The organism is Streptomyces sp. NPDC085944 (assembly GCF_040686295.1).
Taxonomy (GTDB): domain Bacteria; phylum Actinomycetota; class Actinomycetes; order Streptomycetales; family Streptomycetaceae; genus Streptomyces; species Streptomyces salinarius.
This window is the reverse complement of sequence record NZ_JBFBJX010000021.1, coordinates 1-54,758: the sequence shown is the minus strand read 5'-3', so window position 1 is coordinate 54,758 and position 54,758 is coordinate 1. Positions and strand designations below refer to the sequence as shown.

Below are 54,758 nucleotides of genomic sequence, written 5' to 3'. Positions count from 1 at the left end.
GCCAGCTCCCAGCCCGCCGCTTGGCCCAGGGGGCGGCCCGCGTAGAGCCGTACGAGGGTGGCGCCGTCGCCGATGTAGCGGCCCGGCGGCCGCTCGCCGCTCGCCTCGCCCAGCTTGAGGGGCTCGTCGAGGTCGTCCAGGTCGGCGTGGAGCGGTACGTGGCCGCGCGCCCGGGTGACGGCGCCCAGCAGTGCCAGCGCCTCCGGCAGCCCCCGACCGGCGTACGCCCCCGGCTCGCCGAAGGCCACCCGTACGTCACCGGCGTGCACCCACTCGCCGAGTGCGACGGTGTCCAGCACACCGCCCGCCCGGGCGATCACCGGGCCGGCCTCGGTCATGCCGCGCTCCAGTTCGTCGACGACGCGGGCGTTGCTCCAGTCGGCGCGTTCGGCGATGTCGCGGTCGTTGGACTCGGGAGAGAAGACGCCCCTCTCGAAGCGTTGTTCCACCACCCGGATCAGGGCGCTGGAGCAGTGCGCCAGCACGTCGCGCACGGTCCAGCCGGGGCACGCGACCACGGGCAGGGCGAAGTCGGCGTCGGTCCGGGACCGCAACAGCGGCACCAGTTCGTCGCGTTCGAGGGTCAGCAGCCGGCCGGGCAGTTCTGGGTCGCGTACGTCGTGCAGGTCTGCGGGAGTCGTCATGGACTCCACGTTAGGGGCCGAGCAGGTCCTTCAGTTCGGCCTCGAAGAGAAGCGCGGGGTCGAAGCCCATGCCGGTGAACTGACCGGCCAGTTCCAGCGACAGCACGCCGTGCAGCCGGGACCAGAAGGACAGGGCGCGGTGGAGCACCAAAGAGGGCGCCGGGTGGTCGCCCGCCCACTGCCGGTGGTCCTCGAGATGCGCGTCGAACGCCCCGGCGGTGCCGCCCGGCGACGGCAGTGCGGCACACGCGTCCACGATGACCGCCATCGTCTCGGCGGCGATCTCGGTGATGTCGCCCGGTGCGTGGTAGCCGGGGACGGGGGTGCCGTGGATGAGGAAGTAGCGCTGCGGGTCGTCCAGGGCCCAGGCGCGCAGGGCGTGCGCGAGGCGGGCCAGGTCGGCGCCCGACTCGGCGGCGGCCCGGAAGGTGTCGGCCTGGCTGCGGTAGGCGTCCCGGATGAGTTCCGTGATCAGCTCGTCGCGGCCGTCGAAGTACCGGTAGAGCGCGGGTCCGCTCATGCCCATCCGCTTGGCGATCGCGTTGAGGGAGAGCGCGGAGGCGCCCGCCGTGGCGATCTGCTCCCACGCGTGTTCCTTGATCTCCGCTCGCACCTGGGTGCGGTACCGCTCGCGCGGGGTGCTCGTGTGCGCCTCCGGCATGGTCCGTCCGCCACCTCTCGGCCCTCGGCCCGGCTCGTCCGGCCGGTGATCCGGCCATCAGTTCAACAGCCGGCTCAACAAATCGGTTAGAAGCTATCACGAACATTATCTGGGAGAATGGCCGCATGGCCGACCTCGACGCCCTGCGCTCCCGCTTCGCCCGCGCCCTGGCGGGAGCCACCGCTCCCGGAGCCGCCCCCGACCCCGCGCCGTACGCCGACAACCTGCTCGCCCGCTGGCAGGAGCCGCAGCGGCGCTACCACACCCTCGCGCACCTCACGGCGGTCCTCGACCACGTCGACGTCCTGGCCGAGCACGCCGACGACGCGGACGCCGTACGGCTCGCCGCCTGGTTCCACGACGCCGTCTACCTGCCCGAGCGGTCGGAGAACGAGGAGCGCTCGGCCCGGCTCGCCGAGCGCGCGCTGCCCGAGGCCGGGGTTCCGGCGGAGAGGACGGCCGAGGTGGCCCGGCTGGTGCGGCTCACCGTCACCCACGCCCCGGCCGCCGACGACCGTGACGGGCAGGTGCTGTGCGACGCCGACCTGGCGATCCTCGCCTCGCCGCCGTCGGCGTACGCGGCGTACACGGCGGCCGTCCGGGAGGAGTACCACTTCGTCCCGAACGAGGCGTTCCGCACGGGCCGGGCGGCGATCCTGCGCCAACTCCTCGACCTGCCCGCCCTGTTCCACACCCCGCACGGGCAGCGGGAATGGGAGGCGACCGCCCGCCACAACCTCACCGGGGAGCTGGAAATGCTGTCGCTGCCGGACACCCCCGAGGTCTAGCGTGCCCGGCATGCGAAGCATGGGTGGGGAACAGGTGGAGGAGGCCGTCGCGGGCGCCGTGGCCGTGCTGCGGACGGCGACGGACCGGGACTGGCCGGGCACGCGGGCCGGACGACTGGACTGGGACTGCCGGCACACGGCGGAGCACATCGCGAGCGACCTCATCGCCTACGCCGGTCAGCTGGCCGGACGCGCCACCGAGGCGTACGTCCCGTTCGAGATCGCCCTGGACGAGGGCACCGGCAACGAGGACGTGCTCCAGGTGATCGAGACGACCGGCGCGCTGCTCGCCGCCACCGTCCGCACCACCCCGCGCGAGGTGCGGGCCTTCCATCCGTACCCCTTCCGCAGCGCGAACCGCGAGGGCTTCGCCGCGATGGGGACCACCGAGGTGCTGCTGCACACCCACGACATCGCCGAGGGCCTCGGGCTGGCCTACGAACCGCCCGCCGGGCTGTGCGAGGACCTCCTCGCCCGGATCTTCCCGCACGTCCAGCCCGGCACCGACCCCTGGCGCACCCTGCTGTGGGCCACCGGCCGCGGCGACCTGCCCGGACGCGCCCCGGTCACCGAGTGGCGCTGGCGCAACAACCTGGTGGTCCCGGCCGAACGGCTCACCCTCCAGGGCGTCTCCCCCGCCGCCGCCGGCGACCTCGCCGCGGGCGGCGACGGCGGCTTCGCGTGGGTCGGGGGCGGGCCCTTCCAGGGCACCCGGGACGCCGCCGGAATGCTGCTGAAGGCGTACGAGACGGGGACGCACCGCCCGGAGTGGGGCGTCTTCGCGCTCGTCCGGCGCGAGGACGGGCGGGCGGTCGGCGGCATGGGATTCCACGGGGCGCCGGACGAGGACGGCCGGGTGGAGGTCGGCTACGACCTCGCCGAGTCGGCCCGCGGCAACGGCTACGCCACGGAGGCGTTGCGCGCGCTGTCCGCGTGGGCGCTGGCGCGGGAGGAGGTGACGTCCGTGTTCGCGACGACGGAGCCGGAGAACGGCGCGTCGCAGGCCGTCCTCGCCCGGGCCGGGTTCGGCCGGGTCGCCGTGGAGGCCGACGGGGGCGGCGACGGTGCTGGGCGGTTCGCCTACGAGCTGCGCGGCTGAGCACCGGGCAGGTGGCGGACGGCCTTCTTGCGTCGGCGCAGTCCCGCCCCGTGCAGCAGCCGCACCACCTCGCGGCTGCTGACCTCCAGCGCGCCGGCGGACACGGCGTCGGCGTACCGCTGGGCGGGCAGGTCGTAGTGGTCGCGTTCGAAGGCGCGCCGGGGGACGCCCAGGGCCGCGGCGAAGGCGTGCAGTTCGGCGTAGGAGACGTCGCTGACCAGGTGCGACCACAGGCGGCCGTGGCCCGGCCAGGTCGGCGGGTCGATGTAGACGGTCACTGCGGGAACCTCACGAGGACGTGCCGCCGGAAGTCGCGCCCAGCGAGCCGACCGCGGCGACCTTCACTCCGGCCCTGCCGCACACCCAGTGCGGGTCGGGACCCAACTCGGGCTCGACGTCCAGCGCGTGCGGGTCGCCGGAGCCGCACACCGGGCACAGCGGCCAGCGGCCGTACCGCTCCAGCAGGGCGTCCTGCACGTCCTGCGCGACCAGCCCCGCCACGAACTCCGCACCCTGAGGCCACTGCTCGACCCACCAGCGCCGCTGTACGACGGACTCCTCGACCAGCGACACGACGTCCGGCTCGGCGACCTCGCCCGCCACCAGATCGGCGAGGACGAGGGCGCGTGCGGCGTGCAGCGCCTGCTCCAGGGGGCTGATGGGGTTCATGCACCCATTGTGCGCACTCTTGACCCGCGGACCGAAACGAAAATATCTTTCATGAGTGACCGATGAAGTGAAGGAAACTTTCGCCAACGTCTCCGGGGGCCGCCGTGCCACCGGCGGCGGGAGCGCACCGCCCGCGCCCGCCGCCCTCGCCGCCAAGGTCCGCACCCTGGCGCCGTCGATGACGCGGTCCATGCAGCGGGTCGCCGAGGCCGTCGCGGGCGACCCGGCCGGCTGCGCCGCCCTCACGGTCACCGGCCTGGCCGAGCTGACCGGCACCAGCGAGGCCACCGTCGTACGCACCGCCCGGCTGCTCGGCTACCCCGGTTACCGCGATCTGCGCCTCGCGCTCGCGGGACTCGCCGCCCAGCAGCAGTCCGGCCGCGCGCCCGCCATCACCACCGACATCGCGGTCGACGACCCGATCGCCGACGTGGTCGCCAAGCTGGCCTACGACGAGCAGCAGACCCTCGCGGACACGGCTGCCGGTCTCGACACCGTCCAGCTCGGCGCGGCCGTCGCCGCACTGGCCGCCGCCCGCCGCACCGACGTGTACGGCATCGGCGCCTCCGGCCTGGTCGCCCAGGACCTCACCCAGAAGATGCTGCGCATAGGGCTCATAGCCCACGCCCCGGGCGACACGCACCTCGCCGTCACCAACGCGGTGCAGCTGCGCGCCGGGGACGTGGCCCTGGCGATCACCCACTCCGGCTCGACGGGGGACGTGATCGAACCGCTGCGGGTCGCCTTCGAGCGCGGCGCGACGACCATCGCCGTCACCGGCCGCCCCGACGGCCCCGTCACCCAGTACGCCGACCACGTGCTGACCACGTCCACCGCCCGCGAGAGCGAGCTGCGGCCGGCGGCGATGTCGTCGCGGACCAGTCAGCTGCTGGTGGTGGACTGCCTGTTCGTGGGCGTGGCGCAGCGGACGTACGAGTCGGCTGCGCCGGCGTTGGCGGCGTCCTACGAGGCGTTGGCGCATCGGCACGGGGCGCACCGCGCGGGGGCGGGGGACCGTAGGTCTTGATCATTGTGGGCGGCTGCGGGCCGAGTGCGGCTGGTCGCGCCCACGCGGCGGAGCCGCACATCGAAACGGACCCGCGCCCCTGGGTCAGTACAGGCATCGCAAGTTGAAAAGGGCCGCATTCCTATGACCTCCACCCCCCATCACCCCGATCTGCGTTCCCAGTTGGAGACGTTGGCCACTGAGGCGTTTCGGCCGGAGCTGGCCGAGATCGACCAGTTGCCGACGCTCGACATCACCCGCCTGATGAATGGCGAGGACGCCGCCGTGGCCGCCGCCGTGGCCGAGCGGCTGCCCAAGATCGCCGCCGCCATCGACGCCGTGGCCGCCCGGATGGCGCGCGGTGGGCGGCTGGTCTACGCGGGCGCCGGTACGGCCGGCCGGCTCGGCGTGCTGGACGCCTCGGAGTGCCCGCCGACCTTCAACACCGCCCCCGGGCAGGTCGTCGGCCTGATCGCGGGGGGCCCGGACGCCATGGTCACCTCGGTCGAGGGCGCCGAGGACTCCCCGGAGCTGGCCCGCGCCGACCTGGACGCCCTGGCGCTGGCCGCCGACGACACGGTGGTCGGCGTCTCCGCCTCCGGCCGCACCCCGTACGCCGTCGGCGCCGTCGAGTACGCCCGCTCGCTCGGGGCGCTGACCGTCGGCCTCGCCTGCAACCGGGACAGCGCCCTGGCCGCCGCCGCCGAGCACGGCATCGAGGTGGTGACCGGGCCCGAGCTGCTCACCGGCTCGACCCGGCTGAAGGCGGGCACGGCGCAGAAGCTGGTCCTGAACATGCTGTCGACGATCACCATGATCCGGCTCGGCAAGACGTACGGGAACCTGATGGTCGACGTCCGGGCCTCCAACGAGAAGCTGCGGGCCCGCTCGCGCCGCATCGTCGCGCTCGCCACCGGTGCCGCCGACGACGAGATCGAGCGCGCCCTGACGGCGACCGACGGCGAGGTCAAGCACGCGATCCTGGTCCTGCTGGCGGACGTGGACGGCCCGACGGCCGCCCGCCTGCTGACCGAGTCCGGCGGCCATCTGCGGGCGGCGCTGGCGTCAGCGCACGGCTGACCGCCCGGGGCCGTCGGCGCCGTGTGCGATTCTGAAGTACATGAACCACGCCCAGCTGACCGCCCTGGGCCGCGCCCTGCGTCTGATCGGTGAGCACGGCGAGGCCCTGACCGCCGACACGCCGGAGGCCAAGCTGCACGAGGTCCGCGCGGACCTGAAGCGCGCGCTGGACCAGCTGGAGGAGAGCGTCACGACGACGGCCCCCAGCACCCGCTGCCCCGAGCATCCGAACGGGCCGGTCGACCAGGGCGCCCCCGACCTGTGCCTGCTGTGCGAGACCCGCCGTCGCACGGCCCGCCGCGCCGAGTACGGCGGCGGCCCGGTGCGGCACCGGGCCGCCGAACCGGTCCAGTCCCGCTACGGCGTCCGGGGCGACCGCCCGCAGCCCCAGCAGCGCTGGCTGCCCGAGCTGTGGAACGGCCAGGCGTGGCAGCTGTGCGGCACCCCGCGCCGCGACCGCCGCGAGGCCGAGCTGTACATCGCCGCCCAGCTGCGCGGCCCGCGCGCCGCGATGGCGTACCGGATCGTCCACGAGTTCACCGACTACGAGGTGCTGCGGGTGTGGGGGACGCCGGTGCGGGTGGACATCGAGCCGATGGGCGGGCTCTGAGTCCCGCCCCCTCACCGGCGGGTGAAGCGGGTGAGCGTGACGCCGTTGGTGAAGGCGGTGCGCTCGGCGGCGTCGAACACCGTGGGGTCGAAGACGCCGTCGACCAGGGGGACGCCGGCACCGGCGACCACCGGATAGCTCTTGATCAGCAGTTCGTCGATCTCGGGCAGCAGGGCGCCCGCGAGCCTTCCGCCGCCGCACATGCCAGATGTCCAGGCCGGTGTCCTCCGCCTTGAGCTCACGGACGAGACCGAGCGGGTCGCTCGGCACGACGGTGACGGCGGGGTCCGCCTCGTCGGGCTGCAGGGTGCTCGACACCACGTACTGGCGCAGGTGCGCGTACGGGCTGGTCAACCCCTCGTCGAGGCCGGGACGGTAGCTGCCGAGTCCCATCAGGACGGCGTCGAAGTTCCGGTTGGGCACGTCCGTGAGACCGACGGCGGCGCGGGAGGCGGTCGGCACGGTCTCGGGGTAGAGCGGGTTCGTCCAGGCCGAGTAGGCGGCGGCCTGCCGTTCGTCGCCGAGCGGGAAGAAGTCGAACTCGCCGCCGGGTCCGGCGATACGGCCGTCGAGGGTGACGGCGACGTAGTACACGAGCTTGCGCAAGAAGAGCCCCTCACGCAGTACTCTGCCTGAAGTGGTCTGAACGTAGTACTACAGATGGAGTGGTGTCAATGGAGTTCTCCTCATGGTGAGGCGCAACGACGAGCGGCGCGCCGCCCTGGTGGACGCCGCGATCGAGGTACTGGCCGCACAGGGCGCCCGGGGGCTGACCTTCCGGGCGGTGGACACGGAGGCCGGCGTACCGGCCGGTACCGCGTCCAACTACTTCGCCAACCGCGACGACCTGCTCACGCAGGCCGGCGCCCGGGTCTACGAGCGGCTGCACCCCGGCGAGGCCGCCCTCGCGCGCCAGCACACGGTCCCCCGCGACCGCGACACCTACGTACGGCTGATGCGCGAACTGGTCGACCGCGTCGCCGCGTTCCGCACCGGCTACCTGGCCCTGCTGGAACTGCGCCTGGAGGCCACCCGGCGTCCCGAACTGCGCGCGGTGCTGACCGAACGCGTGCGTGAGGACGTCGCCGCCAACGTCGCCCACCACGAGGCGTCCGGCCTCCCCGGCGATGCCACGGCCGTCAAGCTGCTCATGCTCACCCTGAACTGGCTGATCGTCGAACAGCTCACCCTGCCGGACGTGTTCACCCCGGCCGAGCGCGACGAACTGGTGGCGGCGGCGGTCGACCGCATCGTGGCGCCGGAGATCGCGGCACCGGACGGGGGCCGGTAGCCCCCGTCCACCGACTCGGACCTGTTCAGATCTGGTTCTCGCCGCCGTCGACGTACCAGTTGGCGCCGAGGACGAAGCTGCTCTGGTCCGAGGCGAGGAAGGCGACCACCGCGGCGACCTCCTCGGGGCGCCCCATCCGGCCGATCGCGGTGTCCCCGGCGAGCTTCGTGTGGACGGTGGGCGCGTTCGACTCGCCGAAGAGGTTGGTGATGCCGGGGGTGTCGACCGGGCCGGGCGAGATCGCGTTGACCCGGACACCGCGGCCCTTGAGTTCGTTGGCCCAGCCCCGCGCGAAGGTGCGGACGGCGGCCTTGGAGGCGGCGTACAGACTGAACGCCTCCGCTCCGTTGTCCGCGGCGGTGGAGGCGTTCAGGATCACCGAGGCGCCGTCGTTGAGCAGCGGCAGCGCCTTCTGCACGGTGAAGAGCGTGCCCCGCACGTTGACGCCGAAGATCTCCTCGTACCGCTCCTCGGTGATCTCCTCCAGCGGCACGAGCGAGGCGGTCGCCGCGTTGGCGAAGACCACGTCGAGCCCCCGGCCGCGGGCGCGCACCGCGTCGTAGAGCCGGTCCAGGTCGGCCGGGTCCGAGACGTCACCGGCCACCGCCGTGACCCGCTCCGCGCCGATGGTCTCCACGGCCGCGTCCAGGGTGGCCTTGCGCCGCCCGGTGATGAACACGTGCGCGCCCTCGTCCGCCAGCCGCACCGCACTCGCCAGACCGATCCCCGTGCCGCCGCCGGTGACGACGGCCGTCCTGCCTTCGAGCTGTCCCATGGTGAACACCCTTCCCACTATTCGGTACCGATCGGTACGGAAAACGAACGTAGCACATCCGTACCGATCGATACGGAAGACGTAGACTGGGGTCATGGAGACGCGACGGAAGGGGCCGATCGGCCGGCCGAGGGGCTTCGACGCCGACGAGGCCCTGGAGAAGGCCATGCGGGTCTTCTGGGAGCAGGGCTACGAGGGCGCCAGCCTCACCGACCTGACCGGCGCCATGGGCATCACCCGCACCAGCATGTACGCGGCCTTCGGCAACAAGGAGGACCTGTTCCGCAAGGCGCTCGAACGCTACGAGGAGGGCCCCGCCTCCTACGTCGCCCGCGCCCTGCGGGAACCGACCGCCCGCGAGGTGGCGACCGCGTTCCTGAGGGGTGCCGTCCAGGTCAGCACCCGGCCCGACTGCCCGTCCGGCTGCCTGGGCGTCCAGGGTTCACTCGCCGCCGGGGAGACCGGACGCTGCGCCCGCGACCTGCTCGCCGACTGGCGCGAAGGGGGCGTCGAGCGGCTGCGCGACCGGTTCCGGCAGGCCGTCGACGACGGAGACCTGCCGCCCGGCACGGACCCCCTGCTCATCGCCCGGTACCTCATGACGTTCGCCAACGGCATCTCCGTGCAGGCCACCGGGGGCGCCACCCGGGAGGAGCTCCAGCGGGTCGCCGACACGGCCCTGCGCGCCTGGCCGCCCGCGTGATCCGTCAGGGGGTGCCGGGTCCGGCCGCCGCCAGGGCCGCCGCCGTCGCCTGCCGCAGGGAACGGCCGGTGATCCGGCGGTTCTCCCCGTCGGCCAGGCACGTCACGGCCCGACCCACCCATTCCGGATCGCCGAGGAGCTCAAGCCTTCCCTCATCGGTGAGCTGCCGCAGCAGGGCCTCGAGGCGGAGCGCGTCAACCGCCCGGTAGGGGCGCGTGTGCTGGTCGAAGCGCAGTTGATGGTCCTCATAGGGATCACGCAGCGTCATGTGCAGCCAGCCGCCGTCACGCGTGGCGACCATGCCCCTCAGCGTGTACAGACCCCTGTTGTTCGTGTTCCGGGGGTGCTTGCCCCAGGTGAGCCTGATGCCGTTCATGATTCTGGCCCAGGAGATCAACTGCCCCTCGGAGTCCGGCTCGTGCTGGTGGAGCCCGTCCGGGCGGAACTCCACCCAGTGGCCGTCGCTCCGCGCGGCGTCCCCGACGCGCCAACGGCCGTCGGTCAGTTCCAGCGGCCCCAGAGACATGCCGTCCTCCCCCATGCGGTCATTGAACCACGCGCGTGCGGACGCCGGTCAGGGCGTGGACCGCAGCGGCGGGGCCTGCCACGTCGTCCCGGGCGGCTGGAGCAGGGGTGACGGCTCCGGTCCGGGGTCTTCGGTGTCCACGACGCCGGCGGCCGTGCGGTCGAAACCGGCGGGCCAGCGGGTGTGCTCGCTGGCCAGGGCACCGGTCAGCCGCGCTTCGGCGAGGTCGGCGGTGCTCAGGTCGGTGCCGCGCAGGTCGGCCGGAGGTCGGCGCGGTGGAAGACCGCCTTCAGCCGGTCCGGTGCGGCGACGCTCGCCCCGGCGAGATCGTGGTCGACCACCACGCCCGGCAGGACGACGAACACCGTGCCCAGAACGGCCGGCCCCGCCGCGGCCGGCAGACCCGCCGCCACCCGGCGCCGGACCCGCCCGTCGTGCCCCGCGCGACGCCCGCCGGATGCATCCCCGTCCCCATGGGCACGGGAGCCTGGGCGCCGCCCGGAAGCCGATCAAGGGCGGCGGCGCCTCCGGCCGGGACGGGAGACGGCGAACAGGTCCGCCAGGTGTCCCCGGCCGCTCACCCCTTGGTCTTCAGCAGCGGCAGAGGTAGGAACTCGTAGCCCTCCCACAGGCGTCGGGAGGTCTCCTCCGGGTAGGGCGCGACCCTCGGTTCGGTGTCCAGGACCTGGACCAGGCGCCGCTGCGTGTCGTACGCGGGCCAGCCCGGGTCGCCGGTGCGGGCGAAGGCGGTCCAGGAGGCGCGGAAGCGGGACGACAGGGCCAGCGCCTCCTCGGACGGCTCCGCGCCGCCGAACTGGAGCCGTGCCAGGTCGGCCCGGAAGGTGCCGAAGAGCAGGGGGACGTCCAGGGCGTGACACGCGCCCAGGGCGCCGTCGAAGGCGGGTGCGGGCCAGGTCAGTTCGTAGACGTGGGCCCGGCCGCCGCCCGCGAGGTGGGCCTCGGCCAGGTGCAGGGACGGCATCGCGAACAGCCAGTCGGTCTGGACGTGTTCGTAGAGGTCGTTGGCCGACGCCTCCGGGAACGCCGCGCGGTAGGCCGCTTCGCCGCCCGGGGCGTACAGGCGCAGGGCCGCGCTCGCCCGGTCCTCGCCGATCTCGCCGAGCTTGCCCGCCAGCGCGGTGAACAGCCGGTTCTCGTCTCGGTTGTGACCGACCAGCACCTCGACGTCCCGGGCCGCGCCGGACGCCAGCGCCTGCCACGGCGCGACCGGCAGGAACTCGCCGTCCACGACCGGGGCGTACGGGGTGATCGTGGGTGCCGCCCGGCCCCAGCGGGCGACGTTGCCGGGCATCTTCGGGGCGAGGGCCTGACCGGCCTTGACGAGCCGGTCCGGGGCGATGTCCGAGAGGTCGGTGACGGTCGGACGCAGGCCCAGCTCGGCGGCCAGGTCGGTGCCGATGTCCCGGGCGAGTTCGCAGGAGAAGAACGGGCCCGGCACGCTCTGCGCGACGGCCCGGCGGAAGAGCCCGGCCGCGCGGGGCATCGCCAGCAGGGAGGCCACGGAACCGGCGCCGGCCGACTCGCCGAAGATCGTGACCTGGTCGGGGTCGCCGCCGAACGCGGCGATGTTCTCCTGCACCCAGGCGAGCGCCGCTATCTGGTCGAGCAGGCCCCGGTTGGCGGGGGCGCCCTCGATGTGGGCGAAGCCCTCCATGCCGACGCGGTAGTTGAGGGTGACGACGACGAGGTCGCCGTCGGCGGCGATACGGCGGGCGTCGTAGGCGGGGTTGCCGGAGTGGCCGAGCTTGAAGGCGCCGCCGTAGATCCAGACCATGACCGGGCGGCGGGCGGCCGGGTCGGGGGCGGGGGTCCAGACGTTGACCGTCAGCCAGTCGTCGCCCCCGGGGACGTCCGGTGGGCCGACGGTGCCCGCGGCGCCGAGGTCCTGCGGGGGCGGCGGGCCGAAGGCGTACGCGTCGCGCACGCCGTCCCAGGGGCGGGGGCGGCGCGGGGCGGCGAACCGGGCCTCGCCCACCGGGGGCTGGGCGAAGGGGATGCCGCGGAAGACGGCCAGGCCGTCCTCGGTCCGGCCGCGCACCGCGCCGGCGGAGGTGCGCACCACGGGTTCCACCGACTCGTCGGGTCCAGGGATCGTCATCCTCCGGACCCTACGCCGTGGTGCGCACCGCGCTCAGCCGAGGGTCTTCAGCGATGCCGCGTCGTAGGGGGCGAGTTCGTCGAAGCGGCCGCCGAGCACCTTCTCGGCCCACCGCGGGTCCTGGAGCAGGGCGCGGCCCACGGCGACGAGGTCGAACTCGTCGCGCTCCAGGCGGTCGAGGAGGTTGTCGAGGCCGCGCACGGGGGCACCCTCGCCCTGGAAGGCCTTGGTGAAGTCGCCGTCGAGGCCGACCGAGCCGACGGTGATGGCGGTCTTGCCGGTGAGCTTCTTGGTCCAGCCGGCGAGGTTGAGGTCGGAGTCCTCGAACTCGGGGAGCCAGTAGCGGCGGGTGGAGGCGTGGAAGGCGTCGACGCCGGCCGAGGCGAGCGGGGCGAGGACGGCCTCCAGCTCCTCGGGGGTCTCGGCGAGGCGGGCGTCGTAGGCCTCCTGCTTCCACTGGGAGTAGCGGAAGATCACCGGGAAGTCGGCGGAGACCGTCTCCCGTACGGCGGCCACGATCTCGGCGGCGAACTTCGTCCGGGCCACGGGGTCGCCGCCGTAGGCGTCGGTGCGGCGGTTGGTGCCGGACCACAGGAACTGGTCGACGAGGTAGCCGTGGGCGCCGTGGATCTCCACGCCGTCGAAGCCGATGCGCTCGGCGGCCGCGGCGGCCTCGGCGAAGGCGCCGACGACGTCGTCCAGGTCGCGCTGGGTCATCGCGGTGCCGGTGGGCTCGTCCTCGCCGATGCGCAGGCCGGACGGGCCGACGGCGGGGGCGTCCGGGAAGGGCTGGTCCCCGGCCTTGCGGACCATGCCGATGTGCCACAGCTGCGGCACGATGGTGCCGCCCGCCGCGTGCACCGCCTCGGCGACCTTCGCCCACCCGGCGAGCTGCTCCTCGCCGTGGAAACGCGGCACGCGGTCGCTCTGCCCGGCGGACTCGTGCCCGACGTAGGTGCCCTCGGTGACGATCAGGCCGACCCCGGCGGCGGCGCGGCGCGCGTAGTACGAGACCACGTCCTCGCCGGGGATGCCGCCCGGGGAGAACATGCGGGTCATCGGCGCCATCGCGATGCGGTTCGGCACGGTCAGGCCGTTGATCGTGGCGGGGCGGGCGAGGAGCTGGGCGGCGCGGGAGGCTGCCTCGGTGGGGGTGGCGGTCACTTACGGACTCCCTGGAGTAGGTACCGGGTGGTATGTGCGCACGCATTCATCGCACTCCTCGGTGAACGGCCCGGTCCGGCCCGTGCATTCCGTCCGCGGCCGCCGATCCGCCGTGACCCGGGACACATACGGCGGCCGGCCCAGAACGCGGAAAAGCCCGAGGGCGGCACCCCCCTCTCGGGGAGTGCCGCCCTCGGTCCGTGCAGGACGGTCGATCAACCGGAACCGGTCGATCAGAAGTCCATGTCACCGCCCGGCATGCCGCCCGGGGCGCCCGCCGGAGCGGCCTTCTCCGGCTTGTCGGCGATGACGGCCTCGGTGGTGAGGAACAGCGCGGCGATGGAGGCGGCGTTCTGCAGGGCAGAGCGGGTCACCTTCGCCGGGTCGATGATGCCCTCGGCGATCATGTCGACGTACTCGCCGGAAGCGGCGTTCAGGCCGTGGCCGACGGTCAGGTTGCGGACCTTCTCCACGACGACGCCACCCTCGAGACCGCCGTTGACGGCGATCTGCTTCAGCGGGGCCTCCAGGGCGAGCTTCACGGCGTTGGCGCCGGTCGCCTCGTCACCCGTCAGCTCCAGCTTCTCGAAGACCTGGGAGGCCTGGAGCAGGGCCACGCCACCACCGGCGACGATGCCCTCCTCGACGGCCGCCTTCGCGTTGCGGACGGCGTCCTCGATGCGGTGCTTGCGCTCCTTGAGCTCGACCTCGGTGGCGGCACCGGCCTTGATGACGGCCACGCCGCCGGCCAGCTTCGCCAGGCGCTCCTGGAGCTTCTCGCGGTCGTAGTCCGAGTCGCTGTTCTCGATCTCGGCGCGGATCTGGTTGACGCGGCCCTGGACCTGGTCGGCCGAGCCGGCGCCGTCCACGATCGTGGTCTCGTCCTTGGTGATGACGACCTTGCGCGCGCTGCCCAGCAGGTCCAGCGTGGCGTTCTCCAGCTTGAGGCCGACCTCCTCGGAGATGACCTCGCCGCCGGTGAGGATGGCGATGTCGCCGAGCATGGCCTTGCGGCGGTCGCCGAAGCCCGGGGCCTTGACGGCGACGGACTTGAAGGTGCCGCGGATCTTGTTGACGACCAGGGTCGACAGGGCCTCGCCCTCGACGTCCTCGGCGATGATCAGCAGCGGCTTGCCCGACTGCATGACCTTCTCCAGGAGCGGCAGCAGGTCCTTGACGTTGCCGATCTTGGAGTTGGCGATCAGGATGTACGGGTCGTCGAGCGACGCCTCCATACGCTCCATGTCGGTGGCGAAGTACGCCGAGATGTAGCCCTTGTCGAAGCGCATACCCTCGGTGAGCTCCAGCTCCAGACCGAAGGTCTGGGACTCCTCGACGGTGATGACGCCTTCCTTGCCGACCTTGTCCATGGCCTCGGCGATGAGCTCGCCGATCTGGGTGTCGGCGGCGGAGATGGAGGCCGTGGAGGCGATCTGCTCCTTGGTCTCGACATCCTTGGCCTGCTCGAGCAGGGCGGCGGAGACGGCCTCGACGGCCTTCTCGATGCCGCGCTTGAGGGCCATCGGGTTGGCGCCGGCCGCGACGTTGCGCAGGCCTTCCTTGACCAGGGCCTGGGCGAGGACGGTCGCGGTGGTCGTACCGTCACCGGCGACGTCGTCCGTCTTCTTGGCGACTTCCTTGACCAGCTCGGCGCCGATCTTCTCGTACGGGTCCTCGAGCTCGATCTCCTTGGCGATGGAGACACCATCGTTGGTGATCGTGGGGGCGCCCCACTTCTTCTCGAGGACGACGTTGCGGCCCTTGGGGCCGAGCGTCACCTTGACGGCGTCCGCGAGCTGGTTCATGCCGCGCTCGAGGCCGCGCCGCGCCTCCTCGTCGAACGCGATGATCTTGGCCATGTGAAGTGGTCCCTCCAGGACTGGGGGTGATTCCTTCGGACCGCGCCCGCGCCCGCGACGGACGGCTCGCCGGCCTTGTGGTTCCTTCCCCACCCGGCCCGCGGGCCTCACCGACCCGGTCCTTCGTTGTCACTCTCACCTTCAGAGTGCTAACGCAATGATTAGCACTCGGCATGGTCGAGTGCAAGCGCCTCTCGGGGATCGGGCCACGCGGTCAGCCACCCGCGAACAAGGGGACGGCCCGCGTCCGGGCAGGCCGAAGGGCCCGTACCCCTCGAGGTACGGGCCCTTCGGACGAAGACCGGGTGCTGCGCCGGCCGCGCGTCTCAGGCGCTGAGGCGAACCATGTCGGCCTGCGGGCCCTTCTGACCCTGCGAGATCTCGAACTCGACCCGCTGGCCTTCTTCGAGGGTGCGGTAGCCGTCCATCTGAATCGCGCTGTAGTGGACGAAAACATCCGCACCACCGTCGACCGCGATGAAGCCGTACCCCTTCTCCGCGTTGAACCACTTGACGGTGCCCTGAGCCATGCCTAACTCCCCTATTACTGGCCCTTGCACAGATCCGCACTTCGCGGACCCGGGTCAGACCTCGCCCCCCACGACTGGGGGCGTGCGCCGGAACGCGTCGACCGCGGCTGAATGTATCTGTCCAACTGCCGTCTGCAACAGGTCAATCGGACGAGAAATCTGGACGCGCCCGGTCCGGAATGTAGCGAGAATTCGCCTGAATACGGGTCAAGTCGGGGCACGCAAAGGGAACAAAAGCCGCAGAAAGGGCCCGTACTTTGGCTGCTTCTTGTCGGGCGGGCGGCAGGAATTAACGGTTCCCGTTGTGCCGATCGGGAGCGCGTTCCCCAACTCTACCGCGCTCAATCACATGGAATTGCCCCCTCCGTTTCTCTCACGGAGAGGGCAATGCGCGCTACGACCCGTATCAGCCGCCGGCGACCGCCGGGATGATCGAGACGCCCGCGCCGTCCGGCGTCGAGGTCTCAAGACCCTGCTCGAAGCGGACGTCGTCGTCGTTGACGTAGACGTTGACGAAGCGGCGCAGCTTGCCCTGGTCGTCCAGGACGCGGGCGGCGATGCCGGTGTGGTTCTTCTCCAGGTCGGAGATGACCTCACCGAGGTTGGCCCCCTCGGCGCTGACCTCGGCCTTGCCGCCGGTGTAGGTGCGCAGGATGGTCGGGATACGAACGGTCACGCTCATGCGAGGCCAGCCTCTCGGAAGGAGTCCAGGTTGGGACGGATCGTGGCGGTGAGGCCGGTGCCGGCCACCGCGTCGAGGGTCTTGAGGCCGTCGCCGGTGTTCAGGACGACGGTGGTGAGCGACGGGTCGAGCACGCCGTCCTCGATCAGCTTCTTCGTGACGCCGACCGTCACGCCGCCCGCCGTCTCGGCGAAGATGCCCTCCGTGCGGGCGAGCAGCTTGATCGCGTCCACGACCTGCTCGTCGGTCACGTCCTCCACGGCACCGCCGGTGCGACGGGCGATGTCGAGGACGTAGGGGCCGTCGGCCGGGTTGCCGATGGCCAGCGACTTGGCGATGGTGTTCGGCTTCTGCGGGCGCACCACGTCGTGACCGGCCTTGAACGCCGTGGAGACCGGCGAGCAGCCCTCGGCCTGCGCACCGAAGATCTTGTACGGCTTGTCCTCGACCAGACCGAGTTGGACCAGCTCCTTGAGCCCCTTGTCGATCTTCGTCAGCTGGGAGCCGGACGCGATCGGCACGACGAGCTGGTCGGGCAGCTCCCAGCCGAGCTGCTCGCAGATCTCGTACGCGAGGGTCTTGGAGCCCTCGGCGTAGTAGGGGCGCAGGTTGACGTTGACGAAGCCCCAGCCCTCGCCGGCCGGGTCGCCGATCAGCTCGGAGCAGAAGCGGTTCACGTCGTCGTAGTTGCCCTCGATGCCGACGAGCTCACCGCCGTAGACGGCGGCCATGACGACCTTGCCCTGCTCCAGGTCGTGCGGGATGAACACGCAGGAGCGGAAACCGGCCCGGGCGGCGGCGGCGCCGACGGCACCGGCGAGGTTGCCGGTGGAGGAGCAGGACAGGGTGGTGAAGCCGAAGGCGCGGGCGGCCTCCAGGGCCTGGGCGACGACGCGGTCCTTGAAGGAGTGCGTGGGGTTGCCGGAGTCGTCCTTGACGTACAGGCCGCCGGTGACGCCCAGCTCGCGGGCGAGGTTGTCGGCCTTGACGAGCTTGGTCCAGCCGGGGTTGATGTTCGGCTTGGTCGCGACGTCGGCCGGGACGGGCAGCAGGGGGGCGTAGCGCCAGATGTTCGCGGGGCCCGCTTCGATGCGCCCCCGCAGTTCCTCGGTGTCGTAGTCCGAGAAGTCGTAGGCGATCTCGAGGGGGCCGAAACACTCCTCGCAGGCGAACACCGGTCCGAGCGGGACCCTGTGGCCGCACTCCCGGCAGCTCAGGGCGGCGGCGGGGCCGAGGTCGACCGCGGAGGTCGTGGTGTTCGTGGCGGTTTCGGCAGTCTGCACAGCCATGGAGGCGAGGCCCTTTCTCCTCATCTTCCTCACGACGCATCTCGCCGTGAGACGGATTTGGCACCTTCCCTAGCCGGGAGCCTCGCCACGTCCGTGTGACAAGAGCCGGCTGGAGGGTTGCCGGGGCTTCATCGGGCCGTATCCCTCTGCCCCTCTGGATGAGCGGTATGAAGTTGTTCTTCGCTGGTGCGCGGCGACCCCGGCATGCGGTGGTCCCACGCGTTGTTCAAGACTGTAACCGAAGGCCACCACCGTTGAGACAGTCGTCCGTACCGCGAGATGGATCACAACGGATCACCACGGACCACGAAGGAGACCACCGGACGTGCTGGAAGAAGTCGAGCGCTGGCTGAGCGCACGCTCCTGGTCCGCCGGGGACCGGACCGTCCGGCAGCTCCTGTCCGCCAAGCACGCCACCGGGCAGTCGGTCAGCGTGGTGCTCCCCGCGCTGGACGAGGAGGCGACGGTCGGCGACATCGTCACGGTGATCCGGCGGGAGCTGGTGCTGCGGGTGCCGCTGGTCGACGAGGTCGTGGTCGTGGACTCCGGGTCGAGCGACCGTACGGCCGAGGTGGCCGCGGCGGCCGGCGCGCGCGTCGTGCACCGGGACGCGATCCTCCCCCGCATCCCCGCCGTGCCCGGCAAGGGCGAGGTGCTGTGGCGGTCGCTGCTGGTCACCGGCGGGGACATCGTCTGCTTCGTCGACGCCGACCTGCGCGAGTTCTCCGCCGACTTCGTCTCCGGGATCGTGGGCCCGCTGCTGACCGATCCGGACGTGCACCTGGTCAAGGCCATGTACGACCGTCCGCTCGGCGCAGCCCCGGGGCAGGGCGGCCGGGTCACCGAGCTGATGGCCCGCCCGCTGCTCAACATGCACTGGCCGCAGCTGGCCGGGTTCGTCCAGCCGCTGGGCGGCGAGTACGCGGCCCGCCGCTCCCTGCTGGAACGGCTCCCCTTCCCGGTCGGCTACGGCGTCGAGCTCGGCATGCTGGTCGACGCCCTGCACCTGGTGGGCCTGGACGCGCTCGCGCAGGTCGACGTCGGGGTCCGCGTCCACCGCCACCAGGACGGGCGGGCGCTGGGCCGGATGGCCGCCGCGATCTACCGCACCGCCCAGCTCCGGCTGGCCCGCGGCCACCTGGTCCGGCCGACGCTCACCCAGTTCGAGCGGGGCGTCGACGGCTTCGAGCCGCGCACCTACGCCGTGGACACCGAGGAACGGCCCCCGATGGCGGAGATCGCGGAGTACGCGGCCCGGAAGGTGGCCTGAACCCCGCCTCAGCCGGGGACGCCGTCCGACCAGCGCCACCTGCCGCCGGAGTCCTGCTCACAGGTCAGGTACTCGCCGCCGCGGCCGTGGGTGCTCAGGCCCCGGTGCTTCGTCGCGCAGAACTGGCCGTCGGCGTAGCAGTTGCCGGCCGGGCTCGTCAGCTCGCAGACACCGGTGCCGCCCCCGGTTCCACCGCCCCCGCTCGTGCCGCCGGTGCCGTCGGCCCGGGTCTTCGACGGCTTCGGGGTCGGCTTCGGCGTGTGCAGCAGGCGCCCGGCGCAGTCGCGGCCGTCGCGGGGGACGGTGAAGGTCACGGTGCCGGAGCCGCCGCTCTGCGCGCAGACCTTCTCGTCGAGACCCCAGGAGGAGGCCGGCTGCCCGGTGCCCTGGAGGAGCACGGTGTAGTCGACGTGCGCTCCCTTGGCGGCGAGGACGGCCGCCCTCATGGTGCGGCCGGTGAAGTCCGACAGCGTGGCGGCGGTCGGGGTGAAAGCCGGTGTCGGCGGCTGAGGGCTGGGAGACGCCTCGGGGGGCGGGCTGCTGCTCGGCGTAGCGGTGGCGGTCGCGGTGGCCGCCGTGGCTGTCCCCGCCGCCTTCGTACTCGCGCCGTCGCCGCCGTCGCCGCCGCAGCCCGCCAGGGCCAGCGCGCAGGCCGCGATCAGCGCCGCCGTGCCGGCGAGTCCGCCCCTGCGCGGGTGTCGCGTACGTATGCGTATGGGCATGGTTCGCCCGCCCCCCCAAGAAGTTGAAATGTTCACCGCACATCCTCAACCTGTTCACAGTTTCCACACAAGACGCGTGACCGAATCGCCGCCGACGTGACACCGGGGAACGTTTGAGGTTCGGGGGGCCGGGCTAGGTTGAGGCGTATGGCTTCAAGCTTCGGTGCTGCTCAGGTGCTGGTCGCCTCCAACCGGGGGCCGGTCTCGTACGAGGTGCGGGAGGACGGGTCGCTGCACGCCAAACGGGGCGGTGGCGGGCTCGTGTCGGGGTTGTCGGCCATCGGACCCGACGCCGGCGCGCTGTGGGTGTGCTCGGCGCTCGGCGACGGCGACCGCGAGGCGGTGCGGCGCGGGGTCGGTGAGGACGGCGTACGGATGCTGGACGTACCGGCCGACGTGCACGCGGACGCGTACAACGGGATCGCCAACAGCGTGCTGTGGTTCGTGCACCACATGCTGTACCAGACGCCCCTGGAGCCGGTCTTCGACGCGGAGTTCCGGCGGCAGTGGGCCTCCTACGAGGCGTACAACCGGGCCTTCGCCGAGGCGCTGGCCGAGGAGGCGGCCGAGGGCGCGGTCGCGATCGTGCAGGACTACCACCTGACGCTGGTGCCGGGGATGCTGCGCGAGCTGCGTCCGGACCTCAGGATCGGCCACTTCTCGCACACGCCGTGGGCCCCGGTCGACTACTTCCGGCTGCTGCCGGACGACATCGCCGAGCAGGTGCTGCGCGGGATGCTGGGCGCCGACCGGCTCGGGTTCCTCACCCGGCGCTGGGCGGACGCGTTCACCGCGTGCTGCGACGCGGTGGTGGGCGGTCTCGGCGGCACGGAGATCGGCGTGCACGGGCTGGGCGCCGACGGCGACTTCCTGCGGAAGCGGTCGCACGAGGCCGACGTCGAGGAGCGGATGGCGGAGCTGCGGGAGCAGATCGGGGAGGGCCGCCGCACGATCGTGCGGGTGGACCGCACCGAGCTGTCCAAGAACATCGTGCGGGGCCTGCTGGCCTACCGGGAGCTGCTGGCCGGGCGGCCGGAGTGGCGCGAGCGGGTCGTGCACGTCGCCTTCGCCTACCCCTCGCGGCAGGACCTCGCCGTGTACCGGGACTACACGGCCGAGGTGGAGCGGGTCGCGAACGCGGTCAACGAGGAGTTCGGCACTCCGGGGTGGACGCCGGTCGTGCTGAATCTCAAGGACGACTTCGCGCGGTCGCTGGCGGCGTACCGGCTGGCGGACGTGGCGCTGGTCAACCCCGTCCGGGACGGGATGAACCTGGTCGCCAAGGAGGTGCCGGTCGTCTCCGACGCGGGGTGCGCGCTGGTGCTGTCCCGGGAGGCGGGGGCGTACGAGGAGCTGGGCGAGGACGCCGTGGTGGTGAACCCGTACGACGTGGTGGGCACGGCGGACGCGCTGCACACGGCGCTCGGCCTGCCGGCGGGGGAACGGGCCGAACGCTCGAAGCGGCTGGCGGCCGCCGGCACCGCGCTGCCCCCGGCGCGCTGGTTCCTGGAGCAGCTGGAGGCGCTGCGGGGCTGACGGGCGGGGCTACTGGTCCTGGACCGGCGGGCAGGTGCCGGTGTCCGCGCCGATGGAGTTGATCTCGGCGTTCGACCGCGGGTCACCGGCGTAGTTCACCTGGTCCGTGCACGTGACCCCGTCCTGCTTGGGGGTGCCGGAGGGCGCGTCGCCCGACTGCGGCTCGGGGCAGGTGCCGGTGTCCGCGCCGATGGAGTTGATCTCGGCGTTCGACCGCGGATCACCGGCGTAGTCCCGCTGGTCCGTGCACGTGACCCCCGCCCCCTGGTCCGGCTTCGACGCCGTCGGGGTCTGCGCGGAGGCGCCGCCGGTGGCGGGCCCGTCGTCCGCGGTGGGGGACTGCGCGGTGCGCGTCGCGGTCACGGTGGGGGCGGCGTCGACGTCGCCGTTGCCGCCGTCGCCGCTGTTGCCGCAGGCGGTCAGCGCCAGGCCGAGGGCCACGGCGGCGAGGGCGAGCATCGGGGTCTTCCGAGCGGACATGGCGGGTTCCTCCACGGTCGTGTGCCGCACTGAGCAGGCATTACGGCGTGCAAGACAGCGGGGGCGGCGGGCCGGGTTGCCCCGCCGGCGCTGTCCGGACACGCCTGTGACGGTCCGGGGAAGGGGCCGTGACGTCGTCTCAGGCCAGCCGGTGCGCGAGGGCCGCCAGGAGGGCCACGACCCCGGCGGGGCCGGGGACCTCGACGTCCGCGCGCCTGCGCAGTTCCGTCACCTCGTCGCTGGCGCTGCACACCAGCAGGCCGGGGGTGCCCTCGGTGCGGAGGACGTCGACGGCCGCGTAGGCCGGGAGGTCGCCGAGGTCGTCGCCCGCGAAGAGGACCGAGCCGGCGTCGAGGGAGTGGACGTACGACCGCAGGGCCGCGCCCTTGTCCATGCCGGGTGGGCGCAGCTCCAGGACCATGCGGCCGGGTTCGACGATCAGGCCGTGGCGGGCGGCCAGGCCGGCGAGGGGGGCGCGCAGTGCCTCGAAGGCGGCCTGCGGGTCGGGGGCGCGGCGGGTGTGGACGGCGACCGCGTGCCCCTTGTCCTCCGTCCAGGTGCCCTGCGCCGCGGCCCCGGAGCGCTCCAGCAGCCCCGGCAGCTCGGCGCGGACGGCGGCGACGCCGGGGTGCGGTGCGGGCGTGGCGAGGGTGCCGGTGGCGGCGTCCCAGCGCTCGGCGCCGTAGTGGCCGAGGACGACGAGGCGGTCGAGGCCTGGGACGCCCGCGAAGCCGCCGTGGTGGACGGCGACCTCGGCGGGGCGGCCGGTGATCACGGCGATCGAGGCGACCTTCGGGGCGAGCGCGGCGAGGGCCGGTACGGCCTCCGGGTGGGCGCGGGCCCGGTCGGGGTCGGGCACGATCGGGGCGAGCGTGCCGTCGAAGTCGAGCGCGACCACCGCGCGGCCGGGGTCGGCGAGGAGGGCGTCGAGCCCTTCGCGTCCGGCGGCCGTCGTGGGCGTCGGCAGGGGGTGCGGGGAGTCGTCTCGGGTGGAGTCCTGGTGGCTGCCCATACGGCGAACCTATCCCGCGGGCGCCGAGGGCAATCTCAGCGCTCCGCGCGGCGCGACTCCCGCACCCGGCGCAGGCGGTTGACCGTCACCGGGTCGGCGGCCAGGGCGCGGGGGTCGTCCAGCAGGGCGTTGAGGAGCTGGTAGTAGCGGACGGGAGCCAGGCCCAGCTCCTCGCGGACGGCACGCTCCTTGGCGCCGGGGCCGCTGAAGCCCCGGCGTTCCAGTGCGAGGACGCTCCGCTCCCGCTCGGCCAGCTCTCCCGGGTCCATGTACGCAACCGTAACGCCCGCCGCCGACAACGCGGCCGCCGCTTGGGCCGTCACTCCGCGCTGCTCGCCCGCATCGCCGTCGCCTGGATCTCGCCGAGGACCTCCTCTGGGCTGCCGCCGGGGGCGACCGCCTCGCCGATGTGCTTCTTGACGTCCGCGCTGACCGAGGCCCAGGAGGCCTTGCCGACCGGGTACAGCTGGGAGAGCAGCAGCTCGTCCAGGAACGGCTTGAGGTTCTTGTCCTCCGGGGCGGTGCTCATGGTCTGGGAGGCGGAGGTGGTCACGGGCAGCAGGCCGTACTCGCGGGAGAAGTCGAGGACGTTCTCCTCGCTGTAGACGAAGTCGAGGAAGTCGCCGATCTCCTCCTGGTGGCCGTTCTTCCTGAAGGCCGTCATCCAGTCCGAGACCCCGAGGGTGTTCCTGCTCTCGCCGTCCACGCCCGGGGTGGTCACCATCCCGTACTTCACACCCTTGTCGGCGGCCGTCTTCATCAGCGAGGGGTGCCCGTTGAGCATGCCCACGTCGCCGCCCGCGAAGGCTTCGAAGGCGGCGGCGCGGTTGAGCTTGCCGGGGGCGACCGGTCCGGTGAGGCCCTTGCCGACCAGTTCGTCGCGCAGCCAGGTGAAGGTGGTGGCGTTCTGCGGCGAATCGATCGCGTAGGTGCCGACGTCGTCGGTGTAGCCGCCTCCGCCGCTGAGCATCCACTGCATCGTCTCGGCCGGTGCCTCCTCGGGGCCCAGCGGCAGGGCGTACGGGTACTTCACGCCCTTCTCGTCGAGCGCCTCGGCTGCCTCGGCGAGGTCGTCCCACGTCTTGGGCGGCTGGAGGCCGGCCTCGCCGAACAGGGTCTTGTTGTAGAAGAGCACGCGGGTGGAGGCCGCGAAGGGCAGGCCGTACTGCACGCCGTTGACCTGGCCGGCGGCGGCCAGCTGGGAGACGAAGTCGGCCTGGACCGGGATGGAGAGCACGTCGTCGGCCCGGTAGAGCAGGTCCTTGTCCGCGTAGTCCGAGTAGGCGCCGATCTGCGCCATGTCGGGTGCCTTGCCCGCCTCGACCATCTCGCGGACCTTGCGGTCGACGTCGTTCCACGAGTAGACGGTGACGTCCACGTGCACGTCGGGGTTCTTGGCCTCGTAGGACTTGGCCAGCTCGTCCCAGTACTTCTGGGAGCTGTTCTCCTTGCCGTCGCCGTAGTCGGCGGCGACGAGCTTCAGGGTCACCCCGTCGGAGTCGCCGGCCAGCCCGCAGCCGCCGAGGACCACCGTCATGCCCAGTGCGGACACCACCGCGATCGTTCCTGTCCTACGCCGCTGCACCCTGTTCCCCAACCCTGCCGACGACTCGTCGTTCACTGCTCGTTGTTCACTGCTCGTTCGCGTGTTCGCTTAACGGATTAAGGTCTACACCACGCGAGTGGACTAGACCTCTCCCGGGTAGACGGGCCACACTGTCCCCGTGAGACATGTCATCGCCCTCGATGTGGGCGGCACCGGGATGAAGGCCGCCCTGGCGGGACCTGGGGGCGAACTGCTGCACCAGGCACGCCGTGCCACCGGCCGTGAGCGGGGGCCCGAGGCGGTCGTCGCGGACATCCTCGACTTCGCCGCCGAGCTGCGGGCCTACGGCGCGGACCGCTTCGGCGAGCCGGCCGGTGCCGCCGGCGTCGCCGTCCCCGGCATCGTCGACGCCGAGCGGGGCGTCGCCGTGTACGCGGCCAACCTGGGCTGGCGCGACGTACCGCTGCGCAGGCTGCTCGGCGAGCGGCTCGGCTCCGTCCCGGTCGCCCTCGGCCACGACGTGCGCACCGGCGGCCTCGCCGAGGGCCGGATCGGCGCCGGGCAGGGGGCCGACCGGTTCCTGTTCGTGCCGCTGGGCACCGGGATCGCGGGCGCCATCGGCATCGACGGCCGGGTCGAGGCGGGCGCGCACGGCTTCGCGGGCGAGATCGGCCACGTCGTCGTGCGCCCCGGCGGCGTCGCCTGCCCGTGCGGGCAGCGCGGCTGTCTGGAGCGGTTCGCGTCCGCGTCGGCGGTCAGCCAGGCGTGGGCCGAGGCCTCGGGCGACCCGGAGGCGGACGCCGCCGACTGCGCCAAGGCCGTCGAGTCGGGCGACGCCCGCGCGCTCGCCGTGTGGCGGGACGCCGTGGACGCACTCGCCGACGGACTGGTCACCGCGCTCACCCTGCTGGACCCGCGCGTCCTGATCATCGGTGGCGGCCTCGCCGAGGCGGGGGAAACCTTGTTCACACCGCTGCGGGACGCCGTCCGGCGGCGCGTGACCTTCCAGAAGCTGCCGGAGATCGTCCCCGCCGCACTCGGGGACACCGCCGGTTGCCTGGGTGCCGGGCTGATGGCCTGGGACCTGCTCGACGGCGCTGCCCCGGCTGCCCGGACCGCTCCGACATCCGCTGCTTCCACGGCCGCCGCGGCCGCGACTCCCCCGGAGGTAACCACCTGATGGCCCCAAGCAAGGTTCTCGCCGGCGCCCGGGTGGTACTGCCCACCGGGACCGTGGACGACGGCCGCGTGATCGTCGACGGCACGCGGATCGCGGCCACGGCTCCCCCGAACGCCGAGGTCGTCGACGTGTCGGGCCACTGGGTGGTCCCCGGCTTCGTCGACATCCACAACCACGGCGGCGGCGGCGCCTCCTTCGCCGGCGGCACCGCCGAGGACGTCCTCAAGGGCGTCGAGACCCATCGCCGGCACGGCACGACCACGGTCGTCGCCTCCGCCGTCACCGGCGACCTGGACTTCCTCGCCCGGCACGCCGGGATGCTCGCCGAGCTGGCGCAGCAGGGCGACATCGTTGGCATCCACTTCGAGGGGCCGTTCATCTCCCCGTGCCGCAAGGGCGCCCACGACGAGCAGCTGCTGCGCGACCCGGACCCGGCCGAGGTGCGCAAGCTGGTCGACGCGGCGCACGGCCACGCCAGGATGATGACGCTGGCGACGGAGCTGCCGGGCGGCCTGGACTCCGTACGGCTGCTCGTCGAGCACGGCGTGATCGCGGCCGTCGGGCACACCGACGCGACGTACGAGCAGACGGTCCGGGCCATCGACGCGGGCGCCACCGTCGCCACGCACCTCTTCAACGCGATGCCCCCGGTCGGCCACCGCGCCCCGGGCCCCATCACCGCGCTCCTCGAGGACGAGCGGATCACCGTCGAGCTGATCAACGACGGCACGCACCTGCACCCGGCCGCGCTGCAGCTGGCCTTCCACCACGCGGGTGCCGCCCGGGTCGCCTTCATCACCGACGCGATGGACGCGGCCGGTTTCGGCGACGGCCGCTATCTGCTCGGCCCGCTCGAGGTCGAGGTCGCGGACGGGGTGGCCCGGCTGGTGGAGGGCGGCTCGATCGCGGGCTCCACGCTCACCCTGGACCGCGCCTTCAAGCGGGCGGTGACGGTGGACGGGCTGCCGGTCGGGGACGTCGTCGCCGCGATCTCGGCCAACCCGGCGCGGCTGCTGGGCCTGGACGACCGCATCGGCTCCCTGGAACCCGGCAAGGACGCCGACCTGGTGGTCCTGGACGACGCCTTCGACCTGGTGGGCGTGATGCGCCGGGGCGCCTGGGTGGTCGATCCCCAACTGGGCTGATCCGTCCCCGTGTCCGCTCCGGGACCCTCCAGGGATGGCCGACCGGGGGGCTGGGGGGCGCCGTTTGGATCTTGCCGGGGTCGCGAGGCCCGGCACGCACATCCGCGGAGTTGTCGTCGGTCGTCAACTCCCCCACGCTCGGCTGCGCTCGCGCGGGGGCCCCATCGCGTTGCCGCCCTCCTCCGCCTTGCAGCTGCACGCACCAGAGCTCGCTCGGGTCGGCCACACTGCACCCTTGCCTGGAGCCGGCCCGATCCCAACGACACCCCCTAGGCCGACCGCCCGCCGTTTGGCATGATCGTGTCGTGGAGCGCAGCTCCGCGGGCACGCCCAGCCGCACACGATCGGGGGAGGTCGGCACGGTGATCCTCACCGTCACTCTCAACACCGCGCTCGACATCACCTACCGCGTCCGGGGCCTCAGGCCCCACGCCTCCCACCGGGTGACCGAGGTGACCGAGCGTCCCGGCGGCAAGGGGCTGAACGTGGCCCGCGTCCTGGCGGCCCTCGGGCACCAGGTGACGGTCACCGGCTTCGCGGGCGGCACCACGGGGGGCATCGTGCGCGAGCAGCTGACCGGCGTGCCCGGGGTGACCGACGCGCTCGTGCCGGTCGCCGGGGCGACGCGGCGCACCGTCGCCGTCGTCGACGAACGCACCGGCGACACCACCCAGCTCAACGAGCCGGGCCCGGCCGTGGCGCCCGCCGAGTGGAACGCCTTCCAGGTGGCCTACGAGGACCTGCTGACCGGCGCCGCCGCGGTGGCCCTGTGCGGCAGCCTGCCGCCGGGCGTCCCGGTGGGCGCGTACGCCGGGCTGGTGCGGTCCGCGCGCGCCGCGGGCGTGCCGGTGCTGCTCGACACCAGCGGGGAGCCGCTGCGGCGGGGGCTGGCCGCCCGCCCGGACCTGATCAAGCCGAACGCCGACGAGCTGGCCGAGCTGACCGGCTCGCACGAACCGCAGCGGGCCGCGCAGGCCGCCCGGCGCCGCGGTGCCCGCTCGGTGGTCGCCTCGCTGGGCGCCGAGGGCCTGCTCGCGGTGACCCCGGAGGGCCGCTGGCGCGCCGCACCGCCGGCCCATGTCCACGGCAACCCGACCGGCGCGGGCGACTCCGCGGTGGCGGGCCTGCTCTCCGGACTGGTGGAGCACCTGCCCTGGCCGGACCGGCTGACCCGCGCGGTCGCCCTGTCGGCGGCCACCGTGCTGTCGCCGGTGGCGGGCGAGTTCGACCGGGCGGCGTACGAGGAGCTGCTCGGGCGCGGGGTCGCGGTGACGGCGGAGTCGGGGGCGGCCTGACCCCGCCGGGGCCGCCGCGTCCCGCTGCGGGCCGGTCCTAGTCCTTGACCTGGCCCTTCTTCAGGGAGAACTGGTCCAGCAGGACGTTGCACTTGTCGCCGTCGGCGCAGGACAGGGTGATGGTGTTGGTGCCCTTGTTGAGGGTGGGCCAGGCGAAGGTCTTGGTCCAGCCCTTGGCGAAGTCGCCGTCCTCGGCGTGGGCGAAGTTGCCCAGGTTCAGCTTGCTGCCGAACTCCTTGCCGTTGACCGTGAGGGTCATCGACTGGTCCTCGCCGGCCGCGCTGTAGGTGGTGAAGAGGGTGTAGAGGCCGTCCTCGGGGATGCCGTCCACGGTCCAGGTGACCGAGGCCCCCGGCTGGTTGAGGTTGGCCACGTAGACGCCGCCGTCCGACTGGGCGCCCTCCACCTCGGAGGCGAGGGAGGCCGAGCCGCCCAGCCGCATCGCCTTCGCCTCGGTGGAGGGCAGCTCCACCTCTTCCTCGGCGCTCTCGCTCGCCGACGGGCTCGGCCCGCTGCTCTGGGACTGGGTGGGGGTGGTGTCACCGCCCGCCTCGTCGCCGCCCTTGTCGTCGTCGGAGCCACTGCTCGTCATGGCCACGGCGATGCCGATGACCACCGCGGCGACCACCGCCACCGCGCCGATGAGCAGGCCCTTGGTGTTCGGGCCGCGGCGCCCGCCGCCCCCGCCGTGCCCCGACGGCTGCTGCGGGGCCCCGGGGCCGCCGCCGCCGGGGAAGGTCTCCGGCGCGGCGTAGTGCGCGTTCGGCTGCCCGTACGCCCCCTGCGGCTGCCCGTAGGCGCCCTGCTGGGGCGGAGCGGCCTGGCCCTGCGGTGCGCCGTACTGCCGTGTCCCGACGGGACGCACCCGGTTGACGGAGTTCGGGTAGCCGTAGCCCCCGGACGGCGGCTGGGCCCCGTTGGCCTGCCCGTCGGCGTAGAGGTAGCCGAAGGGGTCGTCGTCCTCGGGCGTGCTCGCGCCGTTGTTGCCGGGCGTCATCCCTTGGTCTCCTAACCAGATGCGGTGCGTGGTGCGGTACGGGTGTGTGAGAGAGCGAGCCTACCCTCCCGCACTGACCCGAACGGGTGACTCAGACCGCATCAACGCGCTGACCTTGTGATCATCCGGCCCGGCGATGCTGTTTGGGACGAGATCGTTTCTCGATGTACATCCGTTCGTCGGCGGACTTCAGGACTTCGTCCGCCGTCATGCCGCAGTGGGCCCAGCCGATGCCGAAGCTGGCGCCCACGCGGACGGCCCGGCCCTCGGCCCGGATCGGCTGGATGATCTCGCCCCGCAGCCGTACGGCGAGGTCCTGGGCGTCGGCCCGGCCGAGCCCGTTGGCGAGGATCACGAACTCGTCGCCGCCGAGCCGGGCCACGGTGTCGCCGTCGCGGACCCCGCCGCTGAGCCGGCGGGCGACCTCGATGAGCACGGCGTCGCCCGCGTTGTGCCCGAACCGGTCGTTGATCGACTTGAAGCCGTCCAGGTCGCAGAAGAGGACCGCGAGCCCCTTGGTGCCGTCGTCGCGGCCGTCCTGGGGGGCCACGGCGTGCACGTGGTGGTCGAAGGCGCCGTACGGCTCGGCGACGGCGGAGAAGTCGAAGGTGTGGCCGCCGGAGTCGAACACGGCCGGATGCCCGTAGGCGGCGTCCATGGCGTCGGCCACGGCCGCGTGCGCGGACTGCGGGCGCTGGCACAGCCGGGCGGCGAGCCGGGAACGCAGCTCGGCGCTGTTCGGCAGGCCGGTGAGGGAGTCGTGGGAGGCGCGGTGGGCGAGCTGGAGCTCGCGGCGCTTGCGCTCCTCTATGTCCTCGACGTGTGTGAGCAGGAAGCGCGGCCCGTCGGCGGCGTCGGCGACGACGCTGTTGCGCAGCGAGACCCAGACGTAGGTGCCGTCGCGGCGGCCCAGGCGCAGCTCGGCCCGGCCGCCCTCGGCGGAGGTGCGCAGCAGGGTGCCGATGTCCTCGGGGTGCACCAGGTCGGAGAAGGCGTAGCGGCGCATCGAGGAGGCGCGGCGGCCCAGCAGGCGGCAGAGCGCGTCGTTGGTGCGCAGGATGCGGCCGTGCTGGTCGCCGCCCATCTCGGCGATGGCCATGCCGGAGGGGGCGTACTCGAAGGCCTGCCGGAAGCTCTCCTCGCTCGCCCTGAGCGCCTGCTGGTCGCGCTCGAGGCGGACCAGCGCGCGCTGCATGTTGGAGCGGAGCCGGGCGTTGCTGATCGCGATGGCGGCCTGGAACGCGTACATCTGCAAAGCCTCGCGGCCCCAGGCGCCGGGACGACGGCCGTTGCGCGGCCGGTCCACGGACAGGACGCCGATCAGCTCGCCCCTGCTGCCGCCGCCCTGCGGGCCGGGGGCGTACATGGGGGCGAAGAGCCGGTCCGAGGGGTGCCACTCGTCCTCGAAGCGGGGCGCGGGCCCGTCGGTGTACCACTGCGGGACGTCGTCGTCGTCGAGGACCCAGCCCTCGGTGTGGGGTATGAAGATCAGGTCGCCCCACTGCTCGCCCATGTTCAGGCGCCGGTCCCAGGACTCGCGGGAGCCCGAGCGGCCGGTGATGAGCGCCTCGGCGGCCTGGTTGCCGGCGAAGGCGGCGACGACGAGGTCGCCGTCGGGGCCGACCAGGTTGACGCACGCCAGTTCGTAGCCGAGGGCCTGGACGACGCCGTCGGCGACGGCCTGCAGGGTGTCCGCCAGGCTGCGGGCCTTGTTCATGTCGGCCATGGCCTGGTGCAGCTGCCGCAGGGACGCAAGGCGGACATAGGGCTCCGAGTCGGTCTCCACGCTCGCCCTCCCCCCGAGACCTCGCAGTGAATCAAGGGTTCTCTTCGGCGCCTTTACTGATGGTGCCCCGGATCGTGCTCTTGCAGGTTCCCCGCCACTGAATCACAGCGCGCTCCCCACTCGGTACACAGGGTCAACAATTACCGCCCCTTGTGACTCAAGTCACAGCGAAACCAGAACAATTGAGTGGGGATTCCACGCTTTCCCCGTGTGTTTACCGAACGCAAAGTTTGTGGGTATGCGCACGTCTCCTCACCCGGTCTCCTCCCGTGGTCCTAGGTCCCGGTTCGGACCGGGGTCCGATGCCGGACGCACGCACCGGAGACTAGCGTGACGGGGTGCCGAACACTCCCTCCCTCACGTCCCCCGCGTCCCCGTTCCCGTCGCCAGCCTCCGGGCATGCTGAGGGGGTGAGCAACGAGGAGTTCCGTGCCGCCATGTCCCGGCTGGCCTCGGGCGTGGTGCTGGTGACCGCGCAGGAGCCGCCGCTGGACCCCGACGACCCGCTGGCGCCGCGCGGCGAGGACGTCGGCATGACGGCCACCGCCTTCCTGTCGGTCTCCCTGGACCCGCCGCTGGTCCTGGTCAGCCTGCGCGAGGGCTCCCGCATGGACGACCTCCTCGACGAGCAGCCCCTGTGGGCGGTCTCCGTCCTCTCCGAGAGCCAGCGGCACATCGCGGGCCGCTTCGCGATGAAGGGCCGCGTCAGCGACCGCCTGCTGTTCGCGGACATCCCGTACGTACGGGGCGAGGCGACCGGGGCACCGCTGGCGGGCGGCGCCCTGGCGACGCTGGAGTGCCGCACCGAGCAGCGGGTGCCGGCCGGCGACCACACCCTCGTGATCGGCCGGGTCCTGACGGCCGCGCTGCCGAGCGCGGACGGGGGGCCGCTCACCTACTTCCGGGGGCGGTACCGGCAGTTGGGCTGAGCGGGCAATTCGCTCGCTCGCGCCCCCGCGCCCCGCCCAGGGTGCGCGCATGACGACCAGCACCGGGCTTCGACTGGAGCCGATCACTCCCGCGAACATCGAGGCCGCCCTCGCGATACGGGTGCGGCCCGACCAGGAGTTCGCCGTCTCACCGGTCGTGAAGTCCCTCGCCGAGGCGTACGTCCACGGCGAGAAGGCCTGGCCGCGCCTGATCCTCGACGGCGACCGTCCCGTCGGGTTCCTCATGGGCTTCTTCGGCATCGACTGGTACGACGACGGCAGCGCGCTGCGCTCGGGCCTGTGGCGCCTGAACATCGACGCGGGGGAACAGGGCCGGGGATACGGCCGCTTCGCGGTGGAGTCGGTGGCCGCCGAGATCCGGCACCGCGGCGGCAAGGAGTGCTTCGTCACCTGGCACCCCGGTGAGCACGGCCCCGAGGACTTCTACCTGAAGCTGGGCTTCCGCCCGAACGGCGAGAAGGCCGAGGAGGAGACGGTCGGCGTGCTGGAGCTGGACCGACCGGGCCACTGACCGGGCTTCAGTCCCAGTTCTTCGGGGAGCGCCCCCGCTTGGTCTCGGAGCGCTGCTTCTTCTCCCGCAGCCGGCGTTCGTTGATGCCGCGCGGGATGCGGGTCGGCCTGCGGGGCCGGGGCGGCGGCGCGGTGGCCTCGGCGAGGAGGGCGGCGAGGCGCACGGCGGCGGCCTCGCGGTTGCGCCACTGGGAGCGGTGCTCGGAGGCGCGGACCGTGACGACCCCGTCGGACAGGCGCCCGGCCAGCCGCTCCAGCGCCCGCCGCTTCCACACCTCGGGCAGGGCCTCGGTGCGCGCCAGGTCGAAGCGCAGCTCCACCGCCGTGTCCGTGGTGTTGACGTGCTGCCCGCCGGGCCCCGAGGAGCGCGAGAAACGCCACACCAGCTCGGCCTCGGGCAGGGAGACGGAGCCGCGGATGACATGGGGACCGGACATGCCCTCCATGTTCCCGCCCCCGGACGGCCCACGTCACCCCAATATCCGGGGCCCGGTCTCGGTAAAGAAAGTAAAGAGAGCCGGAACCTTGTGGACCCCTCTCGACGTTCATGGTGGTAGCTGTAGCTTTCTTGCCGTACGTAAACGAGGGAAGGGACTCCCAACAATGGCTGTAAGCCTGTCCAAGGGTGGCAACGTCTCGCTCACCAAGGAGGCTCCGGGCCTGACCGAAGTCACCGTGGGGCTCGGCTGGGACGTCCGCACCACCACCGGCACCGACTTCGACCTCGACGCCTCCGCGATCGCGGTCAACACGCAGGGCAAGGTCTACTCCGACGCCCACTTCGTCTTCTTCAACAACAAGCAGACGCCGGACAACACGATCGTCCACACCGGTGACAACCGCACGGGTGAGGGCGCCGGCGACGACGAGGCGATCAACGTCAACCTGGCGGGTCTGCCGGCCGACATCGAGAAGATCGTCTTCCCGGTCTCGATCTACGACGCCGAGAACCGTTCGCAGAACTTCGGCCAGGTGCGCAACGCCTACATCCGCATCGTCAACCAGGCCGGCGGCGCCGAGATCGCCCGCTACGACCTGTCCGAGGACGCGGCCACCGAGACCGCCATGGTCTTCGGCGAGCTGTACCGCAACGGCGCCGAGTGGAAGTTCCGCGCCGTCGGCCAGGGCTACGCCTCGGGTCTCGTGGGCATCGCCCAGGACTTCGGCGTGAACGTCTGACGTTCACCCGCCCGTTCGTTTTGCACGAAGGCCCCCCGGACGTCCGGCCGGGGGGCCTTCGGCGTTCCCGTCGGCAGAGCACCGGCCCGGCGGGCGGGCGGCTGTCCGGCCGGAGGGCCTTCGGCGTTCCCGTGGGCAGGGCACCGGTCGGGTCGGCGGGCGGCGCTTCAGGGCAGCAGGCGCTGCTCCTTGGCCACCGCGACCGCGCCCGCTCGCGTGTCGACGCCGAGCTTGTCGTAGATGCGGCGCAGATGCGTCTTCACCGTGGCCTCGCTGATGAACAGGGCACGGGCGATCTCCCGGTTGCCGAGTCCGGTGGCGAGCTGGGCCAGGATGTCGCGCTCGCGGTCGGTGAGGGCGGGTCGCGGCTTGCGCAGGTTGGCCATGACCCGGCCGGCGACGGGCCCGGACAGTGCCGTACGGCCCTGAGCGGCGGCGTGGATGGCCGCGAACAGCTCCTCGGGGCGCTCGGCCTTCAGCAGGTAGCCGGTCGCGCCCGCCTCGATCGCGCGGGTGATGTCGGCGTCCGTGTCGTACGTGGTCAGCACCAGGACGTGCGGCACGCGGCCGGTGCCCGCGGTGAGGCGGCGCGTGGTCTCCACGCCGTCGATCCCGGCGCCGAGCTGAAGGTCCATCAGGACGACGTCCGGCGCCAGTCGCGCGGCGAGCGCGAGCGCCTCCTCGCCGGTGCCCGCCTCGCCGACCACCTCGATGCCGGGGGCGCTGTCGAGCAGGGCGAGCAGTCCGGCGCGTACGACGACGTGGTCGTCGCAGACCAGGATGCGGGCGGGGTCGGGTCCGCCGGCTGCCGGGTCGGTCATCGGGGGGCCTCCTGCGGGTCGGCCGGGTCCGGCGGGGGTGGCGGGTCTGCCGGGCCCTGCGGGTCGGTTCGGGACGGGTCCAGGGGCACGGCGGCGGACAGGGCGGTGCCCTCGCCGGGCGCGGACTCGACGGTCAGGGTGCCGCCGAGCCGGTGCAACCGGGCGCGCATGGCGGGCAGTCCGTGTCCGCGCACCCCGGTGCCGGCGCCGGACGGCCGCGCCGGGTCGAAGCCGTGCCCGTCGTCCGTGACGTCCAGGACGACCTCGTCGTCGAGGAGGGTGAGGCTGAGCGCGGCATGGGCCGCCCCTGCGTGTTCCCGGACGTTGGCCAGGGCGCCCTGGGCGACCCGCAGCAGCGCCGACTCGACGCGGGCGGGCAGCGTCGGGACACGGGCCCCGGCCTCGACGTGGACGCGCACGGTGAGGTGGTCGCCGGACTCCCGCTCGGCCAGCGTCCGCAACGCGGCCTCGAGTCCGCCGCCGCGGGCGAGGTCGGCCGGGGCCAGGTCGTGGACGAAGCGGCGGGCCTCGGCCAGGTTGTGCTCGGCGACGGAGGCGGCGCCCCGGACGTGGGTGCGGGCCTTGTCCTGGTCCGACTCCCAGACCCGCTCGGCGGCCTGGAGCAGCATCCGCTGGCTGGACAGCCCCTGGGCGAGGCTGTCGTGGATCTCCATCGACAAGCGCTGACGTTCGGCGAGGGTGCCCTCCCGGCGCTCGGAGGCGGCGAGTTCGCGGCGGGTGCGGATCAGGTCGTCGATCAGGAGGCGCTGCCGGGCCGCCTGCCGTTCGGTGTGCAGGAACACGGCGGCGGCGATGGCGGCGACGGCGGGCGGGGCGAGCAGCAGGTTCGGGTCGAAGCCCCCCGCGAGCCGCAGCTGCGCGGCGACGACGAACACCGTCAGGACGGTGACCAGGACGAGCGCCGCCCGGGCCGGCAGGGTGCGCAGGCCGGTGTAGAAGAGGGGCACCGCACACCAGGCGAAGCTGGGCGCGAGCACCACCAGCACCATCCAGACCACGACCACCAGCCCCAGCCAGGCCAGGCGTCGCCGGGCGGGCACGGTGCCGTGACCGGACGGCCGGCGACCCGACGGCTGAGGTCCAAACGGCCGGGGCCCGCTCAGGACCGGCCCGAGCAGGTGCAGCACCGCGAGGGTGAGGGACAGGGCGAAGATCCACGGGGTGCGCGGCTCGCCGGGGTGGCGCAGCAGGAAGCGGGCGAGGGCACCGCCGAGCAGCAGGAAGAACGCCACGTGCATGACGGCGCCGAGCCACCGAGCGTCCGGGTGGTCGTACGGCTTCGGCATCCGGCACCCGCCTCCTTACGCCCGCATCTCCTGCCGTTGCTGTTCCACAACGTGCCGCAGCAGACCGCTGAGCTGCGTGAACACTCCCATGGTGCCCTGTCCGGACGCCCTGCGGGTCAACCGATCGGACGACCCCACCGTCACCCGTTGCGCCGCCCACGAGCAGCCGGAACGCCGACCGTGCGGCCCCGGTTCCGGCCGGAGAGTGAAGAGCCAGAACCCGACCGCCCCCACCCGGAGGAGCAGCTCACCATGAAGAAGACCCTCTCCCGTCGTGCCCGCGTCGCCACCGGCGGTGCCGTGCTCGCCGCCGTCGCCGCCGGCACCTTCGGCACGGTGACCGCGAACGCCTCCGCTCCCGAGAGCGCCCGGGACACCGCGGTGTCCGCCGCCCCCGCCGCCGCGGCCGGCAAGCGTGACACCACCACCTCCACCCACCTGACGATCGACGCCGCCACCGAGGCCGCGCAGGCCGCGCTGAAGGCGGCCAAGAAGGAGGGCCAGCGGATCACGGTCGCGGTCGTCGACCGCAACGGCAACACGATCCTCACCATGCGCGGCGACGGCGCCGGCCCGCAGTCCTACGAGTCGGCCGAGAAGAAGGCGTACACGGCCGTCTCCTGGAACGCCCCGACCAGCGAGCTGGAGGGCCGCCTGGAGAACGCCCCGAACCTGAAGGACATCCCCGGCACCCTGTTCCTGGGCGGCGGCGTGCCGGTCACCGCGGGCAAGGCGCCGATCGCGGGCATCGGCGTCGCGGGCGCCCCGTCCGGCGCCCTGGACGAGAAGTTCGCCCAGGCGGGCGCGGCGGCCCTGCACTAGACCTCCCGGCCCACGCCGGACCAGCACCTCCCCGGGGCGCCCTCGGTCCCAACAGCCGGTCCCAGCGGGCGTTTCACGTGAAACACCCCATAGGATCACGAGGTGCGCACCCCCCGTCTGCTCGTGACCGCCGCCACCGCACTCGCCCTCGCGGCCTGCAGTGGCGGCGGATCGGTCGACGGCACCCCCGGCGGCTCGGGGGTGCGCGACCCGTACTTCCCCAAGGCGGGCAACGGCGGCTACGACATCGGCCACTACGACCTGACCCTGGACTACGACCCCGACACGGACGCCGGCCCCGGGCGTCTCACCGGCACCGCCGTGATCACCGCCCGGGCCACCGAGGACCTCTCCGCCTTCAACCTGGATCTCAAGGGTCTGGAGGTCGGGGCGGTCGAGGTCGAGGGCCGCGACGCCCGCTTCAACCGGGCCGGGCAGGAGCTGACCGTGCGTCCGGCCGACGAGTTGCACGACGGGGAGACGTTCCGCGTGACCGTCCGGTACTCCGGCGAGCCGCAGACGATCACCGACCCCGACGACTCCGAGGAGGGCTGGCTGCCCACCGCCGACGGCGCGGTCGGGCTGGGTGAGCCGACGGGCTCGATGGCCTGGTTCCCCGGCAGCCACCACCCCTCCGACAAGGCGACGTACGACCTCGCGGTGACCGTGCCGGAGGGCCTCGGCGCGGTCTCCAACGGCGAACTGCGCGACGAGCGGACCCGGGACGGCCGTACGACGTTCACCTGGCACACCGCCGAGCCGATGGCGAGCCATGTCGTCACGGTCGCCGTGGGCGAGTGGGAGACCGCCCGCTCCACCACGGACGACGGCCTGTCCGTCTACACGGCGGTCGACCCGACGCAGGCCGACGCGAGCCGCAAGGTCCTGAAGCGGATCCCCGAGATCATGGAGTGGGGTCAGGAGAACTTCGGCCCCTACCCCTTCTCCGCCACCGGCGCGATCGTCGACCGGGGCGAGGACGCCGGGTACGCCCTGGAGGCCCAGAACCGCCCGTACTTCCCCGGCGCCCCCGACACCGTCCTGCTCGTCCACGAGCTGGCCCACCAGTGGTACGGGAACTCCGTCAGCCCGAAGACCTGGCGGGACATGTGGCTCAACGAGGGTTTCGCCACCTACGCCGAGTGGCTGTGGGAGGAGGACCACGGCGGCGACTCCGCCCAGGAGACCTTCGACGCGCTGTACGACGGGACGTACTACGACGACGAGGACGCGAACGACTCGATCTGGGCGTTCCCGCCCGCCGACCCGCCCGACGCGGCACACATCTCGGACAGCCCCGTCTACCAGCGCGGGGCGATGGTCCTGCACAAGATTCGCCGGACGGTCGGCGACGACGCCTTCTGGGACCTGCTGAGCGGCTGGGCCGCCGCCCACCGCCACGGCAACGCGGACACCGGGGACTTCACGGCGTACATCGAGAAGTCGGCGCCGGACGAGGACTTCACGGAGATCTGGGCGGATTGGCTGCGCGGGGACGGCAAGCCGGACAGCCCGTGAGGGTCACCCGCCGAAGCCGTCGCGGTCATCGAGACCTTCGAGGCCGTCGGAGTCCTCAGAGCCGACGCCGCCCTCGTAGCTTTCGAGCAGCAGGGCCAGGTCCGGTGGCCAGAGCGGCTCGGGCGCCTCGGCGAGTTCGGCCGGGGTCCACCAGCGCCAGGTGAGGATGCCGTCCGCGGCGTGGGCGGCGGCGAGGTCGGGGCCGGTGGGCTCGCGACGGGGACCGTGCGCGACGTAGATGTGCTCGTACTGGCGGACGGGGCCGACGCCCAGGTGGGTGAAGTCGTGTTCCCAGGTACAGAGCAGGGGGCCGGGCTCCAGGTCGGTCCAGCCGGTCTCCTCGCGCACCTCCCGCAGGGCGCCCTCGCGGGGGCTCTCGTCCGCCTCCAGACCGCCGCCGGGCATCGCCCAGTGCACGCCGACCTCGACGTTGTCGTAGCGCAGGAGGAAGACCGCGCCCTCGGGGTCGAGCACGGCGACGCGGGCGGCGCGACGCGGGGTGCGCGGCCGGTCGCTCTCCAACTCCTTGCGCAGCACCGTGCAGGGGCGGCCGGCCGCGAGGTCCTCACGATGGTCCAGGACCGTGTGCCCGAGTGCGGTCCAGAAGGCGAGTCCGGCGGTGTTGCCGTCGAGGACGGCGAGCCGTACGGCGGTGCGGCCCGCGGCGCGGAAGCGGTCCTCGACGAGGGACGCGAGCCGTCGGCCGTACCCCTGCCGTGCCAGGCCGGCGTCCACCATCAGCAGCCCGATCCACGGGTCCGGATCGGACGGGTCGGGATGCCGGGCGAGCGTCACCGCGATCCCGACGAGCCGGCTCGCCTCCCGGGCGAGCAGCACCTCGGCGCCGGGCCGCGCCAGTTCGTCGGCGAGCGCGGCGGCCACCTGCTCCGGGCGGACGTCGTCCGGGTCGGGGAAGTCGCCGCTGAGCGCGTGGAAGGCGCGCTGGGAGGCGTAGAGGGCGGTGAGCTCGGTGAGCACGGGGCCCGGGATGTCGCGGTCGGGGGTGAGGTCGAGCGGCGTGAGGATCACGTGGGCAACGTACCCGCCGCTCGGTGCGCGGTCGGCTGCCGCGCCGTGACACCATCTGCTGCGTGCTCGACATCGGCTACGCCCTCTCCACCCGCTTCCCGGACCCGCCGCAGACGGACTACCGGCGGGCGGACGTCCACGCCCTGCGGCACGACCTGTTCTGCGGGGACGTGTACCTCGCCGACACCAAGGCGGACCGGGAGTTGTCCACAGCCTGGGGATGGGTGCCGGTGCTCGACTTCGCGTGGGCGCTGTGCGACATCGTGGAGCAGGTCGACCGGGACCCGGCCGGTTCCCGGGCCGCCCGGCCGCAGCGGGCGGAGCTGGACTTCACCGAGTCCACCGACCGTCTGCTCTTCGAGCGCCGCTTCGGCTGGGTCGACATCGAGGCGGAATGGGTGCCGGAGTCCGAACCCCCGCTGTCCTTCTCCCACACCGAACTGCGCCGGGAGGCCCGGGACTTCCTCCACGACCTGCTCGCCGACCTCACCGATCTGCACGAGGACCTGGCGGACAACCCGGCGATCTGGTCCCTCCAGGCCCGCTTCCCCCGGGTGCCCTGAACCTCACGGCACGGCGCGGCCCCACGCCGCCGCGTTGGTCCCGCCGCCCGAGTGCCTCGCCGTCTGTGGAGCCGGGTGGTGGTCCCACAGCGGCGACAAGCCCGACGTCATGGAGACCCTCGACGTCGACGACACCGACCACGAGCCGCCCCGGACGGGCATCGGCGCGCGTCTGCTGCGCACCGCCCTCGCCGCGGTCTCGCCGGGCGGATCGACATGTGCGGGGACTGAACCGGTCCCTTCGGCCTAGGGTGTCGATCATGTTCAAGTCAGGGGTGGGGTTCCTCGCGTTGTTCGGGCTCGGCTGGTGGCTGCTGGCCACGAGTGCGTTCGACGGGACGGCGCGGCTGGTCGAGGTCGTGGTCGGGGGCGCCGTCGCGTTGGGGCTGATGCTCGCCGCGCGCCGTTTTCTCCCCGCGTCGGCAGGGGGACCGTTCCCCGCCGACCGGCGTCGGCGGTTCCATCAGGTCAACGGTCTCCAATGGCTGCTGATCATCGCCGTCGCGGTGGTGTGCGGTCGCGCCGGGACGCCGGTGCTCATCCCCCCGCTGGTGGCGATCGTCGTCGGGCTGCACTTCCTGCCGCTCGCGGCGGTGTTCGAGCAGCCCCGGCTGCGGGTACCGGCTGCCCTGCTCGTCGCGGCCGGGGCGGCGGGACTGGTCGTGCGGCTCACGGACGGCTCGGACGGGACCGTTCGCCTCGTGGTGGGCGCCGTCTCCGGGCTCAGCCTGTGGGGCGTGGCCGCTTGGACGGTGACGGGGGCGGCATCCGCCGCGGCACGGGACGCCCAGGTCGTGCGGGACGTACAGGAGTGACAGTGCGGGCAGTGGCCCGGCGGCGGGCCCGGACGGTTTCGGACGTCCCGCCGTTCAAGCCCTCTCTCGTCAAGACGGTGTTCGGGGAGGTGACTTCGATGCACGTCTCCCGGGCGGCCGCGCAGGCCGCCGCGTCGGTGACGCGGACCGTGCTGACGGAGATCGTCGACGGCGCCGGGCGAGCGGCGGCGGAGGAAGGCAGGAAGAAGCTGCTTCCGCGGGACCTTCTCACGGCGATCGGCCGGAACGTCGAACTCGAGGTGGGCGACAAGTGGTACGACCACAGCCCCACCTTCCGACGCCTGAACGGCGACCTGTACGACGCCCACGGGGTCCTCGTGCCCCCTGTCGGGCGCAGCCGGTCGCGCCGGCCGAGTGCCGTGGTCGGCGCCCACCGGTTCGAGGCCGGGGTCAGGAAGCTGCTGCGGAGCCGGGGGGTGACGGCCGTCCCGGTGATGGTCCGCGACCTGGACGGAATCGCGAGCGTGTTCCTGACGGGCCTCGCCCGGGACGCTGCCACGGTCGTCCGCGAGGGCGGGGTCACACGCTTCGGCGCGGTCACCCTGGTGACGCCGGGCGAACCGGACACGGGCCCGGCGCCGTTCCCCAGGGACTCCCTCGGGGCCTGGTCCACCCGCAGCGGGGACGGGCGGACCGTCGGCAGGGAGGACGTCCTGGCCGCCGCCACGATGCAGTTGTTCGGCGGCGCCCTCAGGAAGCAGGCGCTCACCGAGGCACGCGAGGCGACCCGGCACACGTCGGCCGGCTGAGCGGGCGGGGCCCGGACCGCCCCGCCACCGCACCGCCGGGGCCGGGAGGCTCCAGACCCCGTGCCCCCGGCAAGATCCAAACGACGCCCCCTACTCCTCCGCCAGCACCCGCACCCCCAGCTCCGCCGCCAGCACCGGGGCCAGGTCGAGGAGTTGGGCGGGGCTGATCACAGCGCCCGAGAGGCGGTCCACGCCGCGGGACAGCTCCAGCGGGGCGGCGCCGCGCAGGTCGACGTCGGTGAGGGTGGCCGCGCTGAGGTCCGCCTGCTTCAGGGCGCAGTCGACGAACTCGACCCGCTCCAGGCGGGCGCCCCCGAAGTCCGGCTCGACCAGCACACAGCTCTCGAAGACGACGTCCTTGAGGCGGGCCCGGCGCAGATTGAGGTAGTCGATCTTGCCGCCCCGGATCAGGACCCGTTCCAGCACGGCGCCGTGCAGCTGGGTGCCGCCGAGGCGGGCGTCGAGCAGCTCGACGTCGCGCAGGGTCGCCTCCGCGAGGTTCGTGCCCACGCCCCGGACGCCGGTGAGGCGCGTGTCGAGCAGCCGGGCGCGGGGCAGCGAGGCCTCGTCCAGCGTGCAGCCGGTCAGCGCGCAGTCCATGAAGCGGGCGCCCGCGCCGTCCTGGCCGGTGAGGTCCGTCTCCCGGAAGTCCAGCGCGTCGTAGTCCCCGTCGGGCTCCAGTCCCCCGTCGTCCTCGTACGGCGTGAGCGGCGGCGGCCGCAGCTCCGGGCGTCTCGCCGCGCGTACCGCCGTCGTGCCGCGCCCGCCCGCCGTTCGCGTCGTTCCCGCCGCTCTCCTCGCCATGGACCCATGCTGCACCCCAGCACTGACAACCGCCTCCGACCTGCACAAACACCCCTTCTCCCGGCCGTATGTCACATCCGGCGCCCCCGCGACCGTCGTACGGGCGGACAGGCGCCGCGCCAGGCGACCCGACCGCGACCCCGACCCGAGGGAGAACCCGAGCCATGCATCGCATCACCGTCATCGGCGGCGGCTTCGCCGGACGGCCGCGGCCTCCCCCACGCTCGGCTTCGCTCGCGCGGGGGACCCCCATCGCCGCCGAGGCGGGCGCCAAGGTCACCGTCCACGAGGCCCATCACACGCTCGGCGGGCAGGCCCGGACCGCCGACGGCCCCTACCGGACCAACGACGGCCCGCAGGCCCTCTACAACGGCGGCCCGCACTGGGCATGGCTGCGCCGGCGCGACCTGATCGGCCCGCTCGCGCCGATCCCGCCGCTGGAGGCGTCCCGGCTGCGGCTGCACCACAAGGGGGCACTGCGCCGCACCCCGCCGTTCGCCATGCTGAAGCTGCTGCGCCGGAGGGTCGGGCCGGCCCCGGTCGACACCGACTTCCTGACCTGGGCGACCGGGATCGCGGGCGAGGAGGGCGCGCGGGCCGCCGCCCACTGCTGCGCCGTGGCCCTCTTCCACCACGATCCGGGGTCGCTGTCGGCCGCCTTCGTGCAGGAGCGGCTGCGGCGGGCCGCCAAGCTGCCGCCCGAGGCGCACTATCCGCGCGGCGGCTGGTCCGGGGTCGTGGACCGGATGGCCGCCCTGGCCTGGAACCTCGGGGTCCGGATGGAGACGCTCTCCCGCGTCGACACGCTGCCCACCGACACCCCGGTCATCGTCGCCACCTCCCTCGACGCGGCCCGCCGTCTGCTGGACGACCCGGCGCTGACCTGGCCGAGCGGCCGCACCACGCTGGTCGACCTGGCCGTACGGACCCGGCGCGGCGACGCCTTCGCCGTCTCCGACCTGGACGCGCCGGGGTGGGTCGAGCAAGGGGGTCTGGGGGTGTCCCCCAGAAGACGCGGTACCGCGCAGGTCCGCACGCTGGCACCGGCGGGCGAGCAGCTGATCCAGGGGCAGGTGCCCATCGCCCCGCACGAGTCGAAGGCCGACGGCGCCACCCGCGCCGAGCAGCTGCTCGACCTCGGCTTCCCCGGCTGGCGCGAGCGGCTGACCTGGCGGCGCGAGGCGGTCGCGAACGGCCGCACCGGCGCCGTCGACCTGCCCGGCAGCACCTGGCGCGACCGGCCGGCCGTCGACCGCGGCGACGGCGTCTACCTCGCCGGCGACCAGGTCGCCTCCCCCCGCCTGCTCTCCGAGGTCTCCTTCAACAGCGCCCTGACGGCGGTCTCCCTCGCCCTCGGGCGGCGCGAGCTCGACAAGCGTGCTTGACCTCAAGCGTGCTCGAGGTCGTTGAGTGGGGCCCGCAACAGCTCCGCTCTCCAGCCTGGGGGTTTCGCCATGCACGCCATCCGACTGCACGCCTTCGGCCCGGCCGGGAACCTCGTCCTGGACGAGGTCGAGGACCCGGCGCCGGGCCCCGGCCAGGTCCGGGTCGCCGTCCGCGCGGCGGGCGTCCACCTCCTGGACACCTCCCTGCGCGAGGGCGTTCAGGGTCCGACGCCCGCGCTGCCCGAGCTGCCCACGATCCCGGGCCGCGAGGTCGCCGGCGTCGTCGACGCCCTCGGCGAGGGCGCACCGGCGAGCTGGCTGGGCAGGCGCGTCGTCGCCCACCTCGGCTTCGCCCCCGGCGGTTACGCCGAGCTCGCCGTCACCGATGTCGCCCGCCTGCACGAGATCCCCGCGAACCTGGACTTCGCCGAGGCCGTCGCCATGATCGGGACGGGGCGTACGACGATGGGAATCCTGCAGTTCGCCGACCTCGGCCCCGGCTCCGTGGCCGTGGTCACGGCCGCCGCGGGCGGCATCGGCACCCTGCTGGTGCAGTACGCGAAGAACGCCGGCGCCACGGTGATCGGCCTCGCCGGCGGTCCGGAGAAGACCGCGCTGGTCACCGCGAACGGCGCCGATCTCGCCGTCGACTACACCGAGCAGCGGTGGCCGGCGAAGGTCCGCGCCCACCTGGGCGGCGGGCCGGCCTCCGTCGTCTTCGACGGTGTCGGCGGCGACGTGGCGCGCCAGGCGGTCGCCCTGCTCGGGCCGGACGGCCGGCACCTGGTCTTCGGCTGGGCGGCCAAGGGCATCCGGGACGGCAGCCCCTATCTCGTCGAGGGTGTCTCCCAGCAGGTCCTCGGCCCGGTGATGATGCAGCGGGCCGGCGGCGCCAACCCCGCACGCACCCTCGAACTGCGGGCCCTCGCCGAGGCCGCCGAAGGCCGGCTCGTCCCGGCCGTGCGGCGCTTCCCGCTCGCCGACGCCGCCGCCGCGCACCGCGCCCTGGAGAGCCGGGGGACGACCGGGAAGGTGGTCCTCGAACCGTGACCGGCGGTCGGCGTGCCGATCCGTGCGACGGCTCGGGCAACGGGATGCGACACGTCCCGAATCGTGTTCTTCTGGCGAAATGAGTGGCTCCCGGACAGGTCGGACAGGGGAACCCGCCGCGCCCGCGCAGACCGATCCGCACCGCTGGTGGGGGCTGGTCGTCATCGCCCTGGCCCAGCTGATGGTCGTCCTCGACGCGACGATCGTGAACATCGCGCTGCCTTCGGCCCAGCGCGACCTGGACATGTCCGACGCCAACCGGCAGTGGGTGATCACCGCCTATACCCTCGCGTTCGGCGGCCTGCTGCTGCTCGGCGGGCGGGTCGCGGACCTGGTGGGACGCAAACGCACCTTCGTCATCGGGCTGATCGGCTTCGCCGCCGCCTCCGCGATCGGCGGCGCCGCCACCACGTCGGTGATGCTCTTCGGCGCGCGCGCCCTCCAGGGCGTCTTCGCCGCCGTCCTCGCGCCGTCCGCGCTGTCCCTGCTGACGACGACCTTCACCGACCCGAAGGAACGCGGCAAGGCGTTCGGCATCTACGGCGCGCTGGCCGGCAGCGGCTCCGCGATCGGCTTCATCGTCGGCGGCGTGCTCACCGAGTACCTGAACTGGCGCTGGTGCCTGTACGTCAACATCCCCATCGCCGTCGTCGCGGTGATCGGCGCGTTCGCCCTGCTGCACGACCGGCCCGGCCACGCCGGGGCGCGGCTCGACGTGCCCGGCGTGATCCTCGGTTGCGGCGGCCTCGTCGCGCTCGTCTACGGCTTCAGCGAGGCCCAGCCCCGGGGCTGGACCGACCCACTGGTGCTGGCGCTGTTCGCCCTGGCCGTGGTCCTGCTGGCCGCGTTCGTGTGGTGGCAGACCCGGGCGCGGACGCCGCTGCTGCCGCTGCACGTCATCCGGGAACGCAACCGCGCGGGCTGTTTCCTGACGATGATGCTGGCGGTCATCGGCATGTTCGGGCTGTTCCTGTTCATGACCTACTACCTCCAGGGCATCCTCGGCTACTCCCCCGTGAAGACCGGCCTGGCGTTCCTGCCGCTGACCGCCGCGATCGTCGTGGGCTCCACCCAGATCTCCGCCCGGCTGCTGCCGCGCGTGGGCCCGCGCATGCTGATGGTGCCCGGCATGCTCCTCGCCTCCGGCGGCATGGTGATCCTGACGCAGATGACCGTGCACTCGGAGTACGTCGCCGAGATCCTCCCCGCGCTGCTCCTGATGGGTCTCGGCATGGGCCTGACCTTCATGCCGGTGTTCTCCACGGCCACCGCCGGGGTCGCCCCCAAGGACTCCGGCGTGACCTCCGCGACGGTCAACACCTCGCAGCAGGTGGGCGGCTCGATCGGTACGGCGCTGCTCAACACGATCGCGACCAGTACGAGTGCGTCGTGGATCGCGGCGCATCTGCGGGACCCCGCGCAGCGGGAGCTGATCGTGCGGGAGGGGATCGTGCACGGGTACACCGTCGCGATCTGGGTGGCGGCCGGGGTGATGTTGCTGGCGGGGGTGGTGGCGGGGGTGATGGTGACGGCGAAGGCGCCGAAGCACGGGGTGCCGGCGGACCGGACGGTGCGGGAACCGGTGGGGTGAGGCGGGGGGGAGCGCAGCCCGGCGTCGCGGGGTGCGCTCCCCTACGCTCGGCGCCTCCCCCACGCTCGGCGCCTCCCCCACGCTCGGCGCCTCCCCCACGCTCGGCTTCGCTCGCGCGGGAGGGCAGGGCCCCCATGAGCGGGAGGTGCCCCCACCGCCCACTCGTGCCGCCTGGGGGTACCGCCCAGGCCGTTCAGGCACTGGGGGAAGGCACGACTGCCCGCGGTTGCGCGGTAGCGTCCTGCGGGTGATTGTCGTACCCGAAGGGCTTGTGGCTGCGCAGGTGAAGTACAACGGGGAGGCCGGGCGGGCCTTCGTCGACGGGCTGCCCGACTTGGCCGCCGGGTTTCTGGAGCGGTGGGGACTGCGGCTCGACGGACCGGCGATGCACGGGGTGGCGGCGCTGGTGCTGCCGGTCGTGCGCCGGGACGGTACCGAGGCCGTGCTGAAGCTCCAGGTCCTCGACGCGGAGACCGAGGGCGAGCCGCTCGCGCTGCGGGCGTGGGCCGGGGACGGAGCGGTGCGGCTGCTCGACCACGACGCGGCCACCGGCACCATGCTCCTGGAGCGGCTGGACTCCGGCCGGATGCTCAGTCACGTCGAGGACTCCCGCGAGGCCGTCCTGGTCATCGCCCGGCTGCTCGCCCACCTCACCGCGACGCCCGCTCCGCCCGGTGTGCGGCGGCTCGGGGACATGGCGCGGGGCATGCTGGAGCGGACGCCCGGAGTGCTGGCGCGCCTCCCCGACCCGGCGGAGCGACGGCTGGTCGCCGACTGTGCCGCCGCCGTGCGCGAGGTCGCCGACGAGCCGGGCGACCGGCTGCTGCACTGGGACCTGCACTACGAGAACGTGCTCGCCGCCGACCGCGCCCCCTGGCTCGCCATCGACCCCAAGCCGCTGGCCGGCGACCCCGGTTTCGAACTGCTGCCGGCCCTCCACAACCGCTACGACCCGGCCGGGACCCGGTGGCGTTTCGACGCCATGACCGACGTCCTGGGCCTCGACCGGGAGCGGGCCCGCGCCTGGTCGCTCGGCCGCGTGCTGCAGAACAGCCTGTGGAACACCGAGGACGGCAACCCGCTGGAGACCGAGCAGATGGAGATCGGGCGGCTGCTGCGCGCCCTGTGAGGAGCGTGCCGGCGACCGTCCGGCCTCAGCACCGGGTGTCCGGGTGGGACTCCCGTTCCCGGTGTCCGCCGCGCTCCAGCGCGCCCGGCAGTTCCGTCCTGCGCCGTATTCGCAGCTTGCGGTAGGTACTGGTCAGGTGGGTCTCCACGGTGCGCCGGGCGAGGTGGAGGAGTTCGGCGATCTCGGTGTTGGTGCGGCCGTCGGCGGCCAGCTCGGCGATCCTGCGCTCGCTGCCGGTCAGCGCGTCGGCGCCGGTGCGGGTCGCCGCCGAGCCCCGGGCGCCGCCCTCGCGCAGCGCCTGTCCGGCAAGGTGGAGCCAGCGCCGGGCGCCCCTGCGTTCGGCGAGGTCGGCGGCCTCCCGCAGCCGGGACCGGGCGCGCCCGCGTTCGCCCGCTTCCAGGAGCTGGCGGCCCTGGGCGAGCAGCGCGGGGATCAGCTCCATGTCGGTGTCGACGGCCGCGTCGCGCAGGGTCCGTACGGCCTCCTCGGCCAGTTCGAGACCGCGCCGCCCGCCGGTCGCGGTGCCCAGCACCCGCAGGGCGCGGCCCACGGTGCGCGGGGTGTTCCACACCCGGGCCAGCCGCAGCTCCTCCGTCGCCAGGGCCAGCGCCTCGGGGCCGCCGCCGAACGCCAGCCGTATCTCGGCGGCGGCGGTCCGCCACGGGGTGACGACCGGGCTGACCACCTCGCGGGCCGACTGGCGCCGCCCGCACTCCAGGAAGTCGTGGAGCGCTCCCGTCGGGTCGCCGGTGGCGGCGCGCAGCACGCCCCGCGCGTACAGGTAGCGGTTCAGCTCCCAGTTCTCCGGGACCTCGCGCAGGTCGAAGCGGTCGGCGAGGCGCAGGGCCTCCTCGCTGCGGCCGGTGTGGACCAGCGCCATCAGGGCGTGGGCGTCCCGGTTGGTGGGGCCGGGCCCGGGTCCGGGGTCGGCGGCGAGGGTGAGCAGCCGGGCGTGGTCGCCGCGGGAGGCAACGATGTCGGCGCGGGTGTTGAGCAGCGCGTGCCGCATCGGGTGCAGCAGGGCGGGGTGCTGTCCGGCCAGACCGCGTTCCACGAGCCGTTCGGCCTCGTCGAGTTCGTCGGCCCACTGGGCGACCGCGGCGGCCGTGCCGAGGAGGAAGGGTTCGGCGAGCGGATCGGTGGGCTGCGCGAGCAGGTCCCGTACCCGGGTCATCGCCTCGTCGGCGGAGATCAGCGCGGCCGTCGCCGCGTACCGCACCAGCAGGGCCTGTCCGGCGGTGCCGACCAGTTCCGGGGAGTGCCGGCCGGTGTCGGACAGCCACCGGTACACCTCCTGCCGGGTCGCCGGGTCCTCGTCGGACAGCAGCGCGCCGGCGGCCTGCACGGTGCGGGCGAGCCCCGGGTGGCCGGACAGCCGGCCCTCGGTGCGGCGCAGTACCTCCATCGCCGTACTGATCTCGCCCCGGCCGGCCAGGGCGGTGCCGAGGGCGACGGCCGTGCGCACCTGGTTGCGGGGCTCGGCCGGCAGGTGCTGGGCCTCGGCGAGCCGTGCGATGGCGGTCGGGGTGTCGGCCGACGCGTACTCCAGGGAGCCCAGTTCGGTGAGCAGCCGCTGCCGGAGGTCGTCGGACAGCGGTTCGTCCAGGGCCCGGCGCAGATAGCCGACGGCGTCGGCGGGCCGGGCGTCGTGCACGGCGACGGTCACGGCGTCCCGCAGGACGCGCAGCGCCCAGGACCGGCCGACGGCCGGGGTGCGCAGCAGGTGCCGGGCGACCGCCTCGACCCGGGCGCCGCGGCGCAGCATCGCTTCCGCGGCCGCCCGGTGCACGGCCTCGCGGCGCGGCCGGGGCCAGCCGCTGAGCACGGCGTCGCGCAGCAGCGGGTGCGCGTAGCGGGGGCGGCCGCCGGCGTCGGGGCGCAGCAGTCCGAGCCGCGTCATGGCGGCGAGCCAGCCCTCGATCCGCACGGGGTCGGCCCCGGCCGCCTCGGCGAGCACACCGACCGGGTCCCCGGCCGTCCCTCCCGCAACGGGAGGGGAAGGGGTGTGCCGGAGCGCCGCCGGGTGCGGGGCGGGCCCGGGCGGATCGGTGCGGCCGTAGCCGGCGCCACCGGGTGCGGGCTGCGGGCGCCCGTCGTACGGGGCGGGCTCCGGGTACGGGTACGGGTCCCGGTACGGCGGATACAGCACCTCGGTGGTGGACGGCGGGTACGGCACCTCGGTGGCGGGCTCGGTGGGGTGCGGATAGGGGCCGTGCTCCCGCGGTTCCGCGAGCAGGCCCGGTCCGCCGAACGCCGGGAAGGCCGTCGCGCGCGCGTACGGCGACGGCGGCGCCTGCGGGTCCGGGCCGGTGTCCCCCGCGTCGGCGCTCCACACGTCCCGGCAGCCCGGCGCGGTGGCCGCGGGCCGGCGCGTCCGCACCGCCGGGGTGTCGTGCGGGTGCCGGGGCACGGGCTCGGACGCCGGTGTCCGCGGGTGCGGGAGGGCATGCCGGAGCGCGCCCCGGCGCGGCGGCGGGCCCGTGGGCCAGGCCTGTTCCAGGGCGGCGAGGCCGCGGGCCACGTCGGCCGTCGCGGGGCCCGCGCTGTTCAGCCACCAGGAGACGGCCGCCGGGTAGGACCCGGGGTACAGCGCGGCGCAGCTGTCCGGCACGGGCGGGATGCCGTCGGGGTGCGGAGTGCCGCCGAGGTCGTCCAGGAGAGCGTGCAGAAGCAGCGGGCTGCCCGCACCGGCCCGTACGACCTCCCGCGTCCAGGACGCGGACGCGTGCGGGAAGGCGTCGCGGACCAGCCCGGCCGCCGCCGCGTCGCTGAGCGGGGCGAGGGTGTGGGTGCGCACCAGGGACGGCGACAGCGCCTGGGTGAGCCCGGGCGGCCGCGGGTCGATGTCGTACTGGCTGCGCTCGGTGGCGACCAGCAGAACCGGTAATCGGTCGACGTGCCGGGCCGCCTCCGTCAGCCAGCGGCGCGAGGAGTCGTCGGCCAGGTGGACGTCGTCGACGGCCACCAGGACCGGGCCCTCGGCCGCGTAGGAGCGCAGCAGCCGCCACAGCCGGGCCGCGCTGCCCCGGTCGTCGCCGCCTGGCGCCATGTCGGTGAACTCCGGCACCGGGCCGAGGAGATGGAGGACCATGGCGAAGGGCACCGGGGTGTCCTCGGGCGAGCAGCGCACGCGCAGCACCCGCAGGCCCCGGTCCTCGGCGTGCCGGGCGGCGGCCTCCAGCACGGCGGTGCGTCCGGTGCCGCTGGCGCCGCGCAGCAGGACGAGGCGGCCGGCGCCGGCCCGGGCACGCTCGATCTCGGCGGACAACAGCGCGTGCGCGTCGTCGCGTTCACGGAGCGGTCCGGTCATCGGTGCCTCCTGTGGTGGATGGTGCTCCCCCGGTGTGTGAGACGAACGACTGCGGTGAACGGTGGTGCGAAGTGGCGCGGGTCACGGTGGCTCGCGGCCGTCTCCACGGACCCCCGCGTCCTCGCGCGCGCCCCGCGACCTGCCCGGACGCCTGCCCGGCGGCCCCTTGTGGGGGCCGGCGCGCCGGTCTCGTGGTGTACCTCGTGGTGGTCCACGATTGCGAAGTCCCAGCAGTCCCATAAGTGTGGAACACGCACATCCGCTACCGGCCTGTGCCGTATTGCGGGCACGTGAAGAGGGGGGAAACGGTTGCTCAACTCACCCCGGAACACCACCACATCCATCACCACCGCCACTTCGGCGCGCGGTTCCGGCCAGGCCGCCGGCGTCGTCGACCGGCGGGTGCCGGTGGCGGTGTCCGCTCCGGACCCGATCAGTCGCGAGGGCGCGGTCAGCCAGTTGCGGCGGCACCCGGAGATAGACCTGCGCGAGGAGTCGGGGCCCGGCACGGTGGCCCTGCTCATCGAGGACGCGCTGGACGATCCGGCGCTCACCCGGCTGCGCCGGATCGTGCGCAGCGAGGGCGCGCGCGCCGTGCTCGTGGTCGGCGCGATCCGCGAGAGCGAACTGCTGGACGTCGTCGAGTGCGGAGTCGGCGCGATCGTCTGGCGCCACGAGGCCACCGCCCACCGGCTGGTGCAGGCCGTACTGGCCGCCTCGCGCGGCGACGGCGACCTGCCCGCGGACCTGCTGGGCCGGCTGATCAGCCAGGTGGGCACCCTGCACCGGGGCGCGGCGGGCCGCCCCGGCGCCCCCTCGCTGGGCCTCGCACCCCGAGAGGTGGACGTCCTGCGGCTGGTCGCCGAGGGTCTCGACACCGGAGAGATCGCCGGCAAGTTGTCCTACTCCGAACGCACCGTCAAGAACGTCATGCACGGCCTCACCACGCGGCTGCATCTGCGCAACCGCGCGCATGCCGTGGCCTATGCCCTCCGGGAAGGCTACATCTGACCGAACGGGCAATCGAAGGCGGGTCCATGGGGCCGCACGGGCAGGGCCGGCTGCCCGGCCGTCGTCCCCGTGGCGCGTGCGGGCGGGAGTGCCGCCGGGGCACGATCGACGACGGACGTCCACGACGACGGATGTCCACAGCGGGCAAGGCGGGAGCGCGAGCGTGATCCACGAGGTGGACGAGGTCCTCAAGACCCTCCTCAAGAGCGGGGCGTTGACGGACTCGGGCATCGACGTGGCCTTCGAGGCACCCACCCGTGACTGGGCGGCCCGGCGCAACGCCCCCGTGGTCAACACCTACTTGTACGACATCCGCGAGGACGTGAGCCGCAGGCACCGCGGCCAGATGTCGGTGCGCGACGACGACGACATCGTCGTCAAGCGCCGCCAGCCGCCGCGCTGGTTCCGGCTGTCGTACCTGGTGACGGCCTGGACGAAGACCCCGCAGGACGAACACCGGCTGCTGTCCGCGGTTTTGGCGACCCTGCTGCCCCGCGAGCTGCTGCCGGCCTCCGAACTCCCCGGCTCACTGGGCGCTCTGGGTCTGTCCGTGCCGCTGACGGTGGCCGGCATCCAGACGGAGTCCCGTTCCCTCGCCGAGATCTGGTCCGCCCTGGGCGGCGAGCTGAAGCCGTCCCTCGACCTGGTGGTGACCGCCCCCTTCCCGGCCTTCCCCGAGTACGACGCCGGGCCCCCGGTCACCGAGGGCGCGACGGTCCGGGTCGGCGGCATGGAGGGCGACCCGCCGCTGCCCCAGGGGCGCTCCCACCGGCCGCACCAGGTGGCTGCCGCGCGCGCCGCCCGCAAGGCCACCTCGGACGGTCGTACGAAACGGCAGTGACACCAGTGACATCAGCGACGCCCGTGCCCCCGGTACCGACGGTGCACACCCCCGGCACCGACCGCCCACCGGCCGCCGACCCGTCCGGCGACCCCGCGCGGGCGCTGCTCGCCCGGCTCGGCGTCCTGCGGGAACGGGTGACCGCGCTGGTCGAGCACCGCACCGCCGGCGACCCCACGGCCGACGACCCGCTGCGCGGCCTGTACCTGCCCGACGAGGCCGTCCACCACCTGCTGCGCACCTGGCCGTCCGGCACCGGCGCACCCGGGACCGCGGAGCCCCCGGCCGACGTCGATGCTTCGGCCCACCTCGGCCCACCGACCCACGTCGGCGACTCACCGGACCGCGCCCGCTACCCGGCCGGCCCCGGCGACCGGCTGGCGCGGCTGGCCGGGCGGGCGCGGCTGACCGAGCTGGACACCGCCGTCCTGCTCGTCGCCCTCGCCCCCGACGTCGACCGCACCTTCGAGCCGCTCTACGGCTACCTCAACAACGACGTGAGCCGCCGCCGCGCCACCGTGGGCCTCGCCCTCGACCTGTGCGGGGTGCCCGAGCACGCGGCGGCGGCCCGCGCCCGGTTCCACCCGTCCGCGCCGCTGCGCGCCCTCGGCCTGCTGGAGGTGGAGGAGCCCGAGCGCCCCTTCCTCACCCGCTCGCTGCGCGCCCCGGACCGGCTGCTCGGCCATCTGCTCGGCGACGACACCCCGGACGCCGCGCTCCTCGGCCTGCTGCTCCCGATGCCGGACCCGCTGCCCGCCGCGGGCGGCGACACGGACGCGTTCGTCCGCCGGCTGGCCGCCCGGCTGCGCGAGGGCCCGCTCACCGCCTACCTGCGCGAACCGCGCGAGGGCGACGGCCTGGCCGCGCTCGCCTCCGCCCTGGACGCCGCGGGTGTCGACGCGCTGCGCTGCACCGAACCCGCCGACCACGTCCCCGAGCTGCTGCGGGAGGCCCGCCTGGGCGGGCGGGCGGTCGTGGTGGCGGGCCTGCCCGACAAGCCGGGCCCCCTGGTGCGCGCCCTGACCGCGGCCGGGGACGTGACCGTCCTGCTGACGGACCCCCGCCCGTACGACCCGCACTGGTCGCCGACCGACCCGCTGGTGCTGGACGCCCCGGGCCGCCGGGCCGGGGGAGCCGCCGCCTGGCGGGCCGCGCTGGGAGCCGACGCCGACGGGTTCGACCTGGCCACGGCCGTCGCCCCGTACCGGCTCGGCGGCGACCGCATCCGGCGGGCCGCGCACACCGCCCGCGCCCTCGCCGCCTTCGACGGCACCCCCGTCACCGCCGACCACGTCCGGCTCGCCGCCCGTCGGCAGTCCGCCTCCGGCCTGGAGAGCCACGCCCGGCGCATCCGGCCCGCCGTGGACTGGCGGGACCTGGTGCTGCCCGACAAACCCCTGGTCCAGCTGCGCGAACTCGCCCTGCGCGCCCGCCACCGCGACCGCGTGCTCGGCGACTGGCGGCTCAGTGCGGGCGGCGGACGCGGCCGGGGCGTCCTCGGCCTCTTCGCGGGCGAGTCCGGCACCGGCAAGACCCTGTCCGCGGAGGTGGTCGCCGCCGACCTGGGCCTCGACCTGTACGTGGTCCAGCTGTCGTCGGTCGTGGACAAGTACGTCGGCGAGACCGAGAAGAACCTGGAGCGGATCTTCACGGAGGCCGACCGCACCGACGCCGTACTGCTCTTCGACGAGGCGGACGCCGTCTTCGGCAAGCGCTCCGAGGTCAAGGACGCGCACGACAAGTACGCCAACATGGAGAGCGCCTACCTGCTCCAGCGTCTGGAGTCCTTCGACGGCATCGCCCTGCTCACCACCAACCTGCGGGCCAACATCGACGAGGCGTTCACCCGGCGCCTGGACCTGGTGGTCGACTTCCCCTTCCCGGACGCCGAGCAGCGGCTGGCGCTGTGGCGGCACGGCCTGTCCCGGGTCCCCTGCTCCGACGGCATCGACGCGGAGCCGCTGGCCCGGGAGTTCGAGCTGGCCGGCGGTTCGATCCGCAGCGCGGTGGTCACCGCGGCCTACCTCGCCGCCGGGCGCGACGACACGGTGACGGCGGACGACCTCCTGGAGGGCGCCCGCCGCGAGTACCGCAAGGCCGGCCGGCTGGTCCCGGGAGAAGGCGGCTGGTGACCGCCGCCGGGACCGTCTGAGCCTCAGCCCCTCTTCGGGTGGATGATCTCCCACTCCTGGTCGTCGACGTTGCTGCAGTTGTCGAGCACCATCTTGGAGAAGAGGGCACCGCCGTTCGTGCCCTCCACCCCCAGACACTTCTGGTTGCTGGAGAAGTTGCGGATCCAGTAGGCCCCGCTCTCCTGCTTGTCGATCCACCACATCTGGTTGTCGTTCGCGGTGGTGCTGTCGCAGTGGAACTCGGTGACCGGCGTCCCCACGGCAGCGGCACCGTGGTACGGCAGGTCCATGCAGTACTTGTCCTTGATGTTCCGGATCTGGAAGAGCGCCGCCCCGCCGGGGCCGCCCTTCGGGTACTTCACCTCGAGGTTCCAGATCTGGTTGTCCCCGTCGGTGTCGTCGCAGACGGCCTGCTGGACGGGTCCGTCGAGCTCGCCCTTCTCCCGGCCGGGGAGTTCGGCGCACATGTGGCTGGTGGTGTTCCGCAGCAGGATGTTCTTGGCGGGAACCACCGGCGTCACGGCCGGCTTGTCGGGCTTATCGGTCTCCCCGCCGCCCTTGTCCTCCTCCTCCTTCTTCTCGGCACCGCCCCCGTCGTCCTTCGTCTCCTGCGCGGCCGGTTCCTGCGCCTTCGGCTGCTCGGCTGGCGCGGACTCGGCGGTGCTGGGGAGCGCCTGGGGGGTGGCACTGGGACTGGGGGCGAGCGCCGCACCGGCCTGCTGCGTCTGCTCGGTGGCGCTGGTGCGCACCTGCGGCT

The 54,758-nt window shown here is 73.5% G+C and carries 55 protein-coding genes, 1 pseudogene and 1 riboswitch (1 of these 57 running past the window's edge); of the genes and pseudogenes, 28 read left to right on the top strand and 28 right to left on the bottom strand.

Features of this window, described 5'->3' with window-relative positions; genetic code table 11:
* Positions 1-644: the 5' portion of a maleylpyruvate isomerase family mycothiol-dependent enzyme gene (locus AB0P07_RS31540; protein ID WP_365556560.1), read on the bottom strand. It extends 40 nt beyond the left edge of the window; 644 of the gene's 684 nt are visible here — the first part of the coding sequence; the start codon lies at positions 642-644; the stop codon falls past the left edge of the window.
* A gap of 10 nt (positions 645-654) precedes the next feature.
* Positions 655-1,305, bottom strand: a complete 651-nt coding sequence (locus tag AB0P07_RS31535; RefSeq protein ID WP_365556558.1) for a TetR/AcrR family transcriptional regulator — start codon at positions 1,303-1,305, stop codon at positions 655-657.
* A 125-nt stretch (positions 1,306-1,430) separates the two neighbouring features.
* Here AB0P07_RS31535 and AB0P07_RS31530 point away from each other — a divergent pair, with 125 nt between their 5' ends.
* Positions 1,431-2,093, top strand: a complete 663-nt coding sequence (locus AB0P07_RS31530) for a hypothetical protein (protein WP_365556556.1) — start codon at positions 1,431-1,433, stop codon at positions 2,091-2,093.
* Between the two features lie 10 nt (positions 2,094-2,103).
* Positions 2,104-3,192: a GNAT family N-acetyltransferase gene (locus tag AB0P07_RS31525; protein ID WP_365556554.1), complete on the top strand. Its 1,089-nt coding sequence runs from the start codon at positions 2,104-2,106 to the stop codon at positions 3,190-3,192.
* Here AB0P07_RS31525 and AB0P07_RS31520 read toward each other — a convergent pair.
* Both AB0P07_RS31520 and AB0P07_RS31515 read right to left on the bottom strand, forming a co-directional pair.
* Positions 3,174-3,470 carry a DUF4031 domain-containing protein gene (locus tag AB0P07_RS31520; RefSeq protein WP_365556553.1) on the bottom strand — a complete coding sequence of 99 codons (297 nt, stop codon included), beginning with the start codon at positions 3,468-3,470 and terminating at the stop codon, positions 3,174-3,176. The two genes, AB0P07_RS31525 and AB0P07_RS31520, sit on opposite strands and share 19 nt — an antisense overlap.
* A gap of 10 nt (positions 3,471-3,480) precedes the next feature.
* Positions 3,481-3,861: a hypothetical protein gene (locus AB0P07_RS31515; RefSeq protein ID WP_365556551.1), complete on the bottom strand. Its 381-nt coding sequence runs from the start codon at positions 3,859-3,861 to the stop codon at positions 3,481-3,483.
* 55 nt (positions 3,862-3,916) lie between these two features.
* On the opposite strand from AB0P07_RS31515, the gene AB0P07_RS31510 reads away from it, so the two are divergent.
* From AB0P07_RS31510 to AB0P07_RS31500, 3 genes are all read left to right on the top strand, one after another.
* Positions 3,917-4,888: a MurR/RpiR family transcriptional regulator gene (locus tag AB0P07_RS31510; protein WP_365556550.1), complete on the top strand. Its 972-nt coding sequence runs from the start codon at positions 3,917-3,919 to the stop codon at positions 4,886-4,888.
* A gap of 123 nt (positions 4,889-5,011) precedes the next feature.
* The gene (gene murQ / locus AB0P07_RS31505) at positions 5,012-5,947 is read left to right on the top strand and encodes an N-acetylmuramic acid 6-phosphate etherase (protein WP_365556548.1); all 936 of its coding nucleotides are present in this window, start codon (positions 5,012-5,014) and stop codon (positions 5,945-5,947) included.
* A gap of 40 nt (positions 5,948-5,987) precedes the next feature.
* On the top strand, positions 5,988-6,557 hold the full coding sequence (locus tag AB0P07_RS31500; RefSeq protein WP_365556547.1) for a hypothetical protein: 570 nt from the start codon (positions 5,988-5,990) through the stop codon (positions 6,555-6,557).
* An 11-nt stretch (positions 6,558-6,568) separates the two neighbouring features.
* On the opposite strand, the pseudogene AB0P07_RS31495 reads toward AB0P07_RS31500, so the two are convergent.
* Positions 6,569-7,163 (bottom strand): annotated as a pseudogene (locus AB0P07_RS31495) (dihydrofolate reductase family protein).
* 82 nt (positions 7,164-7,245) lie between these two features.
* Here AB0P07_RS31495 and AB0P07_RS31490 point away from each other — a divergent pair.
* Complete coding sequence (locus AB0P07_RS31490) at positions 7,246-7,848, top strand: TetR family transcriptional regulator (RefSeq protein WP_365556545.1); 603 nt, start codon at positions 7,246-7,248, stop codon at positions 7,846-7,848.
* Positions 7,849-7,873: 25 nt separating this feature from the next.
* Here AB0P07_RS31490 and AB0P07_RS31485 read toward each other — a convergent pair whose 3' ends face one another.
* Positions 7,874-8,623 (bottom strand): SDR family oxidoreductase, encoded by a 750-nt coding sequence (locus AB0P07_RS31485; RefSeq protein ID WP_365556543.1) that lies wholly within the window; start codon positions 8,621-8,623, stop codon positions 7,874-7,876.
* Positions 8,624-8,717: 94 nt separating this feature from the next.
* Between AB0P07_RS31485 and AB0P07_RS31480 the strand changes: the two genes are divergently transcribed.
* Positions 8,718-9,326, top strand: coding sequence for a TetR/AcrR family transcriptional regulator (locus tag AB0P07_RS31480; RefSeq protein WP_365556541.1), 609 nt, complete (start codon positions 8,718-8,720; stop codon positions 9,324-9,326).
* 4 nt (positions 9,327-9,330) lie between these two features.
* Here AB0P07_RS31480 and AB0P07_RS31475 read toward each other — a convergent pair whose 3' ends face one another.
* The 8 genes from AB0P07_RS31475 to thrC form a co-directional block, all read right to left on the bottom strand.
* A complete protein-coding gene (locus AB0P07_RS31475; RefSeq protein ID WP_365556540.1) occupies positions 9,331-9,867 on the bottom strand; it encodes a hypothetical protein in 537 nt (178 codons plus the stop codon).
* Between the two features lie 221 nt (positions 9,868-10,088).
* Positions 10,089-10,265 carry a hypothetical protein gene (locus AB0P07_RS31470; protein ID WP_365556538.1) on the bottom strand — a complete coding sequence of 59 codons (177 nt, stop codon included), beginning with the start codon at positions 10,263-10,265 and terminating at the stop codon, positions 10,089-10,091.
* Between the two features lie 164 nt (positions 10,266-10,429).
* Positions 10,430-11,971 carry a carboxylesterase family protein gene (locus AB0P07_RS31465; protein ID WP_365556536.1) on the bottom strand — a complete coding sequence of 514 codons (1,542 nt, stop codon included), beginning with the start codon at positions 11,969-11,971 and terminating at the stop codon, positions 10,430-10,432.
* Positions 11,972-12,004: 33 nt separating this feature from the next.
* Positions 12,005-13,135: an NADH:flavin oxidoreductase gene (locus AB0P07_RS31460; protein WP_365556534.1), complete on the bottom strand. Its 1,131-nt coding sequence runs from the start codon at positions 13,133-13,135 to the stop codon at positions 12,005-12,007.
* A gap of 233 nt (positions 13,136-13,368) precedes the next feature.
* Complete coding sequence (gene groL, locus AB0P07_RS31455) at positions 13,369-14,994, bottom strand: chaperonin GroEL (RefSeq protein WP_061444067.1); 1,626 nt, start codon at positions 14,992-14,994, stop codon at positions 13,369-13,371.
* A 326-nt stretch (positions 14,995-15,320) separates the two neighbouring features.
* Positions 15,321-15,524, bottom strand: coding sequence for a cold-shock protein (locus AB0P07_RS31450; protein ID WP_004929928.1), 204 nt, complete (start codon positions 15,522-15,524; stop codon positions 15,321-15,323).
* A 406-nt stretch (positions 15,525-15,930) separates the two neighbouring features.
* The gene (locus tag AB0P07_RS31445) at positions 15,931-16,206 is read right to left on the bottom strand and encodes a MoaD/ThiS family protein (protein WP_125630580.1); all 276 of its coding nucleotides are present in this window, start codon (positions 16,204-16,206) and stop codon (positions 15,931-15,933) included.
* The gene (gene thrC, locus AB0P07_RS31440) at positions 16,203-17,495 is read right to left on the bottom strand and encodes a threonine synthase (RefSeq protein ID WP_365556532.1); all 1,293 of its coding nucleotides are present in this window, start codon (positions 17,493-17,495) and stop codon (positions 16,203-16,205) included. Before thrC ends, AB0P07_RS31445 begins: the two co-directional genes overlap by 4 nt.
* A 17-nt stretch (positions 17,496-17,512) precedes the next feature.
* Positions 17,513-17,660: riboswitch (SAM riboswitch) on the bottom strand.
* 160 nt (positions 17,661-17,820) lie between these two features.
* Between thrC and AB0P07_RS31435 the strand changes: the two genes are divergently transcribed.
* The gene (locus AB0P07_RS31435) at positions 17,821-18,765 is read left to right on the top strand and encodes a glucosyl-3-phosphoglycerate synthase (RefSeq protein WP_365556530.1); all 945 of its coding nucleotides are present in this window, start codon (positions 17,821-17,823) and stop codon (positions 18,763-18,765) included.
* An 8-nt stretch (positions 18,766-18,773) separates the two neighbouring features.
* On the opposite strand, the gene AB0P07_RS31430 is transcribed toward AB0P07_RS31435, so the two are convergent.
* Entirely contained in the window at positions 18,774-19,487 is a 714-nt protein-coding gene (locus AB0P07_RS31430; protein ID WP_365556528.1) for a hypothetical protein, read from the bottom strand.
* 147 nt (positions 19,488-19,634) lie between these two features.
* Between AB0P07_RS31430 and AB0P07_RS31425 the strand changes: the two genes are divergently transcribed.
* Positions 19,635-21,023, top strand: coding sequence for a trehalose-6-phosphate synthase (locus tag AB0P07_RS31425; RefSeq protein WP_102930602.1), 1,389 nt, complete (start codon positions 19,635-19,637; stop codon positions 21,021-21,023).
* A gap of 9 nt (positions 21,024-21,032) precedes the next feature.
* Here AB0P07_RS31425 and AB0P07_RS31420 read toward each other — a convergent pair whose 3' ends face one another.
* The 4 genes from AB0P07_RS31420 to AB0P07_RS31405 all read right to left on the bottom strand — a co-directional run bounded on the left by AB0P07_RS31420 (position 21,033) and on the right by AB0P07_RS31405 (position 24,052).
* A complete protein-coding gene (locus AB0P07_RS31420) occupies positions 21,033-21,503 on the bottom strand; it encodes a hypothetical protein (RefSeq protein WP_365556526.1) in 471 nt (156 codons plus the stop codon).
* Between the two features lie 139 nt (positions 21,504-21,642).
* A complete protein-coding gene (gene otsB / locus AB0P07_RS31415; RefSeq protein ID WP_365556524.1) occupies positions 21,643-22,515 on the bottom strand; it encodes a trehalose-phosphatase in 873 nt (290 codons plus the stop codon).
* A 35-nt stretch (positions 22,516-22,550) separates the two neighbouring features.
* Positions 22,551-22,784 carry a DUF3263 domain-containing protein gene (locus tag AB0P07_RS31410; protein WP_365556522.1) on the bottom strand — a complete coding sequence of 78 codons (234 nt, stop codon included), beginning with the start codon at positions 22,782-22,784 and terminating at the stop codon, positions 22,551-22,553.
* Positions 22,785-22,834: 50 nt separating this feature from the next.
* The gene (locus AB0P07_RS31405; RefSeq protein ID WP_365556668.1) at positions 22,835-24,052 is read right to left on the bottom strand and encodes an extracellular solute-binding protein; all 1,218 of its coding nucleotides are present in this window, start codon (positions 24,050-24,052) and stop codon (positions 22,835-22,837) included.
* A gap of 187 nt (positions 24,053-24,239) precedes the next feature.
* On the opposite strand from AB0P07_RS31405, the gene AB0P07_RS31400 reads away from it, so the two are divergent.
* The 3 genes from AB0P07_RS31400 to AB0P07_RS31390 all read left to right on the top strand — a co-directional run bounded on the left by AB0P07_RS31400 (position 24,240) and on the right by AB0P07_RS31390 (position 27,681).
* Positions 24,240-25,241 carry an ROK family protein gene (locus tag AB0P07_RS31400; RefSeq protein WP_365556520.1) on the top strand — a complete coding sequence of 334 codons (1,002 nt, stop codon included), beginning with the start codon at positions 24,240-24,242 and terminating at the stop codon, positions 25,239-25,241.
* Positions 25,241-26,386 carry an N-acetylglucosamine-6-phosphate deacetylase gene (nagA, locus tag AB0P07_RS31395; protein WP_365556518.1) on the top strand — a complete coding sequence of 382 codons (1,146 nt, stop codon included), beginning with the start codon at positions 25,241-25,243 and terminating at the stop codon, positions 26,384-26,386. The genes AB0P07_RS31400 and nagA overlap by 1 nt, the downstream gene beginning before the upstream one ends.
* 362 nt (positions 26,387-26,748) lie before the next feature.
* Positions 26,749-27,681, top strand: coding sequence for a 1-phosphofructokinase family hexose kinase (locus AB0P07_RS31390; RefSeq protein ID WP_365556667.1), 933 nt, complete (start codon positions 26,749-26,751; stop codon positions 27,679-27,681).
* A gap of 37 nt (positions 27,682-27,718) precedes the next feature.
* On the opposite strand, the gene AB0P07_RS31385 is transcribed toward AB0P07_RS31390, so the two are convergent.
* Together AB0P07_RS31385 and cdgB are read right to left on the bottom strand one after the other, a co-directional pair.
* Positions 27,719-28,678 carry a carbohydrate-binding protein gene (locus AB0P07_RS31385; protein ID WP_365556516.1) on the bottom strand — a complete coding sequence of 320 codons (960 nt, stop codon included), beginning with the start codon at positions 28,676-28,678 and terminating at the stop codon, positions 27,719-27,721.
* 121 nt (positions 28,679-28,799) lie between these two features.
* The gene (cdgB, locus tag AB0P07_RS31380; RefSeq protein WP_365556514.1) at positions 28,800-30,464 is read right to left on the bottom strand and encodes a diguanylate cyclase CdgB; all 1,665 of its coding nucleotides are present in this window, start codon (positions 30,462-30,464) and stop codon (positions 28,800-28,802) included.
* Between the two features lie 338 nt (positions 30,465-30,802).
* On the opposite strand from cdgB, the gene AB0P07_RS31375 reads away from it, so the two are divergent.
* Positions 30,803-31,393, top strand: a complete 591-nt coding sequence (locus tag AB0P07_RS31375; protein ID WP_365556512.1) for a flavin reductase family protein — start codon at positions 30,803-30,805, stop codon at positions 31,391-31,393.
* Positions 31,394-31,442: 49 nt separating this feature from the next.
* Entirely contained in the window at positions 31,443-31,925 is a 483-nt protein-coding gene (locus tag AB0P07_RS31370) for a GNAT family N-acetyltransferase (protein WP_365556510.1), read from the top strand.
* Positions 31,926-31,932: 7 nt separating this feature from the next.
* On the opposite strand, the gene arfB is transcribed toward AB0P07_RS31370, so the two are convergent.
* Positions 31,933-32,370 carry an alternative ribosome rescue aminoacyl-tRNA hydrolase ArfB gene (gene arfB / locus AB0P07_RS31365; RefSeq protein WP_125630550.1) on the bottom strand — a complete coding sequence of 146 codons (438 nt, stop codon included), beginning with the start codon at positions 32,368-32,370 and terminating at the stop codon, positions 31,933-31,935.
* Between the two features lie 157 nt (positions 32,371-32,527).
* Between arfB and AB0P07_RS31360 the strand changes: the two genes are divergently transcribed.
* Positions 32,528-33,103: a TerD family protein gene (locus tag AB0P07_RS31360; RefSeq protein ID WP_133888889.1), complete on the top strand. Its 576-nt coding sequence runs from the start codon at positions 32,528-32,530 to the stop codon at positions 33,101-33,103.
* Between the two features lie 167 nt (positions 33,104-33,270).
* Here AB0P07_RS31360 and AB0P07_RS31355 read toward each other — a convergent pair whose 3' ends face one another.
* The gene (locus AB0P07_RS31355) at positions 33,271-33,924 is read right to left on the bottom strand and encodes a response regulator transcription factor (protein ID WP_365556507.1); all 654 of its coding nucleotides are present in this window, start codon (positions 33,922-33,924) and stop codon (positions 33,271-33,273) included.
* Positions 33,921-35,231, bottom strand: a complete 1,311-nt coding sequence (locus AB0P07_RS31350; RefSeq protein WP_365556505.1) for a sensor histidine kinase — start codon at positions 35,229-35,231, stop codon at positions 33,921-33,923. Before AB0P07_RS31350 ends, AB0P07_RS31355 begins: the two co-directional genes overlap by 4 nt.
* A gap of 252 nt (positions 35,232-35,483) precedes the next feature.
* Between AB0P07_RS31350 and AB0P07_RS31345 the strand changes: the two genes are divergently transcribed.
* Positions 35,484-36,053, top strand: a complete 570-nt coding sequence (locus AB0P07_RS31345; protein ID WP_365556503.1) for a heme-binding protein — start codon at positions 35,484-35,486, stop codon at positions 36,051-36,053.
* 102 nt (positions 36,054-36,155) lie between these two features.
* Positions 36,156-37,571: a M1 family metallopeptidase gene (locus tag AB0P07_RS31340; protein ID WP_365556501.1), complete on the top strand. Its 1,416-nt coding sequence runs from the start codon at positions 36,156-36,158 to the stop codon at positions 37,569-37,571.
* Positions 37,572-37,574: 3 nt separating this feature from the next.
* Here AB0P07_RS31340 and AB0P07_RS31335 read toward each other — a convergent pair whose 3' ends face one another.
* Positions 37,575-38,600, bottom strand: coding sequence for a bifunctional GNAT family N-acetyltransferase/NUDIX hydrolase (locus tag AB0P07_RS31335; RefSeq protein ID WP_365556499.1), 1,026 nt, complete (start codon positions 38,598-38,600; stop codon positions 37,575-37,577).
* 62 nt (positions 38,601-38,662) lie between these two features.
* Between AB0P07_RS31335 and AB0P07_RS31330 the strand changes: the two genes are divergently transcribed.
* From AB0P07_RS31330 to AB0P07_RS31315, 4 genes are all read left to right on the top strand, one after another.
* Positions 38,663-39,163 (top strand): hypothetical protein, encoded by a 501-nt coding sequence (locus tag AB0P07_RS31330; RefSeq protein WP_256110956.1) that lies wholly within the window; start codon positions 38,663-38,665, stop codon positions 39,161-39,163.
* A 109-nt stretch (positions 39,164-39,272) separates the two neighbouring features.
* Positions 39,273-39,413 carry a hypothetical protein gene (locus tag AB0P07_RS31325; RefSeq protein ID WP_365556497.1) on the top strand — a complete coding sequence of 47 codons (141 nt, stop codon included), beginning with the start codon at positions 39,273-39,275 and terminating at the stop codon, positions 39,411-39,413.
* 10 nt (positions 39,414-39,423) lie between these two features.
* The gene (locus tag AB0P07_RS31320) at positions 39,424-39,978 is read left to right on the top strand and encodes a hypothetical protein (protein WP_365556495.1); all 555 of its coding nucleotides are present in this window, start codon (positions 39,424-39,426) and stop codon (positions 39,976-39,978) included.
* Between the two features lie 98 nt (positions 39,979-40,076).
* Positions 40,077-40,748 carry a hypothetical protein gene (locus AB0P07_RS31315; protein WP_365556493.1) on the top strand — a complete coding sequence of 224 codons (672 nt, stop codon included), beginning with the start codon at positions 40,077-40,079 and terminating at the stop codon, positions 40,746-40,748.
* Between the two features lie 90 nt (positions 40,749-40,838).
* Here AB0P07_RS31315 and AB0P07_RS31310 read toward each other — a convergent pair whose 3' ends face one another.
* Positions 40,839-41,552 (bottom strand): pentapeptide repeat-containing protein, encoded by a 714-nt coding sequence (locus tag AB0P07_RS31310; protein ID WP_365556491.1) that lies wholly within the window; start codon positions 41,550-41,552, stop codon positions 40,839-40,841.
* A gap of 164 nt (positions 41,553-41,716) precedes the next feature.
* Between AB0P07_RS31310 and AB0P07_RS31305 the strand changes: the two genes are divergently transcribed.
* The 4 genes from AB0P07_RS31305 (at position 41,717) to AB0P07_RS31290 (ending at position 46,707) form a co-directional block, all read left to right on the top strand.
* On the top strand, positions 41,717-42,937 hold the full coding sequence (locus AB0P07_RS31305; protein ID WP_365556489.1) for an FAD-dependent oxidoreductase: 1,221 nt from the start codon (positions 41,717-41,719) through the stop codon (positions 42,935-42,937).
* A gap of 69 nt (positions 42,938-43,006) precedes the next feature.
* A complete protein-coding gene (locus AB0P07_RS31300) occupies positions 43,007-43,987 on the top strand; it encodes a zinc-binding dehydrogenase (protein ID WP_365556487.1) in 981 nt (326 codons plus the stop codon).
* A gap of 79 nt (positions 43,988-44,066) precedes the next feature.
* A complete protein-coding gene (locus AB0P07_RS31295; protein ID WP_365556485.1) occupies positions 44,067-45,578 on the top strand; it encodes an MFS transporter in 1,512 nt (503 codons plus the stop codon).
* Positions 45,579-45,825: 247 nt separating this feature from the next.
* Positions 45,826-46,707, top strand: coding sequence for an aminoglycoside phosphotransferase family protein (locus AB0P07_RS31290; RefSeq protein WP_365556483.1), 882 nt, complete (start codon positions 45,826-45,828; stop codon positions 46,705-46,707).
* Positions 46,708-46,732: 25 nt separating this feature from the next.
* Here AB0P07_RS31290 and AB0P07_RS31285 read toward each other — a convergent pair whose 3' ends face one another.
* Positions 46,733-50,017, bottom strand: a complete 3,285-nt coding sequence (locus AB0P07_RS31285; protein ID WP_365556481.1) for an AAA family ATPase — start codon at positions 50,015-50,017, stop codon at positions 46,733-46,735.
* A 342-nt stretch (positions 50,018-50,359) separates the two neighbouring features.
* On the opposite strand from AB0P07_RS31285, the gene AB0P07_RS31280 reads away from it, so the two are divergent.
* The 3 genes from AB0P07_RS31280 to AB0P07_RS31270 all read left to right on the top strand — a co-directional run bounded on the left by AB0P07_RS31280 (position 50,360) and on the right by AB0P07_RS31270 (position 54,001).
* Positions 50,360-51,028 (top strand): response regulator transcription factor, encoded by a 669-nt coding sequence (locus AB0P07_RS31280; protein WP_061447023.1) that lies wholly within the window; start codon positions 50,360-50,362, stop codon positions 51,026-51,028.
* Positions 51,029-51,191: 163 nt separating this feature from the next.
* Entirely contained in the window at positions 51,192-51,869 is a 678-nt protein-coding gene (locus AB0P07_RS31275; RefSeq protein ID WP_365556479.1) for a DUF4255 domain-containing protein, read from the top strand.
* A 41-nt stretch (positions 51,870-51,910) separates the two neighbouring features.
* A complete protein-coding gene (locus AB0P07_RS31270) occupies positions 51,911-54,001 on the top strand; it encodes an ATP-binding protein (protein WP_365556665.1) in 2,091 nt (696 codons plus the stop codon).
* A 23-nt stretch (positions 54,002-54,024) separates the two neighbouring features.
* Here the strand turns inward: AB0P07_RS31270 and AB0P07_RS31265 are convergent.
* A partial coding sequence (locus AB0P07_RS31265; protein WP_365556477.1) for an RICIN domain-containing protein occupies positions 54,025-54,758 on the bottom strand: 734 nt, incomplete at its 5' end.

Coding starts and splice junctions, on each gene's coding strand:
- AB0P07_RS31535 (WP_365556558.1), bottom strand. CDS start 1,305: ATGCCGGAGGCGCACACGAGCACCCCGCGCGAGCGGTACCGCACCCAG.
- AB0P07_RS31530 (WP_365556556.1), top strand. CDS start 1,431: ATGGCCGACCTCGACGCCCTGCGCTCCCGCTTCGCCCGCGCCCTGGCG.
- AB0P07_RS31525 (WP_365556554.1), top strand. CDS start 2,104: ATGCGAAGCATGGGTGGGGAACAGGTGGAGGAGGCCGTCGCGGGCGCC.
- AB0P07_RS31515 (WP_365556551.1), bottom strand. CDS start 3,861: ATGAACCCCATCAGCCCCCTGGAGCAGGCGCTGCACGCCGCACGCGCC.
- murQ (WP_365556548.1), top strand. CDS start 5,012: ATGACCTCCACCCCCCATCACCCCGATCTGCGTTCCCAGTTGGAGACG.
- AB0P07_RS31500 (WP_365556547.1), top strand. CDS start 5,988: ATGAACCACGCCCAGCTGACCGCCCTGGGCCGCGCCCTGCGTCTGATC.
- AB0P07_RS31490 (WP_365556545.1), top strand. CDS start 7,246: ATGGTGAGGCGCAACGACGAGCGGCGCGCCGCCCTGGTGGACGCCGCG.
- AB0P07_RS31485 (WP_365556543.1), bottom strand. CDS start 8,623: ATGGGACAGCTCGAAGGCAGGACGGCCGTCGTCACCGGCGGCGGCACG.
- AB0P07_RS31480 (WP_365556541.1), top strand. CDS start 8,718: ATGGAGACGCGACGGAAGGGGCCGATCGGCCGGCCGAGGGGCTTCGAC.
- AB0P07_RS31475 (WP_365556540.1), bottom strand. CDS start 9,867: ATGGGGGAGGACGGCATGTCTCTGGGGCCGCTGGAACTGACCGACGGC.
- AB0P07_RS31465 (WP_365556536.1), bottom strand. CDS start 11,971: ATGACGATCCCTGGACCCGACGAGTCGGTGGAACCCGTGGTGCGCACC.
- groL (WP_061444067.1), bottom strand. CDS start 14,994: ATGGCCAAGATCATCGCGTTCGACGAGGAGGCGCGGCGCGGCCTCGAG.
- AB0P07_RS31450 (WP_004929928.1), bottom strand. CDS start 15,524: ATGGCTCAGGGCACCGTCAAGTGGTTCAACGCGGAGAAGGGGTACGGC.
- AB0P07_RS31445 (WP_125630580.1), bottom strand. CDS start 16,206: ATGAGCGTGACCGTTCGTATCCCGACCATCCTGCGCACCTACACCGGC.
- thrC (WP_365556532.1), bottom strand. CDS start 17,495: ATGGCTGTGCAGACTGCCGAAACCGCCACGAACACCACGACCTCCGCG.
- AB0P07_RS31430 (WP_365556528.1), bottom strand. CDS start 19,487: ATGCCCATACGCATACGTACGCGACACCCGCGCAGGGGCGGACTCGCC.
- AB0P07_RS31425 (WP_102930602.1), top strand. CDS start 19,635: ATGGCTTCAAGCTTCGGTGCTGCTCAGGTGCTGGTCGCCTCCAACCGG.
- AB0P07_RS31420 (WP_365556526.1), bottom strand. CDS start 21,503: ATGTCCGCTCGGAAGACCCCGATGCTCGCCCTCGCCGCCGTGGCCCTC.
- otsB (WP_365556524.1), bottom strand. CDS start 22,515: ATGGGCAGCCACCAGGACTCCACCCGAGACGACTCCCCGCACCCCCTG.
- AB0P07_RS31410 (WP_365556522.1), bottom strand. CDS start 22,784: ATGGACCCGGGAGAGCTGGCCGAGCGGGAGCGGAGCGTCCTCGCACTG.
- AB0P07_RS31405 (WP_365556668.1), bottom strand. CDS start 24,052: ATGACGGTGGTCCTCGGCGGCTGCGGGCTGGCCGGCGACTCCGACGGG.
- nagA (WP_365556518.1), top strand. CDS start 25,241: ATGGCCCCAAGCAAGGTTCTCGCCGGCGCCCGGGTGGTACTGCCCACC.
- AB0P07_RS31385 (WP_365556516.1), bottom strand. CDS start 28,678: ATGACGCCCGGCAACAACGGCGCGAGCACGCCCGAGGACGACGACCCC.
- AB0P07_RS31370 (WP_365556510.1), top strand. CDS start 31,443: ATGACGACCAGCACCGGGCTTCGACTGGAGCCGATCACTCCCGCGAAC.
- arfB (WP_125630550.1), bottom strand. CDS start 32,370: ATGGAGGGCATGTCCGGTCCCCATGTCATCCGCGGCTCCGTCTCCCTG.
- AB0P07_RS31360 (WP_133888889.1), top strand. CDS start 32,528: ATGGCTGTAAGCCTGTCCAAGGGTGGCAACGTCTCGCTCACCAAGGAG.
- AB0P07_RS31355 (WP_365556507.1), bottom strand. CDS start 33,924: ATGACCGACCCGGCAGCCGGCGGACCCGACCCCGCCCGCATCCTGGTC.
- AB0P07_RS31350 (WP_365556505.1), bottom strand. CDS start 35,231: ATGCCGAAGCCGTACGACCACCCGGACGCTCGGTGGCTCGGCGCCGTC.
- AB0P07_RS31345 (WP_365556503.1), top strand. CDS start 35,484: ATGAAGAAGACCCTCTCCCGTCGTGCCCGCGTCGCCACCGGCGGTGCC.
- AB0P07_RS31325 (WP_365556497.1), top strand. CDS start 39,273: ATGGAGACCCTCGACGTCGACGACACCGACCACGAGCCGCCCCGGACG.
- AB0P07_RS31320 (WP_365556495.1), top strand. CDS start 39,424: ATGTTCAAGTCAGGGGTGGGGTTCCTCGCGTTGTTCGGGCTCGGCTGG.
- AB0P07_RS31315 (WP_365556493.1), top strand. CDS start 40,077: ATGCACGTCTCCCGGGCGGCCGCGCAGGCCGCCGCGTCGGTGACGCGG.
- AB0P07_RS31310 (WP_365556491.1), bottom strand. CDS start 41,552: ATGGCGAGGAGAGCGGCGGGAACGACGCGAACGGCGGGCGGGCGCGGC.
- AB0P07_RS31305 (WP_365556489.1), top strand. CDS start 41,717: ATGCATCGCATCACCGTCATCGGCGGCGGCTTCGCCGGACGGCCGCGG.
- AB0P07_RS31300 (WP_365556487.1), top strand. CDS start 43,007: ATGCACGCCATCCGACTGCACGCCTTCGGCCCGGCCGGGAACCTCGTC.
- AB0P07_RS31295 (WP_365556485.1), top strand. CDS start 44,067: ATGAGTGGCTCCCGGACAGGTCGGACAGGGGAACCCGCCGCGCCCGCG.
- AB0P07_RS31285 (WP_365556481.1), bottom strand. CDS start 50,017: ATGACCGGACCGCTCCGTGAACGCGACGACGCGCACGCGCTGTTGTCC.